The 43,473-nt window shown below is 48.7% G+C and carries 53 protein-coding genes and 2 tRNA genes (1 of these 55 cut by a window edge); 38 read left to right on the top strand and 17 right to left on the bottom strand.

The features are described from left to right. From DW033_RS03370 to DW033_RS03360, 3 genes are all read left to right on the top strand, one after another. Positions 1 to 219 (top strand): RteC domain-containing protein (locus tag DW033_RS03370; protein ID WP_199712363.1); only part of this gene is annotated, 219 nt, incomplete at its 5' end. Positions 220 to 520: 301 nt separating this feature from the next. Further along, a complete protein-coding gene (locus DW033_RS03365) occupies positions 521 to 1,651 on the top strand; it encodes an ATP-binding protein (RefSeq protein ID WP_004291480.1) in 1,131 nt (376 codons plus the stop codon). Between the two features lie 16 nt (positions 1,652 to 1,667). After that, positions 1,668 to 4,922, top strand: a complete 3,255-nt coding sequence (locus tag DW033_RS03360; RefSeq protein WP_004291481.1) for a P-loop NTPase fold protein — start codon at positions 1,668 to 1,670, stop codon at positions 4,920 to 4,922. Positions 4,923 to 5,053: 131 nt separating this feature from the next. Here the strand turns inward: DW033_RS03360 and mobC are convergent, their stop codons facing one another. The 4 genes from mobC to DW033_RS24830 all read right to left on the bottom strand — a co-directional run bounded on the left by mobC (position 5,054) and on the right by DW033_RS24830 (position 9,303). After that, on the bottom strand, positions 5,054 to 7,072 hold the full coding sequence (gene mobC / locus DW033_RS03355; RefSeq protein WP_004291482.1) for a conjugal transfer protein MobC: 2,019 nt from the start codon (positions 7,070 to 7,072) through the stop codon (positions 5,054 to 5,056). A 30-nt stretch (positions 7,073 to 7,102) separates the two neighbouring features. After that, complete coding sequence (gene mobB, locus DW033_RS03350) at positions 7,103 to 8,350, bottom strand: conjugal transfer protein MobB (RefSeq protein WP_004291483.1); 1,248 nt, start codon at positions 8,348 to 8,350, stop codon at positions 7,103 to 7,105. Further along, positions 8,329 to 8,757 (bottom strand): conjugal transfer protein MobA, encoded by a 429-nt coding sequence (mobA, locus tag DW033_RS03345; protein WP_004291488.1) that lies wholly within the window; start codon positions 8,755 to 8,757, stop codon positions 8,329 to 8,331. Before mobA ends, mobB begins: the two co-directional genes overlap by 22 nt. Positions 8,758 to 9,138: 381 nt before the next feature. Continuing rightward, positions 9,139 to 9,303, bottom strand: a complete 165-nt coding sequence (locus DW033_RS24830) for a hypothetical protein (protein ID WP_196029218.1) — start codon at positions 9,301 to 9,303, stop codon at positions 9,139 to 9,141. On the opposite strand from DW033_RS24830, the gene DW033_RS03330 reads away from it, so the two are divergent. The 19 genes from DW033_RS03330 to DW033_RS25285 all read left to right on the top strand — a co-directional run bounded on the left by DW033_RS03330 (position 9,302) and on the right by DW033_RS25285 (position 23,507). Next, positions 9,302 to 10,228, top strand: a complete 927-nt coding sequence (locus DW033_RS03330; protein WP_005783105.1) for a ParA family protein — start codon at positions 9,302 to 9,304, stop codon at positions 10,226 to 10,228. The two genes, DW033_RS24830 and DW033_RS03330, sit on opposite strands and share 2 nt — an antisense overlap. 2 nt (positions 10,229 to 10,230) lie before the next feature. Next, the gene (locus DW033_RS03325) at positions 10,231 to 10,671 is read left to right on the top strand and encodes a DUF3408 domain-containing protein (RefSeq protein ID WP_004291503.1); all 441 of its coding nucleotides are present in this window, start codon (positions 10,231 to 10,233) and stop codon (positions 10,669 to 10,671) included. A gap of 2 nt (positions 10,672 to 10,673) precedes the next feature. Then, positions 10,674 to 11,027, top strand: coding sequence for a DUF3408 domain-containing protein (locus tag DW033_RS03320; RefSeq protein ID WP_004291505.1), 354 nt, complete (start codon positions 10,674 to 10,676; stop codon positions 11,025 to 11,027). 16 nt (positions 11,028 to 11,043) lie between these two features. Continuing rightward, positions 11,044 to 11,772 (top strand): hypothetical protein, encoded by a 729-nt coding sequence (locus DW033_RS03315; RefSeq protein WP_004304280.1) that lies wholly within the window; start codon positions 11,044 to 11,046, stop codon positions 11,770 to 11,772. 201 nt (positions 11,773 to 11,973) lie between these two features. Next, positions 11,974 to 12,291 (top strand): DUF4134 domain-containing protein, encoded by a 318-nt coding sequence (locus tag DW033_RS03310; protein ID WP_002560983.1) that lies wholly within the window; start codon positions 11,974 to 11,976, stop codon positions 12,289 to 12,291. A gap of 10 nt (positions 12,292 to 12,301) precedes the next feature. Then, positions 12,302 to 12,634 carry a DUF4133 domain-containing protein gene (locus DW033_RS03305; protein ID WP_004291514.1) on the top strand — a complete coding sequence of 111 codons (333 nt, stop codon included), beginning with the start codon at positions 12,302 to 12,304 and terminating at the stop codon, positions 12,632 to 12,634. Next, positions 12,631 to 15,135, top strand: a complete 2,505-nt coding sequence (locus DW033_RS03300; protein WP_004291515.1) for a TraG family conjugative transposon ATPase — start codon at positions 12,631 to 12,633, stop codon at positions 15,133 to 15,135. Before DW033_RS03305 ends, DW033_RS03300 begins: the two co-directional genes overlap by 4 nt. A 40-nt stretch (positions 15,136 to 15,175) precedes the next feature. Beyond that, entirely contained in the window at positions 15,176 to 15,556 is a 381-nt protein-coding gene (locus tag DW033_RS03295; RefSeq protein WP_004291516.1) for a DUF3876 domain-containing protein, read from the top strand. Positions 15,557 to 15,579: 23 nt separating this feature from the next. Further along, positions 15,580 to 16,209 (top strand): DUF4141 domain-containing protein, encoded by a 630-nt coding sequence (locus DW033_RS03290; RefSeq protein WP_004304283.1) that lies wholly within the window; start codon positions 15,580 to 15,582, stop codon positions 16,207 to 16,209. Positions 16,210 to 16,212: 3 nt separating this feature from the next. Beyond that, a complete protein-coding gene (traJ, locus tag DW033_RS03285; protein WP_004291518.1) occupies positions 16,213 to 17,217 on the top strand; it encodes a conjugative transposon protein TraJ in 1,005 nt (334 codons plus the stop codon). 31 nt (positions 17,218 to 17,248) lie between these two features. After that, positions 17,249 to 17,872, top strand: a complete 624-nt coding sequence (gene traK / locus DW033_RS03280; RefSeq protein WP_004291519.1) for a conjugative transposon protein TraK — start codon at positions 17,249 to 17,251, stop codon at positions 17,870 to 17,872. Positions 17,873 to 17,878: 6 nt separating this feature from the next. Continuing rightward, positions 17,879 to 18,187, top strand: coding sequence for a TraL conjugative transposon family protein (locus tag DW033_RS24605; RefSeq protein ID WP_004291520.1), 309 nt, complete (start codon positions 17,879 to 17,881; stop codon positions 18,185 to 18,187). Further along, the gene (traM, locus tag DW033_RS03275; protein ID WP_004291521.1) at positions 18,168 to 19,520 is read left to right on the top strand and encodes a conjugative transposon protein TraM; all 1,353 of its coding nucleotides are present in this window, start codon (positions 18,168 to 18,170) and stop codon (positions 19,518 to 19,520) included. Before DW033_RS24605 ends, traM begins: the two co-directional genes overlap by 20 nt. 34 nt (positions 19,521 to 19,554) lie before the next feature. Beyond that, a complete protein-coding gene (traN, locus tag DW033_RS03270; RefSeq protein ID WP_004291522.1) occupies positions 19,555 to 20,541 on the top strand; it encodes a conjugative transposon protein TraN in 987 nt (328 codons plus the stop codon). A gap of 2 nt (positions 20,542 to 20,543) precedes the next feature. Next, the gene (locus tag DW033_RS03265; RefSeq protein WP_004291523.1) at positions 20,544 to 21,119 is read left to right on the top strand and encodes a conjugal transfer protein TraO; all 576 of its coding nucleotides are present in this window, start codon (positions 20,544 to 20,546) and stop codon (positions 21,117 to 21,119) included. A gap of 7 nt (positions 21,120 to 21,126) precedes the next feature. Beyond that, a complete protein-coding gene (locus DW033_RS03260; protein WP_004291524.1) occupies positions 21,127 to 22,029 on the top strand; it encodes a toprim domain-containing protein in 903 nt (300 codons plus the stop codon). Further along, positions 22,026 to 22,529: a DUF3872 domain-containing protein gene (locus tag DW033_RS03255; protein WP_004291525.1), complete on the top strand. Its 504-nt coding sequence runs from the start codon at positions 22,026 to 22,028 to the stop codon at positions 22,527 to 22,529. Before DW033_RS03260 ends, DW033_RS03255 begins: the two co-directional genes overlap by 4 nt. Next, positions 22,526 to 23,053: a hypothetical protein gene (locus DW033_RS03250; RefSeq protein ID WP_004291526.1), complete on the top strand. Its 528-nt coding sequence runs from the start codon at positions 22,526 to 22,528 to the stop codon at positions 23,051 to 23,053. The genes DW033_RS03255 and DW033_RS03250 overlap by 4 nt, the downstream gene beginning before the upstream one ends. A gap of 64 nt (positions 23,054 to 23,117) precedes the next feature. Next, positions 23,118 to 23,507 (top strand): hypothetical protein, encoded by a 390-nt coding sequence (locus DW033_RS25285; RefSeq protein ID WP_004291527.1) that lies wholly within the window; start codon positions 23,118 to 23,120, stop codon positions 23,505 to 23,507. A gap of 33 nt (positions 23,508 to 23,540) precedes the next feature. Here the strand turns inward: DW033_RS25285 and DW033_RS03240 are convergent, their stop codons facing one another. From DW033_RS03240 to DW033_RS03195, 9 genes are all read right to left on the bottom strand, one after another. Then, the gene (locus tag DW033_RS03240) at positions 23,541 to 23,849 is read right to left on the bottom strand and encodes a hypothetical protein (RefSeq protein WP_004304290.1); all 309 of its coding nucleotides are present in this window, start codon (positions 23,847 to 23,849) and stop codon (positions 23,541 to 23,543) included. A 53-nt stretch (positions 23,850 to 23,902) separates the two neighbouring features. Next, positions 23,903 to 24,205: a hypothetical protein gene (locus tag DW033_RS03235; RefSeq protein ID WP_005783104.1), complete on the bottom strand. Its 303-nt coding sequence runs from the start codon at positions 24,203 to 24,205 to the stop codon at positions 23,903 to 23,905. Next, positions 24,145 to 24,378, bottom strand: coding sequence for a DUF3873 domain-containing protein (locus DW033_RS03230; RefSeq protein WP_004304291.1), 234 nt, complete (start codon positions 24,376 to 24,378; stop codon positions 24,145 to 24,147). The genes DW033_RS03235 and DW033_RS03230 overlap by 61 nt, the downstream gene beginning before the upstream one ends. 19 nt (positions 24,379 to 24,397) lie before the next feature. Next, positions 24,398 to 24,655 (bottom strand): hypothetical protein, encoded by a 258-nt coding sequence (locus DW033_RS03225; protein WP_004291531.1) that lies wholly within the window; start codon positions 24,653 to 24,655, stop codon positions 24,398 to 24,400. A 24-nt stretch (positions 24,656 to 24,679) separates the two neighbouring features. Beyond that, positions 24,680 to 26,011, bottom strand: a complete 1,332-nt coding sequence (locus DW033_RS03220) for a PcfJ domain-containing protein (protein WP_004291532.1) — start codon at positions 26,009 to 26,011, stop codon at positions 24,680 to 24,682. Further along, the gene (locus tag DW033_RS03215) at positions 26,008 to 26,424 is read right to left on the bottom strand and encodes a PcfK-like family protein (protein WP_004291533.1); all 417 of its coding nucleotides are present in this window, start codon (positions 26,422 to 26,424) and stop codon (positions 26,008 to 26,010) included. Before DW033_RS03215 ends, DW033_RS03220 begins: the two co-directional genes overlap by 4 nt. A gap of 13 nt (positions 26,425 to 26,437) precedes the next feature. Further along, positions 26,438 to 26,659 carry a hypothetical protein gene (locus DW033_RS03210; RefSeq protein WP_004291534.1) on the bottom strand — a complete coding sequence of 74 codons (222 nt, stop codon included), beginning with the start codon at positions 26,657 to 26,659 and terminating at the stop codon, positions 26,438 to 26,440. Between the two features lie 11 nt (positions 26,660 to 26,670). After that, positions 26,671 to 26,886: a hypothetical protein gene (locus DW033_RS03205; RefSeq protein ID WP_004291535.1), complete on the bottom strand. Its 216-nt coding sequence runs from the start codon at positions 26,884 to 26,886 to the stop codon at positions 26,671 to 26,673. 161 nt (positions 26,887 to 27,047) lie between these two features. Next, positions 27,048 to 27,458 carry a hypothetical protein gene (locus DW033_RS03195; RefSeq protein ID WP_004291538.1) on the bottom strand — a complete coding sequence of 137 codons (411 nt, stop codon included), beginning with the start codon at positions 27,456 to 27,458 and terminating at the stop codon, positions 27,048 to 27,050. 106 nt (positions 27,459 to 27,564) lie between these two features. Here DW033_RS03195 and DW033_RS25280 point away from each other — a divergent pair, with 106 nt between their 5' ends. The 3 genes from DW033_RS25280 (at position 27,565) to DW033_RS03180 (ending at position 29,732) form a co-directional block, all read left to right on the top strand. Next, positions 27,565 to 27,777, top strand: coding sequence for a hypothetical protein (locus tag DW033_RS25280; RefSeq protein WP_007567577.1), 213 nt, complete (start codon positions 27,565 to 27,567; stop codon positions 27,775 to 27,777). Positions 27,778 to 28,019: 242 nt separating this feature from the next. Continuing rightward, complete coding sequence (locus tag DW033_RS03185; RefSeq protein ID WP_122382440.1) at positions 28,020 to 28,850, top strand: DUF5032 domain-containing protein; 831 nt, start codon at positions 28,020 to 28,022, stop codon at positions 28,848 to 28,850. A 126-nt stretch (positions 28,851 to 28,976) separates the two neighbouring features. Next, positions 28,977 to 29,732, top strand: a complete 756-nt coding sequence (locus DW033_RS03180; RefSeq protein ID WP_005856726.1) for a NigD-like protein — start codon at positions 28,977 to 28,979, stop codon at positions 29,730 to 29,732. A gap of 143 nt (positions 29,733 to 29,875) precedes the next feature. Here the strand turns inward: DW033_RS03180 and DW033_RS03175 are convergent. The 3 genes from DW033_RS03175 to DW033_RS03165 form a co-directional block, all read right to left on the bottom strand. Beyond that, a tRNA-Tyr gene (locus tag DW033_RS03175) sits at positions 29,876 to 29,958 on the bottom strand. Between the two features lie 19 nt (positions 29,959 to 29,977). Further along, a tRNA-Thr gene (locus DW033_RS03170) sits at positions 29,978 to 30,051 on the bottom strand. 148 nt (positions 30,052 to 30,199) lie between these two features. Further along, positions 30,200 to 30,847 carry a superoxide dismutase gene (locus tag DW033_RS03165; RefSeq protein WP_005862137.1) on the bottom strand — a complete coding sequence of 216 codons (648 nt, stop codon included), beginning with the start codon at positions 30,845 to 30,847 and terminating at the stop codon, positions 30,200 to 30,202. Between the two features lie 196 nt (positions 30,848 to 31,043). Here DW033_RS03165 and DW033_RS03160 point away from each other — a divergent pair, with 196 nt between their 5' ends. The 6 genes from DW033_RS03160 (at position 31,044) to DW033_RS03135 (ending at position 36,634) form a co-directional block, all read left to right on the top strand. Continuing rightward, positions 31,044 to 31,583, top strand: a complete 540-nt coding sequence (locus DW033_RS03160; protein WP_005856730.1) for a pyruvoyl-dependent arginine decarboxylase — start codon at positions 31,044 to 31,046, stop codon at positions 31,581 to 31,583. 107 nt (positions 31,584 to 31,690) lie between these two features. Then, positions 31,691 to 32,167: a PaaI family thioesterase gene (locus tag DW033_RS03155; protein WP_005856732.1), complete on the top strand. Its 477-nt coding sequence runs from the start codon at positions 31,691 to 31,693 to the stop codon at positions 32,165 to 32,167. Between the two features lie 28 nt (positions 32,168 to 32,195). Then, positions 32,196 to 33,041: a deoxyribonuclease IV gene (nfo, locus tag DW033_RS03150; protein WP_022192129.1), complete on the top strand. Its 846-nt coding sequence runs from the start codon at positions 32,196 to 32,198 to the stop codon at positions 33,039 to 33,041. A gap of 4 nt (positions 33,042 to 33,045) precedes the next feature. Beyond that, on the top strand, positions 33,046 to 34,455 hold the full coding sequence (gene nhaD / locus DW033_RS03145; RefSeq protein WP_005856736.1) for a sodium:proton antiporter NhaD: 1,410 nt from the start codon (positions 33,046 to 33,048) through the stop codon (positions 34,453 to 34,455). 12 nt (positions 34,456 to 34,467) lie between these two features. Further along, positions 34,468 to 36,108, top strand: coding sequence for a dipeptidase (locus tag DW033_RS03140; protein ID WP_122382439.1), 1,641 nt, complete (start codon positions 34,468 to 34,470; stop codon positions 36,106 to 36,108). A 43-nt stretch (positions 36,109 to 36,151) separates the two neighbouring features. Beyond that, positions 36,152 to 36,634 (top strand): porin family protein, encoded by a 483-nt coding sequence (locus tag DW033_RS03135; RefSeq protein ID WP_008772096.1) that lies wholly within the window; start codon positions 36,152 to 36,154, stop codon positions 36,632 to 36,634. A 264-nt stretch (positions 36,635 to 36,898) separates the two neighbouring features. Here DW033_RS03135 and DW033_RS03130 read toward each other — a convergent pair whose 3' ends face one another. Further along, on the bottom strand, positions 36,899 to 37,537 hold the full coding sequence (locus DW033_RS03130) for an HAD family phosphatase (protein WP_005856741.1): 639 nt from the start codon (positions 37,535 to 37,537) through the stop codon (positions 36,899 to 36,901). A 112-nt stretch (positions 37,538 to 37,649) separates the two neighbouring features. Between DW033_RS03130 and DW033_RS03125 the strand changes: the two genes are divergently transcribed. The 7 genes from DW033_RS03125 to DW033_RS03095 all read left to right on the top strand — a co-directional run. Beyond that, entirely contained in the window at positions 37,650 to 38,459 is an 810-nt protein-coding gene (locus tag DW033_RS03125) for a DUF1080 domain-containing protein (RefSeq protein WP_005856744.1), read from the top strand. 106 nt (positions 38,460 to 38,565) lie between these two features. Beyond that, the gene (locus DW033_RS03120) at positions 38,566 to 39,867 is read left to right on the top strand and encodes a phenylacetate--CoA ligase family protein (RefSeq protein ID WP_057326293.1); all 1,302 of its coding nucleotides are present in this window, start codon (positions 38,566 to 38,568) and stop codon (positions 39,865 to 39,867) included. A 20-nt stretch (positions 39,868 to 39,887) separates the two neighbouring features. Continuing rightward, positions 39,888 to 40,313 carry a hypothetical protein gene (locus DW033_RS03115; protein ID WP_005856748.1) on the top strand — a complete coding sequence of 142 codons (426 nt, stop codon included), beginning with the start codon at positions 39,888 to 39,890 and terminating at the stop codon, positions 40,311 to 40,313. 66 nt (positions 40,314 to 40,379) lie between these two features. After that, positions 40,380 to 41,189, top strand: coding sequence for an outer membrane protein assembly factor BamD (locus DW033_RS03110; protein WP_005856750.1), 810 nt, complete (start codon positions 40,380 to 40,382; stop codon positions 41,187 to 41,189). 24 nt (positions 41,190 to 41,213) lie between these two features. Continuing rightward, positions 41,214 to 41,546: a DNA-directed RNA polymerase subunit omega gene (locus DW033_RS03105; protein WP_005856752.1), complete on the top strand. Its 333-nt coding sequence runs from the start codon at positions 41,214 to 41,216 to the stop codon at positions 41,544 to 41,546. A gap of 76 nt (positions 41,547 to 41,622) precedes the next feature. Further along, positions 41,623 to 42,084 carry a DUF4293 domain-containing protein gene (locus DW033_RS03100; RefSeq protein WP_005862150.1) on the top strand — a complete coding sequence of 154 codons (462 nt, stop codon included), beginning with the start codon at positions 41,623 to 41,625 and terminating at the stop codon, positions 42,082 to 42,084. A 181-nt stretch (positions 42,085 to 42,265) separates the two neighbouring features. Beyond that, positions 42,266 to 43,473, top strand: the 5' portion of a protein-coding gene (locus tag DW033_RS03095) for a sulfatase (RefSeq protein WP_122382438.1). 325 nt of this gene lie beyond the right edge of the window; 1,208 of the gene's 1,533 nt are visible here — the first part of the coding sequence; its start codon is at positions 42,266 to 42,268; its stop codon lies off the right edge, out of view.

The following is a 43,473-nucleotide window of genomic DNA, read 5'->3' as shown; positions in this document are numbered from 1 at the left end:
GACGTGATGGGCTGCATCAACAACGGCAATATGCCGCTCAAACAGCTCGCCCCACTTCTCTATAAGATATTCGGGGTTGATTCTAAAGACTGCTACCGCTTCTACACTGATATCAAACGCCGGAAGAACGAAAGCCGCACCTATTTCATTGACAGGATGCAGGAAAAACTGAACGAGAGAATGTTGCGTGATGAGGAGTTGGAGCGGATGAGAAAATAAAAAAATATCCATTACATATGAGAAGACAGGAATACTCGTATCCTGTCTTTTTATTTTCATTTAATTATATATTAATTAGCACAATATATGTGAGTTTTTCATTCCTATAAGGACAAATTTCAGAAACGTATGTCTGGTAAATTATTGAGTCATCATAGTATGAACATATATCATTACTAAAAACAATGAAACAACTTCCATAAGATTGTGGTTGTAAAAATCGCCATTTAATAGCCCGTTTTTTTTGTAAAATTCGCCAATTAAAAAAATATGATTATCTTTGCATTATATTTTATAAGGTATGGAAACAGTAAATAGAATACTTCAAGAGAAGATTACAGCACGAATCGCGCCCAATAAAGCAGTACTGATTTTTGGTGCTCGCCGTGTTGGTAAAACGGTAATGATGCGTAAAATTGTGGACAACTATTCAGGTAGGACGATGATGCTCAACGGCGAAGACTACGACACATTAGCACTATTGGAGAATCGCTCAATAGCCAATTATCGGCATTTATTGGATGGTATTGATTTGCTGGCTATTGATGAGGCACAGAACATACCACAAATCGGTAGTATTCTGAAGTTGATAGTTGATGAAATACCGGGAATAAGTGTCTTGGCAAGTGGTTCTTCGTCATTCGATTTGCTGAATAAGACTGGTGAACCGTTGGTCGGCCGCAGTACGCAATTTCTCCTTACACCATTCTCGCAACGGGAAATCGCACAGACGGAAACGGCACTTGAAACCCGCCAGAACCTCGAAGCGCGCTTGATTTACGGTTCCTATCCCGAAGTAGTAATGATGGAGAACTATGAACGTAAAACAGACTACCTACGTGATATTGTCGGTGCATACCTGCTTAAAGATATCTTAGCAATTGACGGCTTAAAAAATTCGAGCAAGATGCGCGATCTACTGCGATTGATAGCTTTTCAGTTGGGCAGCGAAGTTTCTTACGAAGAGTTAGGTAAACAACTCGGCATGAGCAAGACGACCGTTGAAAAATACCTCGACCTATTGGAAAAGGTCTTCGTTATCTATCGTCTGGGGGCTTATTCGCGTAACCTACGCAAGGAGGTTACAAAAGCTGGCAAGTGGTACTTCTACGACAACGGCATTCGCAATGCCATTATCGGGGCTTTCTCACCGCTGGCCATTCGGCAGGATGTCGGTGCGCTGTGGGAGAACTACATCATCGGAGAGCGGCGCAAAGCGAACTTCAATGAGGGACTGCACAGGGAGTTCTATTTCTGGCGCACCTACGACAAACAGGAAATCGACCTGATTGAGGAGAGTGCCGACAGTCTTACCGCCTTGGAGTTCAAGTGGGGAAATAAAATGCCGGCCGCACCGAAAGCCTTCCAAGAAGCCTATCCCTATGCCGAGTTTCATGTGGTAAATCGGGAGAATTATTTGGAGTTCGTATAATCAATAAATTACGTATATGGAAACAAAACTACAATCCAAACAGCAATATCCGCGGTTTATCCAAAATAAACCGTGTGGTATTGACAAATTCGATGGAGGTTCGCAAGAAAGGTTGGCAAAAACTATTGCTCGCCATTTTTGTCAGAATGATTCATTGGATGAGGAATGTACTTTACCTCGAATTATCGGCATCGAAGGTATTTGGGGATCTGGAAAATCCAACGTGGTTAAAATGTTGGAACGTGAATTATCAGACGACTATTACTTTTTTGAGTATGACGCATGGGGACATCAAGAGGACTTGCAACGCCGCTCTATATTGGAATTGCTTACAAGCAAACTTATTGATGATGGTATCCTATCTGGAAATGCAACAATAAAAGTCAAAGGTGGAGGTACGAAAACCGTATCATGGTCTGAAAAGCTGAAATATTTATTAGCCCGTAAAACGGAGACCGTAACCGAAAAATATCCCCTTATCAGTAATGGTATGGTTGCGGCATTTTTGGTTGCAGTTTTAACTCCGATATTTACATTTATTGCGTATGCAGTAAAACCTACACCCACAACATGGTGGTTTTCTTTATTGTCTATTATCATAGCTGCACTGCCAGTTCTTATTGCATTGTGCGTTTGGAAATGGGCATATAGCAAAGATCATAAATATGGATGGAGTTATATGTTAGCTATTTATCAAGATAAAGTCGAAAAGGACGTTTGCTATGAGACTTTGAGCGAAGACGAACCAACGGTTTACGAGTTCAAAACATGGATGCAAGACATTTCTGATTTTATCAAGGAAAAAGGACAACGTAAATTAGTCCTTGTTTTTGACAACATGGATCGTCTCCCCGCTGAAAAAGTAAAAGAATTATGGTCTTCTATCCATACGTTCTTCGCCGATAGCGGTTTTGAAAATGTTTGGGCTGTTATTCCTTTCGATGAAACACATTTAGCTTGTGCATTCGGAGATGAGACCGACGAACAAACGAAACAACTGACCAAGTATTTTATCAATAAAACTTTCCCTATTGTTTATCGTGTTGCTCCTCCTGTTATTACCGACTATCGAAGTATATTCAACAAACTGTTTGTTGAAGCATTTGGAGAAACAGAAAATGAAGCGAAAGAAACTATAAATCGGATATTCAGATTGGTAAATCCTAATGCCAATGTTAGGGAAATTATATCATATATCAATGAGATGGTCGCTCTTAAACAAGAGTGGTGTAACGAAATTTTGATGATAAACATAGCATTGTTCTGTTTGAAGAAGACGGATATTCTGGCAAATCCAGTAGAACAAATATTGTCCGGCGACTATCTGAATGGCATTCAAACAATAATTAACAATGATCTGCAAACACAACGCGAAATTGCAGCTTTGGTATATGGTGTCGATGTTGAAGATGCTCGACAAATTCCATTGAAAAAATATATTGAAGGCTGCATCAACGGAGAAGAAGACCACGACATAAATCAATATGCAGAGACTAATAAACAATTTGACACTGTATTAGAAGAAGTTATACAATGTATGGACAATGCGCTTATCGATAAGATTATACATTGTTTGCATAAATTAACTCGAAAGAGCGATGTTATTCTGCGTGTATGGCAAAGAATAGCACAATTGAAATTAAAAGAATCCATAGAGAAGCAGGTGTTCCCTGTCGAATACCAAGAACTGCTGTTGCATTTAGACACGGAAAGCCAAAACCATGTGATTGCTCAATTATATAAGAAGATAGTTCGGTTCAATGACTTCAATGGCGGCGACTATTTCAAAACGTTAGATGCAATAGACAGGTTTATTGCGCAAAATAAGTTGGCGTGCGATTTTACGTCATTGATTGAAGCAAAAACAGTCAAGCCAAATACATTTATCGATTATATTCAAGCTGCAAATGCAACAGATGCTGCCTATCGGGATAACGCGACAACTAAAGCATATAAATATTATCAAGTAGCAACAAATTCGGAGGCGCTCGATAATTATTTGGCAAACTTACTACCCGATAATTTCGACCATGCAGATATTGTAAAAACGTTAAAAGATAATTCTACCTATACGTTTCCAACGCTTTTGCAAGCGATCACGAATTGCATTGATGAACAGAATGTAAATAAAGATAATATAGGGGCTATATTTACAACCTATCGTTTATTGGCATCTGACGAAGAAAGACCTTTACCTGTAACGTTAGATTCAACCTACATAAATCAGTTGCATTCTGAATTAGAAACTGATGGCCGAAACATTAAAGAGTCTGGATATTACGATTTAGTCGCCATGCAATTGGCACATGGTCATTCCGTTTCCTTAATAGAGGGTGGAGATATAAAATATGTTGCAGAACTCATGGACTATTATGTGGATCATGGAGACTTATTAGTAAATAGTGTGGGATGGAATATACCGCTATTAAATGAAACACTACAATACATGGTAAATCATAAACTTGGCTATAAATTATTGCTCTCAGACATATTGCCCCAATTTGAAGATATTAAGAACAGAATAGGTGTAACGGATGAGGTATTTATCGAGCATTTAGCAGAGTGGAATACCGATTTGGATAAGTATATCACTAAGAACAATATTAAAGATGTAATTCCTGACGCATCTTTTTACGATTTGACCACTAAAATAAGCAATGTCCTGACCGATCATATCAATAAAATAGCGTTCGAAGCGTTGTCTGAAATAAGTGTTGATACATTATACGCCCAAAGAACAGCACATACATCATATTATTGGTTTGTCGCAATAAAACATTTACTGGCTAAAATCAAATCCTTGCCAGATAACTTGACTGAATTTGGCAAAAAGATTCTGATGGATATTGCTTCTGGAACTCAAAGTTTGAATCCTTTCCCTAATTGTTTCAAGAATATAGTTGAAAGATTGGATAAACGAAAAATTAAATCGACAGTTACCGATATAAGAAATGATTTCTGCATCGGTAAAAAGACTATCAATGCAATAAAGTTTCAATTTTTCGAAACATGGCTTAGATCGCATGGTAATTTGAAAAGTCAAGCTGGAGACGTTATTGATAAAATAGTGAAACCTGTAATTTCCGATGGGGCATGCCGTTCATTGATTCTGCAAAACAAAGATTTTTATATGGATTTAATAAATACAGCAGGGGATGATGCTTATGAATTGAAAAAGAGTCTCCGAAACCTCATACAAAAAGATTCAGATCCGCAATTGGTTAAATTTGTCAATTCGATAGATTCAGTACCTGAGGTTGAAACCGCGTAAGTATTTGTCTAACAAGTCCGAATTTTACGATTTTACCCGTCAGAACTGAAGTGCCCCCCAAAAAAATTGTATCCAACTTTTGGGGGTCACTTCAAACTTCGATAGGGATAATTTTCAATTTTGGGGACTTGTTAGACAGTCTCATTATCTGGTAGCAGTTTACACAGCACCGGATCGTTTTTGATACGCTCCAGTTCCTCCTGCACAATCTGCTTCACCTCTTCCTTGATGCGCCGGTAGTTCGCCTGCACCGTTTCCTTCATGCGGTCGTTGCCGTCCTCGTCCGTGAAGTTTGTAATGACGGGAATTTTCTTGTAGGCACTTTCTTCCCGTTTCACCTTTTCGGCATCCACCACAATCTCGCAATGAAAAATCTTCTGCTCGATACGCTCGTTGAAGTTGTCGGATACAGAACCGACAAACATTCCCTGCGTAAGCCCGGAAATCTTACTCGGTGGAATGAGCGCGTCCATCTGCGTGTTGATGGAGGTGGAAACATCCTGCCGGTTGATGGAGATGGACTGCCGTTTCTGCAACACCTTACCGAACCGCTCGGAGAGCGTCTTGGCTGTTTCCCCCACCACCTGACCGGAGAAAATATTGCCGACAGTGTTCATCACCACTTTCGCCTCTTTGTCCCCGTAGTCACGCACTAACTGGCTGAAATCCTGAAAGCCCAGACACACGGCAACCTTGTTGCTTCGGGCGGTAGCTATAAGATTGTCCAACCCTTTGAAGTATATTGTGGGCAACTCGTCGATGATGACCGATGACTTCAGCATCCCCTTCTTGTTGATGAGCTTCACGATACGGGAATTATACAGACCGAGTGCCGCACCGTAGATATTCTGACGGTCGGGATTGTTACCCACGCAGAGGATTTTCGGCTCTTCGGGATTGTTGATGTCCAGCGTAAACTCGCTGTCTGACATCACCCAGTAGAGCTGCGGTGAAATCATCCTCGAAAGCGGGATTTTTGCCGACGCTATCTGACCCATGAGCTGCTCCGCAGCCCCTCCAAGCCACGCATCCATGAACGGCGAAAGGTAGTTCTCCAGCTCCGGATAAGAGGTCAGTATCGGAAATATATCCTCGTAACGGCGGTTCAGAAACTCGATAGCATGGGGAAACGTGCAAAACTTCCCGTTCTGATAGATTTTGAGATACCAGATAATACTGGCAAACAGAATGATAGGTGACTCCACGAAGAAGTCGCCCTGCTTTTGCACCCACGTTTTATTGAGGTTGAGCATTATTGTGTAGGCACTCTCATAGGCATCCGTAATATCTTCCATAAAATCCGGGTGAATGGGATTGCACCGATGAGAGCGTCGCGGGTCGTCGAAGTTGATCACATAGAACTTCGGCTTTACCTTGTAGCCGTCCGGGTGGTTCAGCAAATGGTTGTAGGCAATAGTAGATAGGTCGGGATACTTGAAATCGTAGATGTATTGACTAAAGCCCTTTTCAATCTGTTGCTTGATAAAATTGTTTACCACGGCATAGGACTTGCCGCTGCCCGGCGTACCCAACACGATGGACGCACGGAAGGGATTAACTACATTGATCCAACCGTTGTTCCAGCGTTTCCTGTAATAGAAACGTGTCGGCAGATTGACCGAATACTCGCTTTCGATAAGCCTCGTTTCCTGCATGAAACTCTCGTTCTCGTTGTTGAAAACATCCTCCATCAAATTGTGTTTCAACAGGCGGCTCATCCACAGACCACCCATCAACAGGCAGACATAGCCCGTTCCAATGGTAAGGACATACAGTCCCGTCACCGCTTCAAGCGGCAGCGGCAGGGGCAGCAACCACCAGTTCAGGAAAAACAGCACGAACCCGACGGCAAATGCTGTCCAGATTCTCCCCCAAGTGATTTTCTCACCCTTGACACCCTTCGTACCCAGACAGGACAAGGCAAGCAAAAGGACGGAAAACAGCTTCGTGTAGAGAATGGAATGGAACAGCCCCGCCGTGCGGTCGAAGTTCAGAAGGATTTTGTCCACCACGCCGATGTTCACGCCCCACAGCCGGATGGCTTCGTAGCAGAACCAGTACACGTTCATGACCACTAAAATGATACTCACGGCACGCAGAAAATCCATGATTTTCGCCAATGCCCTCAAATCGTCTTCTTGTTGTGACATACATTGATTTTTTAATTGTTGATACTCTGATTACATACCCAAGCCCTTGCGTTTTTTCTTCTTTTTGCGCTTCATCGCCCGGATGAAAGCCTCTTCCTCGGCATCTACCGCCGGACCTTCGGGAGTGAGCAAGCCCATACCGCCCGATATATCTTCACTGTCGTAGGCGGTCTGCCCGTGTGCCTTGTCCGCAGCATCCACAGGGATGGATAGCGGTATCGGCGGTTGTCCGGCGTATGGCAGGGTGAAGTGTTCCTGCAAGGCATTCGCCGAAAGCTCCTTACCCATGCGCGAACCGTTCAGCACGCATCCCGTGCGGTGGTCGATGAAGGTAGCCCCATAGATGCGCCCTTCCTCTGTGTAGCGCAGTACGGTGTCGATGCCCTTCTCTTTGAGTTGGGATACAAATTTGTCCTTGTCATAAGTGCCTTGCAGCACGGAAAGGACGGTGCGTTTCGTCATGTCTGCCAGTTTCCTATCCTTGATTTCCGATTTGGAACGGACAAACTTCTTCTGTACGGCTTCATAGCCTGCGGACTTCCCGAAAAGCGAGGATTTGAACGGGTTGCCCACCTTGTTACCCTTGTCGTCCGTGACGGAATAGACCAGCCCGTGATACTCCCGTCCGCGCACGTTGCCCCTCGCTTCCTCCACCGTCATATTATATAAGGAAAGGAGCGCACGGTATTCGCCCATCGTCTGGAAACGGTACTGCCCATTCAGAGCCTTCACGGTGTTGCCTACCTGCTTCTTCACATCACCTGCCGATGCGGCCACCTTGCGCAACGGATTATCCAATCTCTGATTTTTACGTTCTGCCGGATGCAATCCGTACTTCTGTTCCAGTTCCCTGCGGATACGGTCGCTGCGGCGGTAGAGAAAATCCCGGTTGAGCCTTTTCCCGTTCTCGTCCACGTTGACCGTCACGATGTGCAGGTGGTGGCGGTCGATGTCCTCGTGCTTGAATACAAGATAAGGCTGGTTTCCGAAACCGAGTTTTTCCAGATACTCGCGGGCGATATTCTGCAACTCAATATCGGTCAGCACATCCTCCGGGTGCGGGTTGAGAGAGATATGCACCACCGGCTTCTCGATCTTCATCTGCGGTGGCAGGAAGGTGAGAAAACCCTCCATCGCCTTGCCTATGTCCACCGTTCCCGAACCGTCATTGTAGATGCGGTTGGTGGTGAGAAGCCGCCCCTGCGCCTCGTTAATCTTCTCCCCGTTGTAGGCAATCGCGCCGTACAACGAACTTCCTACACTGATTTTTGCGACCATTTTGCCTCCATTTCCCTTGAAAGTTCCACAATCCGGCGGCTCAGTTTCACGAGTTCGACGGTGTGTTGCTCTAATTTGTAGAGCAACGCCATCGCCTTTTTCTCTGAAAAATGCAGCCTCAGTTCCTTCACGACTTGGTTGTAATTCGTACCCACGGCACGGAATTGTGCATGAAAATCCGACAGTTTGGTGTAATAGTCCACCAACGTCTTGTCCACCTTCAGCACCTTGAACGGTTGCCCGAAGAAGTGCGCTTTGAGGAAAACAGACCGTGCATAGACACCCGATTTTCCGAACATGGCGAGGAAACGGTTGTGTTCCTCCTCGTTGAAACGGACGGTGTACCGGTACACCGCCGGATCAAGTTTGGGATTTCTCCCTGATTTGCTTTTCCTTTTCTCTTTCATATTACTTTGGATTTAGCGGATTGACGGCATAAGCCGCCGCTTCGGATTACAGCACCGCAGTTCTGAAAGGCTTCCCGACTTCGGAGGGAAAGCCCGCCCCCTGCAAGGGCAAGTGCTTTTCGTGGCTGCTCAAAATATTTTGAGCGGCTGAAAAGACATCTTGCTATGTTCAGGTGAACATAAAAATCCGTCAGGGGACGGATTGGGAAAATACCTTTCAGGACTCCGGGCCGCGCGTCATCGGCGAACCCTGCTGTCCGGGTGCAAAGTTACGCCCTTAAAGCGGTATCGGACAGATGCTTGACCCGGTCAATGACTGCCAACCGGCGCAACGTGCCGCCACTTGCCGGAGAAGTGATACAGGTTCCAAAATATACTTGTTTATTTGCAGCATGATTCAAGAAACGAACGATTTGAAGATATGATAAACGGAACATTCAAATACCCGGAAATCCGCTTCTTCGGATACTTGCCGAAACGGATACCCGAACCGTCGGAAACCCGGTTCTCCGACAATTCGGTGACGTATGGATTCAATGACTTCATGACGCAATGTCGTCAATCACCATTTGTCCGACGCACCGCTTCACCACAGAACCGGATACGCGACGACCCGCCTGCGTGTGTAGTCACGGAAGCGGATGGTGCGACAGCCAAATCCGTATGGAAACAGAAAAACAAATCATCAACAATTAAAATAAATGGAACTATGAGTAAGGAAATCTTCGTTGCATTCGCAACACAGAAAGGTGGCATCGGCAAATCCACTGTCACGGCACTTGCCGCCAGCTACCTGCACAACGTGAAAGGCTACAATGTCGCCGTCGTGGACTGCGACGACCCGCAGCACAGCATCCACGGGCTGCGCGAACACGAAATGGGGCTTATCGACAGCAGCACCTACTTCAAGGCTCTCGCTTGCGACCATTTCCGCCGGATCAAAAAGAACGCCTACACCATCGTCAAAAGCAATGCGGTGAACGCCCTCGACGATGCCGAGAGGATGATTGCCACTGAGGACGTGAAACCCGACGTGGTGTTCTTCGACATGCCCGGCACACTCCGAAGCAACGGCGTGATAAAGACGCTCTCGCAGATGGACTACATTTTCACTCCGCTGAGTGCCGACCGCTTTGTCGTGGAGAGTACCCTGAAATTCGTCACGATGTTCCGCGACAGGCTGATGACTACCGGACAGGCGAAAACAAAGGGGCTGCATCTGTTCTGGACGATGGTGGACGGCAGGGAGAGGAACGACTTGTACGGCATCTACGAGGAAGTGATAGCCGAAATGGGCTTTCCGGTACTTTCCACCCGCTTGCCCGACAGCAAGAAGTTCCGCCGTGACCTTTCGGAAGAGCGCAAGAGCGTTTTCCGCTCCACCATCTTCCCGATGGACACGGCACTGCTGAAAGGGAGTGGCATCCGGGAGTTTTCCGAAGAGATAAGCGACATCATCAGACCGCAGTGAGCATGGGCAGCAGGAAAGTGAACACGGAAGGCATCGACGAGGAACTGCTGTTAGCCTCCATCGGGCGGCGCACACAGGACGGGACACTGCGCCCCGCACAGGAAGTACCCGCAGCTGCACCGACCGAAGAGGACACCGCCGCACCGGAACCATCTCCTGTGCAACCCGTAACACGGGAAAAAGCGCAGAGGGAAAGTGGACGCCGGAAAAGGCAGGACGAGGACTACAACGAGCTATTCCTGCGCCGCAACGAGATAAAGACCCGCCAATGTGTCTATATCAGCCGTGACGTCCACGGCAAGATCCTCAGAATCGTGAACGACATCGCCGGAGGGGAAATCTCAGTAGGCGGATATGTGGATACCGTGCTGCGCCAGCATCTGGAACAGCACAAGGAGAGAATCAACGAACTGTACAAGAAACAACGTGAAGATCTGATTTGAAAATGGAAAAAGAAATGACACCGAATGAAAAAAGACCACAGCAAGACTGCGGAGGTATGTTTACCCAAGTGCAGGCGAGTGTGGAAATACTGTCGCCTGTCCCGGTAAGCGGCAAATGCAGTGAGAAGGACTATGAACGCCTGTTCATCCGCGACCCGGAAGTAAAGGCACGTGAGGGGAAGATGGCGTATGTGCGCCCGGAGTACCACGAGCGTATCATGCGTATCACCCGTGTAATCGGGCATGACCGGCTTACGCTGTCCGCTTACATCGACCATGTGCTGACGCACCACTTCAACCAGTGCGAAGATGCGATAAAGAGCCTTTATGCCCGAAATTACAATTCAGTATTCTAACCAAAAACGGAAGGATATGAATTACACAATCAGCATGACAGACATTCTGCTGGCGGTATCGGTCGGCTGCAACCTCTGGTTCCTGTTCCTGCTCCTTTACGAGCGCATCATGGACACGCGGATTGTCCGCTTCTTCAAGGGCATTGTCGGATTATGGCGGTCACTGGACGGGAATGAGGCTAAACGCATAGCGGCACACGAGGAAGTCCCTGCGGAAAAGGCGGACATCATCGGCAAGAGCCGTTTCAGGATGGCATCCACCCGGACAACCGCTGCCATACCGACGCAAGAAGCCGCCACTATTGAAAAAGGCATTGAGCTGTCGGAGGAAGAGGCTACTTTTGACGACGGAAAAACGGGAAACGCATCCCGCCCGGCACAAGTCCCGGAGGAAAAACTCGATGAGACCTTCACGAGCATACCGCCGGAGGAACTGGGATACGGGGACGACGAACCGGAAGAGGACGCCTCGGACACGCCACGGGCTTCGGGCAGCAGCTTTGACGAGATTGACGACGCCTGCAAGACCGCCAAAAACCCGGACGCGACACAGGCGGAACGTGAAAAGGCGGCTAAGGTGTTCACCGACATGGAGGGCACGGAGTTGTACGAGAAAATGATGGAAGGCTCTTCGGAGATAGGCATCCGCATCAAGGGGCTTATCGAGATTCGGCTGAAGAAATCTGAAAAGGAGTTCGTCGTGCCGGACAACATCGAGGAGTTCGACATTCGCAACTATGTATGACAACAATAAAAGAAATGAACATGAAAGAATGACATCAACCCACGCGGCGAGGAAACGCAAGGCGCATCCCCATCCGCAACGGACACGCCCACGTCCGTGGAAACAAACGGGCATCCACTAAAACCAAAGTAAAGAAACAAAGTATCAACCGCCCGACAAAGGACCATCCACCCTTTTGACGGCAAAAAACAAGAACAGTTTATGAACAAGAACATCTTGAAAAACAGAAAAGCAATCCTCTCCGCGGCACTTGTCATCGCCGCAACCGCCTCCGCTTTCGCGCAGGGAAACGGCATCGCGGGCATCAACGAAGCCACCTCTATGGTGAGTTCTTATTTCGACCCCGGAACTAAACTGATATACGCCATCGGTGCAGTCGTCGGGCTTATCGGGGGCGTAAAAGTGTACGGCAAGTTTTCATCGGGCGACCCCGACACCAGCAAGACAGCCGCCTCGTGGTTCGGCGCGTGCATCTTCCTGATTGTTGCCGCCACCATCCTGCGCTCATTCTTCCTTTAATAAATAATGTATGGCTGAATACCCAATCAACAAGGGTATCGGCCGTCCGGTAGAGTTCAAGGGCTTGAAGGCACAGTACCTCTTCATCTTCTGCGGAGGTCTGCTGGCTCTCTTCGTCCTGTTCGTCATCCTCTACATGGTCGGTATCGACCAGTGGATATGTATCGGCTTCGGCGCGGCATCGTCCTCCCTCCTTGTATGGCAGACCTTCGCGCTGAACGCCCGGTACGGTGAACACGGGCTGATGAAATTAGGAGCGGCACGGAGCCATCCCCGATACCTTATCAACCGGCGGCGGATAACCCGTCTGTTCAAACGACAACGAAAGGAAGAAAGACAATGAGGAATACATCGAAAATGACAACACTGGAAAACAGGTTCCCACTTTTAGCGGTGGAGCATGGCTGCATCATCTCAAAGGACGCCGACATCACGGTGGCTTTCGAGGTGGAACTACCGGAACTTTACACCGTGACGGGTGCGGAGTACGAGGCGATACACAGTTGCTGGTGCAAGGCTATCAAGGTGCTGCCGGACTACTCCGTCGTCCACAAACAGGACTGGTTCATCAAGGAACGCTACAAACCGGAGCTTCAGAAGGACGACATGAGCTTTTTAAGCCGCTCTTTCGAGCGTCACTTCAACGAGCGTCCGTACCTGAAACACACCTGCTACCTCTACCTGACCAAGACAACAAAGGAGCGTAACCGGATGCAGAGCAATTTCAGCACGCTGTGCCGGGGACATATCATCCCGAAGGAGCTGGACAGGGAAACCACGACCAAGTTCTTGGAAGCCTGCGAACAGTTCGAGCGCATCATGAACGACAGCGGGCTTGTCAGGCTGCGCCGCCTCTCCACCGATGAGATTGTGGGTACTGAGGGAAAGACGGGACTTATTGAACGCTACTTCTCGCTCATGCCGGAAGGTGACACCACCTTGCAGGACATCGAGCTTTCGGCAAGGGAGATGCGCATCGGCGACAACCGCCTGTGTCTGCACACCCTCTCCGACGCGGAAGACCTGCCGGGCAAGGTGGCTACCGACACCCGTTACGAGAAGCTCTCCACCGACCGGAGTGACTGCCGACTGTCATTCGCCTCCCCGGTGGGGCTTCTGCTCTCCTGCAACCATATCTACAACCAGTATGTGCTGATAGACAACAGTGAGGAAACCTTGCAGAAGTTCGAGAAGTCCGCCCGTAACATGCAGTCGCTATCTCGCTATTCAAGGAGCAACAGCATCAACCGCGAGTGGATAGACCAATACCTGAACGAAGCCCATTCCTACGGACTGACCTCGGTACGGGCACACTTCAACGTCATGGCGTGGAGCGACGATGCGGAGGAACTGAAGCATATCAAGAACGACGTGGGCAGCCAGTTGGCAAGCATGGAATGCGTGCCGCGCCACAACACCATCGACTGCCCGACACTCTACTGGGCGGCGATACCCGGCAATGCGGCGGACTTCCCGGCGGAAGAGAGTTTCCACACCTTCATCGAACAGGCGGTGTGCCTGTTCACAGAGGAAACCAACTACCGCAGCTCGCTCTCGCCCTTCGGCATCAAGATGGTGGACAGGCTCACGGGAAAACCGCTGCACCTTGACATCTCCGACCTGCCCATGAAGCGAGGTATCACGACCAACCGCAACAAGTTCGTGCTGGGTCCTTCGGGCAGCGGCAAGTCTTTCTTCATGAACCACCTCGTGCGCCAATATTATGAGCAAGGCGCACATGTGGTATTGGTGGACACGGGAAACTCCTATCAGGGCTTGTGCGGCATGATCCGACGCAAGACAGGCGGAGCGGACGGTGTGTATTTCACCTACACGGAAGATAAGCCCATCAGCTTCAACCCGTTCTACACCGACGATTACATCTTCGACGTGGAGAAGAAGGACAGCATCAAGACCCTGTTGCTGACGCTCTGGAAGTCGGAGGACGACAAGGTGACAAAGACGGAGAGCGGCGAGCTGGGCAGTGCCGTGAGTGCCTATATTGAGCGCATCCAATCCGACCGTAGCATCGTGCCGTCGTTCAACACCTTCTACGAGTATATGCGTGACGACTACCGCAAGGAACTGGCACAGCGTGACATCAAGGTGGAGAAGTCCGACTTCAACATCGACAACATGCTCACCACCATGCGGCAGTATTACCGGGGCGGGCGTTACGATTTCCTGCTCAACTCCACGGAGAACATCGACCTGCTCGGCAAGCGGTTCATCGTCTTCGAGATAGATTCGATTAAAGAAAACCGCGAACTGTTCCCCGTCGTGACCATCATCATCATGGAAGCCTTCATCAACAAGATGCGGCGGCTGAAAGGCGTGCGGAAACAGCTTATCGTGGAAGAGGCTTGGAAGGCCCTCTCATCGGCGAACATGGCTGAATATCTGCGCTATATGTATAAGACGGTCAGAAAATATTACGGCGAGGCAATCGTGGTGACGCAGGAGGTGGACGACATTATCAGTTCTCCGGTGGTCAAAGAGAGCATTATCAACAACTCGGATTGTAAAATCCTGCTTGACCAAAGGAAATATATGAACAAGTTCGACCAGATACAGGCGTTGCTCGGACTGACGGAAAAGGAGAAGTCGCAGATACTCTCCATCAACATGGCGAACAACCCTTCACGGCTCTACAAGGAGGTGTGGATAGGCTTGGGCGGCACGCAGTCGGCGGTCTATGCCACGGAGGTCAGCGCGGAAGAGTATCTGGCGTACACCACCGAGGAAACGGAAAAAGTGGAGGTTTACCGTCTGGCGGAGAAGCTGGGCGACGACATCGAAGCCGCCATCCGGCAGCTTGCCGAAAGGCGGAGAAACAAGGAATAACTAAAAAACAGAATGTATCAACCAAAAAAGAAAAACGCGTATGAATTTACCAAAAGTGAAAATGCTGCAAGTCAGCAAGTGCCTTATCGGATTGGCGGTCATGATGCTGCAATCCTGCGACGTGGCCGACAACCGCCGCGACATGCTGTGCGGGAACTGGGAGAGCGTGGAGGGAAAACCTGACGTGCTTATCTACAAGGAGGGCGAAGCCTACAAAGTGACGGTGTTCCGTCGTAGCGGTCTGCGCCGCAAGCTCAAGCCGGAAACCTATCTCTTGCAGGAGGAGAACGGCAACCTGTTCATGAACACCGGCTTCCGCATCGACGTGTCCTACAACGAGGCCACGGATGTGCTGACTTTCTCGCCAAACGGGGACTATGTGCGGGTGAAGCCGCAGCCGGGACATCCGACCGAAGAATAACAACCACTAAAATCCAAAGTAACATGAGAACAAGAATAACAATGATTATCTGCCTGTGCCTGCTTTTCGCGGGCAGGGCAAGCGCACAGTGGGTCGTAAGCGATCCGGGCAATCTAGCGCAGGGCATCATCAATGCCTCCAAAAACATCATCCATACCTCCAAGACCGCCACGAACATGGTGAGCAACTTTCAGGAGACGGTGAAAATCTATCAGCAGGGCAAGAAGTATTACGATGCCCTCAAATCGGTGAACAATCTGGTCAAGGACGCCCGCAAGGTGCAGCAGACCATCCTGATGGTGGGCGACATCACAGACATCTATGTGAACAGTTTCCAACGGATGCTCCGTGACGGGAATTTCAGACCCGAAGAGCTTTCCGCAATCGCTTTCGGCTACACGAAACTGCTGGAGGAAAGCAACGAAGTGTTGACGGAACTCAGGAACGTGGTGAACATCACCACGCTCTCCATGACCGACAAGGAGCGCATGGACGTGGTGGAACGCTGCCACTCGAAGATGAAGCGTTACCGCAACCTCGTGAGCTACTACACGAACAAGAACATCTCCGTGAGTTACCTGCGTGCGAAAAAGAAGAACGACCTCGACCGCATCATGGGGCTGTACGGGAACATGAACGAAAGATACTGGTAGCCTATGAAGTTCGACAACCTTCATCAGATTTTACGTTCACTTTATGAGCAGATGATGCCGCTGTGTGGGGACATGGCTGGTGTGGCGAAAGGCATCGCCGGGCTGGGTGCGCTGTTCTACGTCGCCTACCGGGTATGGCAGTCGCTGGCGAGAGCTGAACCGATAGACGTATTCCCGATGCTCCGTCCTTTTGCCATCGGTCTGTGCATCATGTTCTTCCCGACTGTGGTGCTGGGCACGATAAACAGCATCCTCTCACCCGTCGTACAGGGCACGGCAAAGATGCTGGAGGCGGAAACGCTGGACATGAACCGATACCGGGAGCAGAAGGACAAACTGGAATACGAGGCGATGGTACGCAACCCCGAAACCGCCTACCTCGTGTCCAACGAGGAATTTGACAAGCAACTGGAGGAACTCGGCTGGTCGCCCTCCGACATGGTGACGATGGCGGGAATGTATATCGACCGGGGAATGTACAACATGAAGAAGAGCATCCGCGACTTCTTCCGCGAGATACTCGAACTGCTGTTCCAAGCCGCCGCCCTCGTGATAGACACCGTCCGCACCTTCTTTCTCGTGGTGCTGGCGATTCTCGGTCCGATAGCCTTCGCCCTGTCGGTATGGGACGGTTTCCAAAACACGCTCACGCAGTGGATATGCCGCTATATACAGGTCTATCTGTGGCTACCGGTATCGGACATGTTCAGCACCATACTGGCGAAGATACAGGTTCTGATGCTGCAAAACGACATCGAGCGGATGCAGGCAGACCCGAACTTCTCGCTGGATTCGAGCGACGGGGTGTATATCGTATTCCTCTGCATCGGCATCATCGGCTACTTTACCATTCCCACCGTTGCGGGCTGGATTATCCAAGCCGGAGGCATGGGCGGTTACGGTCGCAACGTGAACCAGATGGCGGGACGAGCCGGAAGCATGGCGGGCAGCGTGGCGGGTGCAGCCGCAGGAAACGCAGTCGGACGTGTCGGCAAATTGCTGAAATAATCAATGTGCAATCATAAATTGGAAAATATAAATGGAATTCAAATCACTTAGAAACATCGAATCGTCGTTCAGGCAGATACGCCTGTTCGGTATCGTCTTCCTCTCGCTGTGCGCCGTGGTGACGGTGTGGAGCGTGTGGAACTCCTACCGTTTCGCAGAGAAGCAACGGGAGAAAATCTATGTGCTGGACAACGGCAAGAGCCTGATGCTCGCCTTGTCTCAGGATTTGTCGCAGAACCGCCCGGCGGAGGCACGGGAACATGTGCGCCGTTTCCACGAGATGTTCTTCACGCTATCACCTGAAAAAAGCGCGATTGAACACAACGTGAAACGTGCCTTGCTGCTGGCGGACAAGAGCGTGTACCACTATTATTCGGACTTCGCGGAGAAGGGGTACTACAACCGCATCATCGCCGGGAACATCAACCAAGTGCTGAAGGTGGACAGCGTGGTGTGCGACTTCAACGCCTATCCCTACCGTGCCGTGACCTACGCCACACAGAAAATCATCCGGCAGAGCAACGTCACCGAGCGCAGCCTCGTGACCACCTGCCGCCTGCTGAACGCATCGCGGTCGGATGACAACCCGAACGGTTTTACCATCGAGGGTTTCACCATCATTGAGAACAAGGATTTACAGACTATCAAACGGTAACAGGACATGAAAAGTATCAGAAAATCAATGTGGGGCATGTATTGGAAACTCCACGACAAACGGAAACGCTTGGCGGCAAGTCTCAAAGGGTATCTGGACGGCTTGCCGCCGGAAACACGCCGCCGCATCGTGCTGGGGATGTTCGCCGCCTTCGCGGTGCTTGCCCTTTACACCTTCGGCAGAGCCGTCTATGACATCGGCAGGAACGACGGCTCACATATGGAAACGGGACACGCCGGACGGGTGGAACTGCCGACCCCGGCGGAAACAGGCAATCACTTAACACCTTATTTATATGGAACAGACAAAGAATGAACCGACGAAAGAGAACAAAGCTGCTCCCGAAACGGGGAAACCGAAAAAGGAGCGCGAACCGCTGACAGAGGCGCAACGGCTGAAACGGCAGAAGATGATCGTGCTGCCCGCTATGGTGTTGGTGTTCATCGGGGCGATGTGGCTGATATTCGCCCCGTCCTCCGGCAAGGAGCAACCGCCGGGAACGGACGGATACAACACCGAGATGCCCGACGCTGACAAGGCGAACCGGCAGATTATCGGCGACAAGCTGAAAGCCTACGAGCATGGGGAGATGGAAGAGCGTCAGGAGAGCCGCAACCGTGCCATCGGGCAGCTGGGCGACATGTTCGACCGCGAGATAGCGGGAACGGAGAACGGAGTGGACTTCGACCTCGCCAATCCGGGCGGCAAGGAAGAAAGGGCAAAGCCAGCCACGCCGCAGACCATCCAGTCCTCCGCAGCCGCCTACCGTGACCTGAACGCCACGCTCGGAAACTTCTACGACCAGCCGAAAAACGACAATGCGGAGATGGACGAATTGTTGGAGCGCATCGCATCGCTGGAGTCGGAACTGGAAAGCGAGAGGGGCAAGGCTTCCTCTATGGACGAGCAGGTGGCTCTTATGGAGAAGTCCTACGAGCTGGCGGCAAAGTACATGGGCGGTCAGAACGGAGGACAGCCATCGGCGGAACAGAGGGCAGAGCCAACTACCGTGCAGAAAGGGAAGAAGAACAAGGCAATGCCTATCAGACAGGTGGAGCATCAAGTAGTTTCTTCACTCTCACAGCCTATGAGTAACGCGGAGTTTGTCGCCGCCTTATCGCAGGAACGCAACCGGGGTTTCAACACGGCTGTCGGCACGGCGGAGGTATTGGACAGGAACACCATACCGGCGTGCGTGCATGGGGCGCAGAGCGTGACGGACGGGCAGACGGTAAGGCTGCGCCTGCTGGAGCCTATGGCGGTGGCAGGCAGGACAATACCCCGGGGTGCGGTGGTGGTCGGCACGGGCAAGATACAGGGTGAGCGGCTCGACATCGAGATTACCTCGCTGGAATACGACGGCACGATTATCCCCGTGGAGCTTGCGGTCTATGACACGGACGGACAGCCCGGCATCTTCATCCCGAACTCGATGGAGATGAACGCCGTCCGGGAGGTCGCCGCCAACATGGGCGGCTCGCTGGGAAGCAGCATCAACATCTCCACCAATGCCGGGGCGCAGCTCGCCTCCGACTTGGGCAAGGGGCTGATACAAGGCACGAGCCAGTACATCGCCAAAAAGATGCGAACCGTCAAGGTGCATCTGAAAGCCGGGTACAGGGTCATGCTTTACCAAGAAAAATATTGAAAACAATAAAAATTACCACTAAAATCCAAAAGTAATGAGAAAAGTAATCATCATGTTTGCCCTCGCTATGGGCATCATAACTGCCAACGCGCAGGAGAATGTAACCGTTGAAACGACCAACGGAAGTGAACAACCGACCTTGACGAAGGAGGTCTATCCGCAGAAGGAGGCGGACGGCGACCTATATCACGGGCTGTCACGCAAGCTGACCTTCGACCGCATGATACCGCCGCACGGTCTGGAAGTGACCTACGACAAGACCGTCCACGTCATTTTTCCGGCGGAGGTGCGCTATGTCGATTTAGGCTCGCCCGACCTGATTGCCGGGAAAGCCGACGGAGCGGAGAACATCATCCGTGTGAAGGCTACCGTAAGGAATTTTCCCAACGAAACGAATATGTCCGTCATCACGGAGGACGGCAGTTTCTACACCTTCAACGTGAAGTACGCCGCCGAACCGCTGTTGCTCAACGTGGAGATGTGCGACTTCATCCATGACGGCAGCACGGTGAACCGCCCGAACAACGCGCAGGAAATCTATCTGAAAGAGCTGGGCAGCGAAAGCCCGATGCTGGTGCGCCTTATCATGAAGTCCATCCACAAACAGAACAAGCGCGAGGTGAAGCATATCGGCTGCAAGCGTTTCGGCATCCAATACCTGTTGAAAGGCATCTACACGCACAACGGCTTGCTTTATTTCCACACGGAGATAAAGAACCAGAGCAACGTGCCTTTCGATGTGGACTACATCACTTGGAAAATCGTGGACAAGAAGGTTGCGAAGCGTACTGCCGTGCAGGAGCAGATTATTCTGCCGCTCCGCGCGCAGAACTACGCCACCCTCGTGCCGGGCAAAAAGAGCGAGCGCACGGTCTTCACGATGGCGAAGTTCACCATCCCCGATGACAAGTGCCTCGTGGTGGAATTGAACGAGAAGAACGGCGGCCGTCACCAGTCCTTCGTGATTGAGAACGAGGATTTGGTACGCGCGGGTACCATCAACGAACTTCAAGTACGCTGACCATGAGAAAGTACATCGCAATAATCATCGCGTCGCTTGCCCTTTTTACAGGGCAGGCGCACGCCCAGCGGTGTCTGCCGAAGATGCAGGGCATCGAGGTGAGGGCGGACATGGCGGACGGCTTCAATCTCGGCGGCAAGGACGGCGGGTACAGCTTCGGGGCGGCTCTCTCCACCTACACGAAGAAGGGGAACAAGTGGGTGTTCGGTGGCGAATACCTGTTGAAGAACAATCCCTACAAGGACACCAAGATACCCGTGGCGCAGTTCACGGCGGAGGGCGGCTATTACTTCAAGATACTGTCGGACGCCCGAAAGATTGTTTTCGTCTATGCCGGGGCTTCGGCTCTCGCCGGATATGAGGCGGTAAATTGGGGGAAGAAGGTGCTGCATGACGGCTCCACGCTGCACGACCGGGACGCCTTCATCTACGGCGGTGCGCTGACGCTCGATGTGGAGTGTTACGTGGCAGACCGTATCGCCCTGCTTGCCAACCTGCGGGAGCGTTGCCTTTGGGGTGGCGACACACGGAAGTTCCACACGCAGTTCGGGGTCGGTATCAAGTTCATCATCAACTGACACGGGCATGGAAAGGACGGAAATAGATGCTGTCAGAAGGATGCCGCTTGCGGATTTTCTCGCACGGCTGGGGCATGAGCCTGTCAGAAGGAGCGGTAACGAGCTGTGGTATCTTGCCCCGTACAGGGGCGAGCGCACATCCTCTTTCCGTGTGAACGTGGCGAAACAGCTCTGGTACGACTTCGGTTTGGGCAAGGGCGGCGACATCTTCACGCTTGCCGGGGAGTTTCTGCAAAGCGATGACTTCATGAAGCAAGCGAAGTTCATAGCGGAAGCCGCCAATATGACGGTTGCCGGATGGGAAAAGCCCGTCTATCTCTCGAAGCCGACCGAATCCGTTTTTGAGGATGTGGAGGTCGCTCCGCTGCTCCGCTCACTGCTGACGGAGTATTTAGAGGAACGGGGCATCCCTTACGCCATCGCATCCCGTCACTGCTGCCGCTTGAACTACGGTGTGCGTGGGAAACGGTATTTTGCCGTTGGCTTTCCGAACATGGCAGGTGGCTATGAAGTCAGAAGCCGATATTTCAAGGGTTGCATACCTCCGAAGTCTGTATCACTGGTAAAGGCGAATGACATCCCGGCTGACGAGTGCCTCGTGTTCGAGGGCTTCATGGACTTTCTCTCTGCCGTGACGCTTGGTGTAACCGGTAACGCTGACTGTCTTGTGCTGAACTCAGTCGCCAACGTGGAGAAGGCGGCGGGATTGCTGGACGGATACGGGCGCATCGGCTGCTTCCTCGACCGTGACGAAGCCGGACGGCGGACGCTTGCCGCACTTACCATGCGATACGGGGAACGTGTCACCGACCGTTCCTCCCTCTATGACGGTTGCAAGGACTTGAACGAGTACCTGCAACTGACAACGAAAAAACAGAAAAACAACCATCTAAAAATCGAAGAACAATGAACATACTGAACAACAGAAACAAGAGAACATCAATATTCAAGGCAGTGGCGTTATGCCTGATAGCCGCCATGTCATTCACCCTCGTGTCATGTGACGATGACATGGACATCCAGCAGTCCTATCCCTTCACGGTGGAGGTCATGCCCGTGCCGAACAAGGTAGTAAAGGGGCAGACAGTGGAAATCCGCTGTGAACTGAAAAAGGAGGGCGACTTTTCGGGTACGCTCTATACCATCCGCTATTTCCAGTTCGAGGGGGAAGGCTCGCTCAAAATGGATAACGGCATCACCTTCCTGCCTAACGACCGCTACCTGCTGGAGAACGAAAAATTCCGCCTGTACTACACGGCGGCGGGTGATGAGGCGCATAATTTCATCGTGGTGGTGGAGGATAACTTTAGCAACTCCTACGAACTGGAATTTGACTTCAACAACAGGAATGTAAAGGACGACGATCTTACCATCGTTCCCATCGGCAACTTCAGCCCCTTGTTGAAATGATGCGTGTATTCATGACAATGCTCTGTTCACTTCTGACGGTCTGTTCTGTGTCCGCGCAGATCAGCCGCCAAGAGGGAACGGACGGGCAGGCGGCAATCTACCGACTGCCGCTTATGGAACGTGCTTTTTTATGCTGCCGCTACTTTGAAGGCTGGCACTCAGAAAAACACTACCCATACGTCGGTTGGGGTCACAAACTTTTGCCAAACGAGAAGTATTCGGCACGAACCATGACAAAACGGGATGCGGATGAACTTTTGCGGAAAGACCTGCGCAAATTTGTCGCCATGTTCCGTAAATTCGGGGTTGATTCGATTTTGCTTGGCACGTTAGCTTACAATGTGGGACCGGCGAAGCTGTTAGGCAGCAAAACAATCCCCAAAAGCACCTTAATCAAGAAGCTGGAAGCTGGTGACAGGAACATCTACCGTGAGTATATAGCCTTCTGCAACTACAAAGGAAAACGCCACGCCATGCTGCTCAAACGGAGAAAGGCGGAGTTTGCGCTGTTGTATATCCCATAAAAGGACTGACAAAACTGGCAAAAGACGTGCCATATTTAACTTGGCACGTCTTTTGCTCTATCACTTGATAGATTATCGTAGGATTTTCTCGTTAATTGACATCGTTGAGCCATTTTTGCCTATCGGTTTCCAAATAACACTTCAAGTTGTAAGTGTTGTGAGAGCAATACAAAACATAGTTATTAACCATAAAAAGTATAGCGAAATTATGAAGAAAGTATTTAGGAAAATTCAGAAAGGAACAACAAAAATGATTGAACGTATCAAATCGTTGGGGGAAATGGAGACGAAGCAGAAATGTGTAGTTCAACGGTTCGAGATTATCATTCCCCTCCACCAAAAAATAACGACCCAATATATAGCCTCCGCAAGTTTTACTTGCGGATTTTTTAGTTATCGCAGATTGGACAAAGGTTTCTTTGCTACTTTCTTTGTCCGCCATCATGCTCACTGAAAGAAAGTAGGGCGGCTCTCGCCGCCCCGCCACTCAAAAGCGTGTGTAAAGTCCCGTCACCATCGTGAACATTTCCTCCAGCATATCAAAATAGATACCCTCGTGTACGGCAATGTCCTTTGTCTTGCACTCAAAGGTCTTTTTGCTGAACGTCCTGCGGTAGAAGCGCATATTGTAGAGGTCTGCCCCTTCGTCATAGATGATGTCAAGGCGGTTGGCACTTGTTTTGTTCCTTGCAAGGCTCATCCGTAAGCCGTTGCCCATATCTATGAAATCACGGCTACCTGTCATGGCGGTGAAGCGTTTTCCGCCTATCTGCTGTAATATCGTCTTGGCTATCATATCTTTTGTTTTTAGGGTTTTAAGTATTGGCGGTGCGGACACCGCCATCCCGTTCAAAATTCTCGCATTTCGGAAATGGGGGTCTGCCGTTGTAGCCACTCTTTCACACATTCCATATTGTACTCGCTCGTGATGACTGCCGTATGGCTGTCGGTGGCGGTGAAACGTGTGCTTTCGTAATCATCTATCCACCCCTTGAGGGTGTCCGTTCCCCACGCTCCGGTATCGTCAAAGATACCGTCCAATGCCGTGATAGGTTCGCTGAACTTGACTATCAGCGTTTGATAGGTCGTGTTCATAGTCTGTCCTCCTTTCCCTTCTTTGCGTTCAGCCACTTGTCCCGTGCGGCTCGGCACTCGTCCAACGTGGGTTTGACACAAGAGAACAATTCTCTGTCTATGGGGTGGCGGTAGTCGTACTGCACAAGTGTCCGCCTGCGTCTTCCGATACCCGATTGGAAACGCTCGTATTTCTCCGTACCTGCTTCCGCGCAGGTGCTTACTCCGTTGATGGTCATTCGTGTTGTCATAATGTTGCTTTTTAGATGGTTAAAAATGTACTGACAGAACTCTGTTCTTCATCACCATTTCGGGGTTGCTTGTGTAGCGTTGGTGCAGGTAGAAATGGTGTGAGCCGAAGCCGTAAAGGAAAAACTTGTCAAGTTCGTGCTTCTCGGCAAACTCCTTTACGCTCTTTCTCAATTCCCCCTCACTCGTTGTGAGAGTGAGGAGGTTCACAAATTCAAGGAACATCGTGGGGATTGCATCATCCCACACACAAATCATACTTTCAATTCTTACTTCCATATCAATGTTGTTTTAGGGGTTATGCTATGCCGCTTTCATCCGCTCACGGATAAGGTTGGCGTTCTTGTTCACAAGGTCTATGATGCGCTCGTGATATTCGGTGTCCTGGTTGTGCTTGCCGTGGCACTGCACCACTTCGAGGGTTCGCAAGTCCACCTCTACGGTTTCAATAATCTCATCGCCAATCCTTGCCGATAGTATGAGGGTGTCGGCTTTCTTGTAGTATCCACTGCCAAACACGCAGATGCCCTGCGTCTTGCCCTCGTTGTAATACTCGTCTATGCTTTCAAGCACCTTGACGATTATTTCCTCGTCCGTGATTACCAAGCCGAAGAATTTGGATTTGTTGGCGATGAAATCCTCCGCATCTTTCTTTCGTTGGAGTTGTCGCTGTTGCTCACGCTCACGCCTTTCAATCTCCCAACGGCGTTGCTCTGCGGCTCTTTCCTTCTCGTGTATGGCTTCAATTTTTCGGGTTGCGTTGTCGTGTGCCGCCATGAAATCTTCGGGACAGATGTTCTTCGGGTTACGGAGGTCTTGACCGAGTTTTTTGAGCATACGCAGATAGTCGCACCACATTGAGAGGTTGTCTATCTGATACTTGTGACGCTTGGCAATCAGATATGATGCCCAACATTCATCGGCAGTACGGGTATTGAAAAGAAAGTGTTTCATGACCTCAATCTCACCGCCTTTCATAAGGGTTTCAATTCTTGGGTCTGAAAGCAAGGCTTTGAAAAGACGCACGGGGGAGATGCCGTGGAAATCGCCCTTGAAGCCGTTACGTCTGAGTTGGGGCAATATCCTCATCTTTGGATATGCACAGCTTCTTGCCACCACATCATCGTATAGGCTGTTGTGCGGTCTTACCTCCATATCGCTGCCTAATGCCCACACATCGCAATAGCAGAAAAGGAAGCCACGGAGCAACGCCATGTCCGTAACCTTGCCGTCGGGTGAAATCCAACGCTGCACGACCTCGTGGCAGTAGAAACGCATCGGTTCGCCTTTCCTGCTCTCGCATCTGACCTGCGCCACGCGGATTACCTGATACCCTTTGCAGGTGGTTATCACGCTGAAATTCTGCGTTTCCTTGTAGATGCGTCTGCGTGTGTCCTGCACTTTGAGTTCGGCATGGCATTTGGGGCAGGTGCAGCCTTCAAGGGTGTCGCATAGTCCGCTGTCGCTGTGCCACTCGTGACCGCAGTCGGAACAGGTGATGTTCCCTTTCTTGGTGCGGTAGCCGATATGCTCAACGCAGTGGCGGTATGCCCAATCTATTTGTGTCGCTGATATGGGGCGAAGGTTGGCGGAAAGTCTTGCCACCTCTTTCTGTATCTTGGTCTTCGGTTTCATAAGCCTAAATCAAATAATGAGGGTTGGGGTTGGTTTTCTTTTCTCGCTGACGGTCTGTGGCGGTTCTGCAACTTGCGGAGTTCCTCCTCTTGGTATTTGCGGACAGCGTTCTGACGTGCCTCCGCCTTTTCCTCTGCCGTGAGTTTCACAACGTGGTTCACAACCACTTGGCAGTCCATCGGTTTGCCCACCTCTATCTCGTTTTCCTCATAGTAGTGGATGGCTTGCCCGAATATCTCTCCGTCCGTGAAACCGTTGCAACCGCTTTTCTGCACATAGTTCAGAATGTGGGTCACGCACTCGTCCATGTTCTTGGCAGGGTTGCGGTACTTCTTTGCAAATAGCGCATCTTCCTCCGCACGCTGTTCCAAGTACATATATATCGTTCTCTTGAAATGGTCTGTTCCTTTCATATCGCTGTCATTTTTAGATTATCTGTTTCAGTATCTCTCTCCAATAGGTCGGCTCTACCTCGCTGAGAAGGAAGTCCATGAAATCCCTCCGTGCGTCCTTGTTCAGTTCGTGGTACAATCTTCGGAAAGTTTCAAAATTGCCGTTGATGTACGTTTCCACCATATACACGAAGATGTTGTCCACCTCGTAATATCTGCACTGCTGCGCTGCCGTCTTGCTGTTTCTTTTTGCCATGTCGGTAAGGGTTAAAGGGTGAATAACCAAAGGATGAAGCCAAAGAAGGCAATGGTGGAAAGGATAGCCACGATTACACCTATCGCCACTCGGAACACTCCGTTTACAATCTCTCTGATGATGCCCCAAAGGATGCCGAACACCCCGAAGGCGGTGCGCATCATCAAGCCGCATATCGCCAACCCGATGTGTTGCGCCATTTGTCTGAAATTTGCCGTTGCCGTCATATCTTCGCTGTTTTTGATTTTTTTGTTTTTAATGCGGATTCAAGAGCTGAGGGAGTTGAGTTTCAAACTATCTTATCTGCCTCTCGTTTATCCGACATTTTTTTTATGCGTCTTTCTGTCGCATCGGTCGTTTTCGTTTCGGGTGCTTGAAAAGGTAGGGATTAGGGAATGCAAGGTTTTTCGGTCAAAATACTACCCGCAGGGCTGGAGATTTTTACCGAAAACAGGAGGCTTGACCTTGCTTTCCCGTCCAATCCCGGAATTACCTTTGCGCCCAGAACGAAAATGACTGACTGATGCGGCTTACTGAAAGGCGCAAAATGGAGGTAAACGAAAACAGAGGCAGATTGTGTAGAAAAAAACTTCAGGGGAAAATCCGTAAAAAAAAGAATCACCAAAAGGAAAAAGACATCACCGGAAGCGTGAAAAGGGCAAACCACAACAAAGGAAGTATGATTGTTTCCGATCCGACGGAACTTGTTCAGCCGGGTGGCAACAATCATTCTTCCCGGTTTGTCCGGCTGTGTGTGGGCGCCTGTTTCATTCATGGGGCAGGCTGACACACTCTGCATTCACTTTCCGCTTCCGGCAAAAGAGACAGCGAAAAAAGAAAAATCATTTGAAAACCCGTAAAAGCACCTCTTGGCATAGGCGCAAAAGAAAGGGGCATTGCTTCATCTGTCTAAACATCGTTTAGGCGTGAGGCAATGCCCTTTTCTCCAGCTATGCGGTAGTCGGCACACGTTTGTTCCAAACTCGTTTTGGGCAATGGTGTGCCGACGGACAATACCGCTTTTACGGAAAATTCTTATGAATGAGGGGATAAAAAACGGGAGTTTATATCAAAATCTCGAATTAAATAGCTACTTTTGCATACGAAGAGTTCTTTGAAGGTTACGCAACGCGCAGAAGGATAATGCAGTAGATAACTAACTAAATCGTAACCTATTACTATCAAGAGCAATTAACCTACGCTCATTTCCAATAAATTACACTCTTTTCGTAACTTCATGGAGCAAAACTACGATTTTAGAAGCATTTTTTCAAACAGGAACACTTAAAATAGGTTACTTTAGTGGTTATTCATTTAAAAGCCCTATTTTTGCCGTAACAGATTAAAACACGAAAGAATGATGAAGAAGTATCTATTTTTGTTACTAATAGGGGCCGCTAGCCTGACGGCCTGCGGAGACGATGACGGTCCCGTTGTTCCGGAATTGAATAAGCTAACGAAAGTTTCTTGTTATAAAGACGGAGCTTCAAGCCCGCTTTTTACCGCTGATATCAATTATATGAATGACGGGAAAATATCGAGTATATCTTTCCATGGAGATAAAGAGTTTCGTCTTTTCTCTTCTGACAACAAATATTTGATGATAGATATCTCTACCGGGGACGAACTAGGAGAATATATATTAAGTGGAAATGTGATCACGGCAAAGAACGTCTTGAGGAAAAATTCGTATGCGAGTAATGAGGTCTATGTGAGTGATGAATATAAGTATGGTTATTCCGGATCTAATCTGGTGTTGACCTCATGGGTAGCTCGTTGGCCGAAAGAAGACGGTCAAGGGTATGAGAGTGAGGGTTACAGGGAATATGATAAGTTTTATTGGGAAAACGGGAATGTGGTAACTTTTTCTCGGAATCAGGATCGGATGGAGTATGAGTATAGTACGGTGGAGAGGCCTGAAAATTATCCTCTACGTGTGATCGGCTCTTTTGCTCCGGTTGATTTTGAAGCTGTGACTCCCTTGAACCTATTATATGGTGTTCAGAACCGGAATCTTCCGATCCGTGCCTACACCTATACGATCCCTAACCAGAGCGAGGTGAAAGCTGAGTACAAATACACCTATACCACCGTGGGAGATTATATAACGTGTATGACTATCGATGAGAATGACGGAGGAACCGCAAGCTCTTATAAGTATACTTTCGAGTATAATTTCGCCGTGAAGTAAGGAGACATGCCTTGTTTGGTTTAATTAACATACACATATGCAGCATTTCCGCCCTAAAACGCATTTCTAATTTTATAGAATTAAAAGGTTGATTAGTTTAATTGATAAACTTAGAAAGGAAGTATTATGAACGGATTCTTTAATTTTAGGAAATTAGTTGTAGGTGTAATGGCGGCTACTTGTTTTATGGGGTTTCAATCTTGCTTGGACGATGATGATGATTATCCTTACAGTAAAGTGTTGCCGAATGCGTTGGTGACGGTTAAGCCGGTCGATGATGGTTCATATTTTCTTCAATTGGATGATAGCACGACCTTGTTGCCTGTCAATATGACCTCTTCTCCCTTCGGGCAGAAGGAGGTGAGAGCGTTGGTGAATTTTGACGAGACGAACGAGTCTAGCGGAATTTACAGCAAGGCCGTAAATATTAATTGGATCGACAGTATCCTTACAAAACCAATCGCTCCGGATTTGGGGGTGACTAGCAACGATTCGATCTATGGCTCCGACCCTGTGGAGATCGTGAACGATTGGGTTACCATCGCCGAGGACGGATATCTGACACTCCGTTTCAGGACGATCTGGGGAGACCGCAATAAGGCTCATTTTGTAAACCTACTGACAGGCAAGGACCCGGAGAATCCTTATGAGGTAGAGTTCCGCCATAACGCTTATGGCGATGTATATGGCGCATATGCGGATGGACTGGTCGCTTTTAAATTGGATAGCCTCCCGGATACGAATGGTAAGACGGTTAAGTTGAAATTAAAATGGAAGTCATTCGATGGCGATAAGTCTGTGGAATTCAATTATTGTTCCCGCAAGTCTACTCCGGCAAAAGCATCTATAGCTGCCGAGAGAAGCGCCTTAAATTTGAAATAGGTCGGTTTGATCGTTTAAATAGATGGGGATTTGGCAGGGAGTGAATCTCCCTTGCTTTTTGAAAGTTCTTTCCTAGTGATAGGGAAGGACTTTTTTTATGGATAGAAACAAAAAAGGACTCTAAGAAGAGTCCTTTTTATTCGTGGGCAGTGATGGATTCGAACCACCGAAGGCGAAAGCCAGCTGAGTTACAGTCAGCCCCATTTGGCCACTCTGGTAACTGCCCATTCCAATATGTTTTCTTGAGCCTCTTGTCGGATTCGAACCAACGACCCCGAGATTACAAATCACGTGCTCTGGCCAACTGAGCTAAAGAGGCATCTGTTATTCGTTTGCGGGTGCAAAGGTAGTAATAATATCTTACGATGCAATAGCTGGAGGTATTTTTTTTCAAAAGGGAACGAAAAAAGCCGTCCGGGAAAACTCCCGGGCGGCTCTTCTCTACACGTAACTTACATCAAATTAAATCAATATCTCTTACCAACGGTTTCCCAGTCGATAATCCCCCACAATGCGTTCAAATGATCCGCACGGCGGTTCTGGTAATCCAGATAGTAAGAATGCTCCCATACATCGAATCCCATGATCGGAGTCAATCCCTTAACGACCGGGTTACTACCGTTGGGTTCTTTGGTAATTGAAAGTTTGCCGTCTTTATCTTTAGCCAACCATACCCATCCTGAGCCGAACAAGCCTGTACCGGCAGCCACGAACTCTTTCTGGAAGTTCTCGAACGATCCCCACGTAGACTTGATAGCCTCGGCTAGCTTACCCGTAGGCTCGCCACCTCCGTTCGGGGAGAATTGGGTAAAATATAGATTGTGATTCAATACTTGGCCGGCATTGTTGAAAATGGCTCCGTCAGACTCACGAACGATCTGCTCCAGCGGAGCGTTCTCGAATTTCGTGCCCTCAATCAGCTTATTAAGGGTATTTACATAGTTCAATAAATGTTTTCCGTAATGGAAATCAATTGTTTGTTTGCTGATAACTGGTTCTAAACCGTCGTTTGCGTACGGTAACTGGATTAACTCGAATTTCATAACTTCTTCTTTTTTATCTGTTATTTGACTATTTGTGATCATTAATAATAAACTTAAACATAATGTAAGCATTGTCTTCTAGTTTTTTATGTTGATTTACTATATAAACAGAGCCGAGGGGATGAAAGTTCTAGGTTCGGTGATGATTTTTTGGGAAAAATATGTTTGCGGCTAAAGTTTTATAGGGAAAACTATGCGTTATATATCGCGAAAGTTTCTATTTTTGTGCGCTCTTAAGCTTTTATTAATTAGTAAAACATATTTGTAGATGGTAAAGAAAGTTGGGAATTTAATTCCAAACACCTTTTTTATTACAAAAGGAAGTGGCGAATCAGACTTGGAGAAACACGCTGGTTCTTACCACATGGCTCTTTATGACGCCGGTATCTCTGATTTTAATATCATGACGTATTCGTCAGTGATACCCGCTACGGCACATCTGGCAACCATGGATGAACTAGACCTTCCTCCATTTGGTTCGGAAATGAAAACGATCATGGCTGTATCCCATGGATATCAGGATGAGTTCGTGTCTGCTGGTGTGGTTTACGCATGGATGTATAAGGATGAGAACTTCGACGAGAAGGTTGGTGGCCTTGTGTGTGAGGTCAGCGGACGTTACCGCATCGAGGAGCTTGAGTCTCGTCTGATCCGTGTTATTAACGATCTTCATCAGAAGACGTATGGGAAGTATTATCTTGGAGAGCTTAACTTTATCACCGAGGGAATTACGATCGAGAAACGCTATGGAACGGCGTTGGCCGCCCTTTGCTTCGTGGATTTCCTTCAACCGGAGATCGAGGAATAAGTCGTGTTGAGTATTTTTTGTGATATTTATAGAGCCGGTTCCTTTCAAGAGCCGGCTTTTTTGTTAACTTTGAGCAACAAAAAACATATAAATATTGTTTTCGTGATATGAAAAAGATAATTAATCCGTGGGAAGGGCTGGACGGTTATATGTGTTTCGGTTGCGCTCCGAACAATCCGCTGGGGCTGCATATGGAGTTTTTTGAGGATGGTGACGATATCGTGGCGTTCTGGAAGCCTCAAGGTACTTACCAAGGATGGCTGCGTACGTTGCACGGAGGTATACAGACTACGCTGATGGATGAGTTGGCCGGCTGGGTGGTCTTGAGGAAGTTGCAGACCTCCGGGGTGACTTCACGCCTCGACGCCAAGTTTATGAAGAGTATCTCTACGGACGAGCCCCAACTGACGATACGGGGACGGATGACAGACCGGAAACGGAACGCCATCTTCATAGAGACCGAGATCTATAACTCGGCGAATGAGTTGTGTACCCGTGCCGAGATGGTTTATTTCATCACCCCGCAAGAACGTGCGATGGAGGAGTTTGGTTTTTGCGGGTGTAAGACTGAGGATGAACATTAGTATAAATAAAAAGAAAAGTTAGGTTATTATGAAGTATGTTGGGGCTCACGTGAGTGCGGTCGGTGGGGTTGAGAATGCCCCCGTTAATGCCCATGAGATCGGTGCGAAGGCTTTTGCCCTTTTCACCCGGAATCAGAGGCAATGGAAGTCGCAGCCGTTGAAGGCGGACAGTATCCATTTATTTAAGGAGCGGTGTGAAGCGTACGGTTACGATCCGGGATGTATCTTGCCGCACGATAGCTATTTGATCAATCTGGGGAACCCGGACGCCGAGGGATTGCAGAAATCCCGTGACGCTTTTCTGGACGAGATGACACGCTGCGAGCAACTGGGACTGAAAATGTTGAATTTCCATCCCGGAAGCCATTTGGGGAAGATGGAGGTGGATACCTGCCTGTCTCGCATCGCCGAGTCGATCAATATCACGTTGGCTCAGACGAGTGGCGTATGTGCCGTGATAGAGAATACGGCGGGGCAAGGCTCGAACTTGGGATATACCTTCGAGCAGATCGCCTATATTATAAACGAGGTAGAGGATAAGAGTCGGGTGGGAGTATGCCTCGATACGGCGCACACGCTTGCCGCCGGTTACGATATAAAGACACCGGAGGGATTTGCCGAGACATTCCGTCATTTCGACGAGGTGGTCGGTTTTTCTTATTTAAGGGGTATGCACTTGAACGATTCTAAAAAGGAGCTGGGATCACGTGTGGACCGGCACGAGAGTATCGGTAAAGGCTTGATGGGCCTTGATACCTTCCGCATGATCATGGCGGACCCCCGTTTCGACAATATGCCCTTAATCCTAGAGACCCCGGACGAGGCGCTTTGGCCGGAGGAGATACAGCTTCTATATAAACAATTAAAATCTTGATTATATGTTCATTTTAATGCCTGTCATTTTTGTCTTAGGAATCCTCGCTATTGCCTTGGAGGATAAGATCAAAATAAATAAAGCGGCCATAGCGTTGTTCATGGCTATCTCTATGTGGATGATATTGATGTTCGATGCCTACAATATTTTCGTCGAACGCTCTAGTACGATCTTTCAAGAGTTCTTGACCCAGAACCCGGAGATGGCCAGCTTGCCCCCGCATGAGCAATTTATTAATTTTATATCGAACCGTGCGATTGTTTATCATTTAGGAAACGTCTCCGAGACGCTTTTCTTCGTGATGTGTTCCATGTTGATCGTGGATATCGTGGATAAGCATGGTGGTTTTAGGGCCGTGACCGGGTATATCCGTACGCCGAATAAACGTAAGCTGTTGTGGTATATAAGTTTCGCTACTTTTTTCTTCTCCGCCTTGTTGGATAACTTGGCAGCCGCTATCGTGATCATGGCGGTGTTGCGTAAGCTGGTACCGGATCGTACGGATCGTTTGAAATATGCCTGTATGGTGATTATAGCGGCGAACGCCGGTGGCTCATGGTCGCCGATTGGTGATGTGACGACCATCTTGCTTTGGGTCGGAAAGAATATCTCGGCGATGCACCAGATCTCTCACGTATTTATCCCCGCTTTGGTTAATATGTTGGTGCCGTTGACGATCGCCCATTTCTGGTTGTTCAAGAAAGGATCTACCTTGCGTGTGTTGAGCGAGGAGGAGCAAGGCGACGAGTACATACCAGAGATACCGAACCGCTCACGTCGGATGATCTTTGTGATCGGCGTGCTTTCCTTGGCGTTGGTGCCTGTCTTCCAGATGGTGACGAACTTGCCGCCGTTCTTGGGCGTCTTGCTTGGATTGGTGATCCTTTGGTTCTATACGGATTTGATGTATAGCAAGCTGCACATGCATGAGTCCCAGAAACTCCGTATTTCCCAATTGTTGCCGAATATCGATTTGGCTACGATCTTCTTTTTCTTGGGGATCTTGATGGCCGTGGGAGCGCTGGAGACCTCCGGGCAGTTGGGTATCATGTCCGCTTTCTTGGATAAGCATGTGCATGAACCGTATCTGATCAGCTTCGTGATCGGTGCCTTGTCCTCCTGCGTGGATAACGTAGCCTTGGTAGCTGCTACGATGGGTATGTACCCGATCGTGGAGCAGGTGGCCGACTTATCGCCTTACGCCCAGTTCTTCGTATCGGACGGTGGTTTCTGGACCTTCTTGGCTTATTGCGCCGTGACGGGTGGTAGCATCTTGATCATCGGATCGGCTACGGGCGTTACGGTAATGGGATTGGAGAAGATCGATTTCATGTATTATACGAAACGGTTCTCTATCTTGGCGTTGATCGGCTATTGTTGTGGCGCCGGTGTATATATGCTTTTATTTGCTTAAAACTTTATTTATATGAAGAAGAGTTGGATTTTATTAACCGCTTGCGCCGCCCTGTTATCCGGGGTGGAGGCTATCGCCTGTACCGGTTTGCTGGTGGGCAAGAAGGCTTCGACAGACGGTTCGGTAATGATTAGTTATGCGGCGGACTCGCATTCCCTGTATGGGGAGATGTATCGTTGGCCCGCCGCTACATGGCCGAAGGGCGCCATGTTGGAAGTGAAGGAATGGGATACGGGGAAACCGCTGGGCAAGATCGCCCAAGTGGAGAAGACCTATTCCGTAGTGGGTAACATGAACGAGCATCAGGTGGCTATCACGGAGAGTACGTTCGGCGGACGCCATGAATTGGTGGATACGACGGGTATCATGGATTACGGTAGCTTGATCTACATCGCTTTGCAACGTTCCAAGTCGGCCCGTGAGGCGATCAAGGTCATGACGGACTTAGTAAAGGAATATGGCTATTACAGCAGTGGCGAGACGTTCTCTATCGCCGATAAGAACGAGGCTTGGGTGATGGAGATGATCGGTAAGGGACCGGGTAACAAAGGTGCCGTTTGGGTAGCGATCCGCATCCCGGACGATTGTATCTCGGCGCATGCCAACCAGTCCCGTATCCAGCAGATACCGTTTGACGATAAGGAGAATTGCATATACTCGCCGGATGTGGTTTCTTTCGCCCGTGAGAAAGGATATTTCAAGGGAAAGGACGCTGATTTCAGTTTCGCCAAGGCTTATTGCCCGTATGATTTCAGTGCCTTGCGTGGATGCGAGGCTCGTGTATGGTCTTTCTTCCGTAAATATGATACCACGATGGATCAGTATACGGATTTTATCAAGGGTGATCCTTCCAAGGAGCCGATGCCTCTGTATGTGAAGCCGAATCGTAAGCTTTCCGTTCAAGACGTACAGAATGGCATGCGCGACCATTACGAGGGAACGGATCTGGATATGACGAAAGATGCCGGTGCCGGCTCGTATAAGGTTCCTTACCGCTGGCGGCCGATGACGTTCGAGGTAGACGGACAGGAATATACGAATGAACGTGCCATAGCGACGCAACAAACGGGCTTCGTGATTGTTCCACAAATGCGTAACTGGTTGCCGGACGCTATCGGTGGTATCTTGTGGTTTGCCGTGGACGACGCTGATATGGCAGTCTTCACTCCTGTATATGGGTCGGTAACGGATGTTCCGGAGTGCTATCGGGTGGGAAACGGCGATTTGCTGAACTTCTCTTGGACTTCCGCTTTCTGGATTCATAACTGGGTGGCTAATATGGCTTACCACAAATATAGCTTCATGATTCAGGATATCCGTAAGGTACAGCAGGAGTTGGAGAATGGTTATCAAGAGACCGTACCGGCTATCGATAAGGCGGCTCAGGAGTTGTATGCCAAGGACCCGGCGGAGGCTGTCAAGTTCTTAACGTGGTATAGCACGACTAATTCAGACTCCGCTACCGCCCGCTGGAAGCAATTGGGTGAGTATTTGCTGGTAAAATACATCGATGGAAACGTGAAGAAAGAGGTGAACGGACAGTTCAAGCGTAATCCGTACGGCCAGCCCGCGTCTCCCGATTTTCCCGGATATGACGAGGACTATTACCGTAGCATCGTGAAGAGTGCCGGCGATCGACTGAAAGTAAAATAAATACCAATAATAATCTAATGTTGAACTAAACGAAAGAAAGCGTATGAAAAAGTTTGTAATGATGCTGATGTTAGCAGTCTTTAGTCTGGGAGCTTATGCGCAGACGCAGCAAGGACAATCTGCCGTGGGATTTAACATCGGTTATGGATTCGATTCGAAGAATGCCACGTTAGGAGTTGATTACCGCTATTGTATCACGGATGCGGTACGTTTGAGCCCCTCTCTTACTTATTTCGTAAAGAATGACAATCACAGCACTTGGGCGATCGACTTGAATGCTCATTATGTAGTGAAGTTAAGTGAGATGTTCGGTTTTTATCCATTAGCGGGGCTTAGTCTGTCCTTTTGGAATTGGGATGCGGGCCATGGCCTTTCTCATAACGAGACTCGTCTGGGAGCCAATATCGGTTTAGGCGGTGAGGTTTATGCTACCGACAATCTTTCGATAGGATTGGAGGTGAAGTATAATATCATCAAGGATTTCGATCAGGCCATGCTGGGTGTTCGCGTAGGATATAGTTTCTGATCCCAATATAGTCACAGCCCCACGGCAGTACTGCCGTGGGGTTACACCAGTACTGCTTCCGGCTCTCGCCGATACTGGTGTAGCCCATTGCCGGTACAGGCGTTTCCTTTATTCCTTCATTCCTTCACCGGCTCCTACACACACACACACACACGCACGTATACGCATACGCGTATTATTAATGTACGCATACATGTGTGTGGGTGTGTGTAAAGGGGTAGGTGAAGGAATGAAGGAAATAATCATTTCCTTTTTCTCGATTGCTTACCATCTCAAATAATCCTCGAACGTGACTTTCTCGAAATTGGGGATTACCTCATATACTTTATCTCTTAAAGATTCCGCCGGATTCGTCGTACTTAACCCGATGACACGCATCCCTGCGTCCTTCCCGGACTGTATGCCGTTGAAAGAATCCTCGAATACGATACAATCCTCGGGAGATACGTTCAAGTCTTTCGCCGCCAATAGATAACACATCGGATCGGGCTTACCTTGCGTGATGCGGTCGGCGGTCACTAGGGTATCGAATAGATTGTCCAGATGTAGAAGCCCGAAAGCCCGTTTCACCTTCGCGTTATCCGAGCTGGTAACCAAGCCTATCTGTACGCCGTGCTCCTTCAGCATACGGATGAACTCGATGGAGCCGGGCATGGGAGGCAAGGGCATCGTCTTCTCATACTCTGTAGATTCTTTGGTCACCATTTGGCGGAACTCCTCCGTATATCCGGAAAAATACTTCTCCAGAATATACGGTAGGGTCGTACCCTTTATAATATCAGCGAAATTATCGATACCTAAGCCATAACGTTTAGCGGCATCGTTCCAGAATAAATCGTAAATAGGTTCCGTATCTACTACTACGCCGTCAAAATCGAACAAGGCGGTCTTTAGTTGTTTCATATAAATAATCATTTAATATTTATATCGCGAAGATACGTCTATTTTTTATGAAATCGATTATCTTTGTGGACGCACACATTGCTTGATTATATACATTAAAAATAAATAAGACATGAAGACACTAGTAATTTGTACCGCCATGAGCGCTATGATCCTTTGCGCCTGCGGTGGAAAAAACACGCAAAGTACGGAAGAGACAGCTAAGGTAGTACCGATGGCCGTAATTACACCGGCGATCAATCAATTGACCGACCAAGAGAAAGCCGAGGGTTGGGCGCTCCTTTTTGATGGTAAGACAACGAAAGGCTGGCGTGGAGCGCACAAAGACGCTTTCCCGGATCACGGATGGATGGTGAAAGATGGCGAATTGATCGTGCAGAAATCCGACGGTAGCGAGTCTACGAACGGAGGCGATATCGTTACGGAGGGTGAATATTCCGCCTTTGAGTTCAGCGTGGATTTTAAGATCACCGAAGGGGCCAACAGCGGTATTAAATATTTCGTGACCGAGCAAGAGAAGCAAAAAGGCTCCGCTTACGGCTTGGAGTTCCAGCTATTGGATGACGCTAAGCACCCGGATGCCAAGCTTTACACGACTTTCCCCGGTAGTCGTACCCTTGGAAGCTTGTATGATCTGAAGAAAAGCGAGAACATCCATTTCAACGGCGTAGGAGAGTGGAATACGGCCGTGGTGAAGGTATTCCCGAACAACCACGTAGAGCACTGGCTGAATGGTGTGAAGGTATTGGAGTACGAGCGTGGCAGCAAGGAGTTCCGTGATTTGGTGAAGGGCAGTAAATACGCTGATCCATCTTATAATGCGGGTGGTGCTTTCGGCGAGGCCCCGAAAGGACACATCCTTTTGCAGGATCATGGGGATGAGGTAGCGTTCCGCAATATCAAGGTGAAGGAGTTGAAATGATCGCCTCGTGACTAATTTTTCGTAACAAAAGAGTACCGATTTAAAAAAAGTTGTTACTTTGCGGCGAATTTAGACTACTAACTTTAAAAGATAACAGACAAATACCATGATTTGGAACGAAACTATTGAATGTATGGACCGTGAGGAAATGCGGAAACTACAGAGCCTACGGTTGAAAAGAGTTGTTGAACACGCTTACCATAACTCCCCGTTTTATCGTAAGAAAATGCAGGAGATGGGCATTACTCCCGACGATGTACAGACAATAGATGATATAACGAAATTACCGTTCACGGTAAAACAAGACTTGCGTGATAATTATCCTTTCGGCTTGATGGCCGTGCCGATGTCCGAGATTGTCCGTCTACATGCCTCTTCCGGTACGACAGGTAAGCCTATCGTCGTGGGATATACCCGTAAGGATTTGGGTATCTGGGCCGAGGTCGTGGCTCGCTGCCTGACCGCCTACGGTTTGACAAAGAACGACTCCGTGCAAGTATCCTACGGCTACGGAATGTTCACCGGAGGTCTGGGCGCCCATTGCGGCGTGGAGAATATCGGTGGTACGGTGATCCCGATGAGTAGCGGTAACACCCAGAAACAAATCCAGTTGATGCACGACTTCGGGGCGAAGGGTTTGGCTTGTACGCCTTCTTACGCCTTGTATCTGGCGGAGACCATCCACCAGTCCGGTATTCCCTTGGAGGAATTCCAGCTACGTGTCGGAGCGTTCGGTGCCGAGCCTTGGACGGAGAATATGCGTAAGGAATTAGAGACGAAACTAAATATCAAGGCTTACGATATTTATGGCTTGACGGAAATCTGCGGTCCGGGCGTTGGAGGCGAGTGTGAGTGCCAGAACGGTACCCACTTGTGGGAAGACCATTTCTTCCCGGAGATCGTGGACCCGAATACCTTACAACCGGTGGAACCGGGACAAGTAGGAGAGTTGGTCTTCACCACGCTTACGAAGGAGGGTATGCCGATGCTTCGTTACCGTACACGTGATTTGACCTCGCTGACTTACGAGAAGTGCGCCTGTGGACGTACGGCGGTTCGTATGGGACGTATTTTAGGTAGAAGTGACGATATGTTGATTATTCGTGGCGTAAATGTTTTCCCGTCTCAGGTAGAATCCGTAATTTTGGAGCTGCCGGAGTTCGAGGCGCATTACCTGATCGTGGTGGATCGTATGAACAATACCGATACTTTCCAGATACAGGTGGAGGTTCGCCAAGAATACTACTCGGACGAGATGAACAAGATGATCGCCTTGAAAAAGAAGATCGCTGCCCGCATGCAGAGCGTGATCGGTTTGCAACCGGACATCAAGATCGTGGAGCCGCGTAGTATCGAACGTAGTATGGGTAAGGCAAAACACGTGATCGATAAACGTAAGTTAGTATAACCTCTAAAAGATTAAGTACTATGTTAATAAAACAATTATCAATCTTTCTGGAAAACAAGAAAGGCCGTTTTACGGAAGTCGCCAAGATATTAGGGGAGGCAGGGGTCAATATGTCCGCTTTCACGGTAGCCGAGAATTCCGATTTCGGTATCCTTCGCCTAATCGTATCCGATACGGAGAAAGCGATATCCGTGCTTCGTGAAAAGTTATACGCTGTAAGCGTGGCCGACGTGGTATGCTTGCATTGTCCCAACCAGCCGGGAGCCTTGGCAAAGGCGATGGATATCATTACCTCGGCCGGGATCTTCATTGAATATATGTACGCTTTTTCTCAAGGCGACGCTGCTAACGTGATCATCCGTCCGGACGATGTCAATAAGTGCGCGGAGGTTTTGAAAGCGAATAAATTGGAATTGATCGCTGCTAGCGATTTATATAAGTTGTAAATATTAACGTTTTGGGTTTCATTTATTCGCCTAAAAGCACTAATTTTGCACGCTAAAAGTATGTGAATGAAAAAGGTTGTATTTTTACTGATGATGATGACAGTACTATTATCCTCTTGTGGAGAGTATAATAAGATACTGAAGAGCACGGATTACGAATTGAAATATTCGTACGCGAAGAAATACTTCAACGCGAAGCAATACTCGAAATCCGCTACTCTGCTGGATGAACTGGTTACAATCTTTAAAGGAACAGCTTATGCCGAGGAGTCCTTGTACTTGTTGGCGCAAAGCTATTACGGTCAGAAAGATTATCAGACGGCTTCGCAATACTTCGAGACCTATTATACGACCTATCCGAAAGGGGAGTTTACGGAATTATCCCGTTTCTATTCCGGTTATGGTTTGTATCTGGACTCTCCGGATCCCCGGTTAGACCAGTCGCAGACGTATAAGGCGATCGAGCAGTTGCAACTTTATTTGGAGTATTATCCGCAAAGTGAACGGGCCGAGGAAGCGCAGAACATCATGTTCGAGCTTCAGGAGAAGTTGGCTTACAAGGAATTGATGGCCACCCGCTTGTATTTCAATCTAGGTACCTATATGGGGAATAACTTCCAGTCTTGCGTGATCACGGCGCAGAACGCCTTGAAGAATTACCCGTATTCCAAGTATCGTGAGGAATTCATGTTCCTTATCATCCGTGCGAAGTACGAGTTGGCGCTAGTATCCGTAGAGGAGAAGTTGCAGGGCCGTTACCGGGATGTGGTTGACGAATATTACAACTACATGAACGAGTATCCGGAAGGTAACTACGTAAAGCAGGTAACGAAGTTCTACGACTATGCCAGCAAGCGAATTACAGATGCATATTAAGCGAATTTAATCAATAAAACGAAAATGGATTACAGAAAATCAAACGCTCCTACCAATACGGTAACCCGTGACATGATGAAGTTAAGTGAAGAAACGGGTAACGTATATGAGACAGTCGCTATCATTTCAAAACGGGCGAATCAGATTAGTGTTGAGATGAAACAAGATCTGGAAAAGAAACTTCAAGAGTTCGCTTCTTACAATGACAACTTGGAGGAAGTCTTTGAAAACCGTGAGCAGATCGAGATTTCACGCTACTATGAGAAACTTCCGAAATCAACGTTGATCGCCGCTCAAGAGTACGAGGATGGCAAGGTTTATTACAAGAATCCTGCTAAAGAGAAGAATAACTTCTAAGAAGAAATATTTTTGAACATCGGAAAGGCTGACCCTCAAATGAGTCGGCCTTTCCATTTAAAACGAACTAATTACCATGTTACAAAGAATACAAACTGTTTACCTGCTAATTATCGTGGCGCTTACGGTCGCTACCTTATTCTTGCCGTTGGCCGTGTTGCAACAAGGAGACGCCCTCTTCTCGTTCGATGCTAGCGGGTTGAGCACGATGATCGGTGAGCCGGAATTACTATACCCGGCGTGGGGCTTATTTGCCTTGACTGCTATCATCGCTATCATTGCCTTGGTGACGATCTTCTTATATAAGAAAAGAATCCTGCAAATCCGTCTTTGCGTGTTCAACGCATTGCTGATATTGGGCTTTTATGGTTTCTTCGCCTTCTTGATCTATTCCTTGAAGGGGGATATGGAAGGTGCCAGCGTAAGTGTTAAGATCGCTCTTTCCTTCCCGTTGGTCAATCTGATCTTGGATTATCTGGCGATCCGTAATATCGGGGCCGATGAGGCGCTGGTACGTTCTTTGGATCGTTTGCGTTAAGGCTTTCCAGATAAATCATTGGGTATAAGATATTAGGTAAGGGACTCTTTTTGTCAAGGGCCCCTTATTTTATGTCCGGAAAAGTATAATACATAAGACAATATTATTTTGTATATGAAACAATATTGTTTTTCGGTGAAATATATCTACTTTCGTAGAATACAAATATCCGTTGCCAATCATGAAGAAGACTCAGCTTATCCCCATCGCTTTATTGTCGGTATCGGCGGTAGCGAACGCCCAGAATACCAGTTGTCCCCCGAATATTATCCTGTTCTTGGTGGATGATATGGGATGGGAGGATACGTCCTTGCCTTTCTGGACTCAAAAGACGCATTATAATGAGGTATATGAGACCCCGAACATGGAACGATTGGCGAAAGAGGGTATGATGTTTACCCAAGCCTACGCTAGCAGTATTAGCTCGCCTACCCGTTGCAGCTTGATCACGGGGACGAACGCCGCCCGTCACCGGGTTACGAACTGGACACTTTTTAAGGATAAGACGACCGACCGGGAGAGTGATGTGCTTACCCTGCCGGATTGGAATTATAACGGCGTGGCCCAAGTGGGCGGGACGAATAATACGTTTGTGGGTACTTCATTCGTGCAGATATTGAAGAATAACGGATATCACACGATCCATTGCGGCAAGGCGCATTTCGGGGCGATCGATACCCCGGGGGAGGACCCGCATCATTGGGGATTCGAGGTCAATATAGCCGGGCATGCCGCCGGAGGTCTCGCCAGTTACCTCGGCGAGAATAATTACGGGCATACCAAGGATGGTAAACCTTACGCTCCGAACGCTATCCCCGGATTGGAAAAGTATTGGGGAAGCGACACCTTCGCTACGGAGGCCCTAACGCAGGAGGCGATCAAGGCGTTGGACAAGGCTAAGAAATATAACCAGCCGTTTTACCTATATATGTCACATTATGCGATCCATATCCCGATTGATAAGGACAAGCGTTTCTACCAGAAATATATTGATAGGGGGTTAACGGCTAAAGAGGCGGCTTACGCTGCCTTGATAGAGGGTATGGATAAGAGTCTGGGCGATTTGATGGACTGGTTGGAGAAGAATGGCGAGGCGGATAACACGATCGTGATCTTCATGAGTGATAACGGTGGTCTTTCCAGCGAGCCCGGATGGCGTGACGGCGAGATCCATACGCAAAACTATCCCTTGAACAGTGGTAAAGGCTCCGCCTATGAGGGAGGAGTCCGTGAGCCTATGATCGTGCGTTGGCCGGGGGTGGTGAAACCGGGAAGCAAATGTGATAAATACTTGATTATCGAGGATTTCTATCCAACTATCTTGGAGATGGCAGGCATAAGGGGGTATAAGACCGTACAGCCGATAGATGGCGTCAGTTTCATGCCTTT

Origin of the sequence: Parabacteroides sp. AF39-10AC (genome assembly GCF_003635405.1) — a bacterium.
Taxonomy (GTDB): Bacteria; Bacteroidota; Bacteroidia; order Bacteroidales; family Tannerellaceae; genus Parabacteroides; species Parabacteroides distasonis.
This window is presented reverse-complemented; position numbering and strand designations above follow the sequence as displayed.

Coding starts and splice junctions, on each gene's coding strand:
- DW033_RS03325 (WP_004291503.1), top strand. CDS start 10,231: ATGGGCAGCAGGAAAGTGAACACGGAAGGCATCGACGAGGAACTGCTG.
- DW033_RS03120 (WP_057326293.1), top strand. CDS start 38,566: ATGATTTGGAACGAAACTATTGAATGTATGGACCGTGAGGAAATGCGG.
- DW033_RS03115 (WP_005856748.1), top strand. CDS start 39,888: ATGTTAATAAAACAATTATCAATCTTTCTGGAAAACAAGAAAGGCCGT.
- DW033_RS03105 (WP_005856752.1), top strand. CDS start 41,214: ATGGATTACAGAAAATCAAACGCTCCTACCAATACGGTAACCCGTGAC.
- DW033_RS03250 (WP_004291526.1), top strand. CDS start 22,526: ATGATGCGTGTATTCATGACAATGCTCTGTTCACTTCTGACGGTCTGT.
- DW033_RS03225 (WP_004291531.1), bottom strand. CDS start 24,655: ATGGAAGTAAGAATTGAAAGTATGATTTGTGTGTGGGATGATGCAATC.
- DW033_RS03230 (WP_004304291.1), bottom strand. CDS start 24,378: ATGACAACACGAATGACCATCAACGGAGTAAGCACCTGCGCGGAAGCA.
- DW033_RS03320 (WP_004291505.1), top strand. CDS start 10,674: ATGGAAAAAGAAATGACACCGAATGAAAAAAGACCACAGCAAGACTGC.
- DW033_RS03210 (WP_004291534.1), bottom strand. CDS start 26,659: ATGGCAAAAAGAAACAGCAAGACGGCAGCGCAGCAGTGCAGATATTAC.
- DW033_RS03240 (WP_004304290.1), bottom strand. CDS start 23,849: ATGATAGCCAAGACGATATTACAGCAGATAGGCGGAAAACGCTTCACC.
- traN (WP_004291522.1), top strand. CDS start 19,555: ATGAGAAAAGTAATCATCATGTTTGCCCTCGCTATGGGCATCATAACT.
- DW033_RS03265 (WP_004291523.1), top strand. CDS start 20,544: ATGAGAAAGTACATCGCAATAATCATCGCGTCGCTTGCCCTTTTTACA.
- DW033_RS03180 (WP_005856726.1), top strand. CDS start 28,977: ATGAACGGATTCTTTAATTTTAGGAAATTAGTTGTAGGTGTAATGGCG.
- DW033_RS03305 (WP_004291514.1), top strand. CDS start 12,302: ATGGCTGAATACCCAATCAACAAGGGTATCGGCCGTCCGGTAGAGTTC.
- DW033_RS03260 (WP_004291524.1), top strand. CDS start 21,127: ATGGAAAGGACGGAAATAGATGCTGTCAGAAGGATGCCGCTTGCGGAT.
- DW033_RS24605 (WP_004291520.1), top strand. CDS start 17,879: ATGAAAAGTATCAGAAAATCAATGTGGGGCATGTATTGGAAACTCCAC.
- DW033_RS03135 (WP_008772096.1), top strand. CDS start 36,152: ATGAAAAAGTTTGTAATGATGCTGATGTTAGCAGTCTTTAGTCTGGGA.
- DW033_RS03100 (WP_005862150.1), top strand. CDS start 41,623: ATGTTACAAAGAATACAAACTGTTTACCTGCTAATTATCGTGGCGCTT.
- DW033_RS03165 (WP_005862137.1), bottom strand. CDS start 30,847: ATGCTTACATTATGTTTAAGTTTATTATTAATGATCACAAATAGTCAA.
- DW033_RS24830 (WP_196029218.1), bottom strand. CDS start 9,303: ATGAAGTCATTGAATCCATACGTCACCGAATTGTCGGAGAACCGGGTT.
- DW033_RS03215 (WP_004291533.1), bottom strand. CDS start 26,424: ATGAAAGGAACAGACCATTTCAAGAGAACGATATATATGTACTTGGAA.
- DW033_RS03110 (WP_005856750.1), top strand. CDS start 40,380: ATGAAAAAGGTTGTATTTTTACTGATGATGATGACAGTACTATTATCC.
- DW033_RS03160 (WP_005856730.1), top strand. CDS start 31,044: ATGGTAAAGAAAGTTGGGAATTTAATTCCAAACACCTTTTTTATTACA.
- DW033_RS03185 (WP_122382440.1), top strand. CDS start 28,020: ATGAAGAAGTATCTATTTTTGTTACTAATAGGGGCCGCTAGCCTGACG.
- DW033_RS03130 (WP_005856741.1), bottom strand. CDS start 37,537: ATGAAACAACTAAAGACCGCCTTGTTCGATTTTGACGGCGTAGTAGTA.
- DW033_RS03255 (WP_004291525.1), top strand. CDS start 22,026: ATGAACATACTGAACAACAGAAACAAGAGAACATCAATATTCAAGGCA.
- DW033_RS03125 (WP_005856744.1), top strand. CDS start 37,650: ATGAAGACACTAGTAATTTGTACCGCCATGAGCGCTATGATCCTTTGC.
- DW033_RS03205 (WP_004291535.1), bottom strand. CDS start 26,886: ATGACGGCAACGGCAAATTTCAGACAAATGGCGCAACACATCGGGTTG.
- mobB (WP_004291483.1), bottom strand. CDS start 8,350: ATGGTCGCAAAAATCAGTGTAGGAAGTTCGTTGTACGGCGCGATTGCC.
- DW033_RS03360 (WP_004291481.1), top strand. CDS start 1,668: ATGGAAACAAAACTACAATCCAAACAGCAATATCCGCGGTTTATCCAA.
- traJ (WP_004291518.1), top strand. CDS start 16,213: ATGAAGTTCGACAACCTTCATCAGATTTTACGTTCACTTTATGAGCAG.
- DW033_RS03295 (WP_004291516.1), top strand. CDS start 15,176: ATGAATTTACCAAAAGTGAAAATGCTGCAAGTCAGCAAGTGCCTTATC.
- nhaD (WP_005856736.1), top strand. CDS start 33,046: ATGTTCATTTTAATGCCTGTCATTTTTGTCTTAGGAATCCTCGCTATT.
- DW033_RS03220 (WP_004291532.1), bottom strand. CDS start 26,011: ATGAAACCGAAGACCAAGATACAGAAAGAGGTGGCAAGACTTTCCGCC.
- DW033_RS03140 (WP_122382439.1), top strand. CDS start 34,468: ATGAAGAAGAGTTGGATTTTATTAACCGCTTGCGCCGCCCTGTTATCC.
- traK (WP_004291519.1), top strand. CDS start 17,249: ATGGAATTCAAATCACTTAGAAACATCGAATCGTCGTTCAGGCAGATA.
- DW033_RS03310 (WP_002560983.1), top strand. CDS start 11,974: ATGAACAAGAACATCTTGAAAAACAGAAAAGCAATCCTCTCCGCGGCA.
- DW033_RS03365 (WP_004291480.1), top strand. CDS start 521: ATGGAAACAGTAAATAGAATACTTCAAGAGAAGATTACAGCACGAATC.
- DW033_RS03315 (WP_004304280.1), top strand. CDS start 11,044: ATGAATTACACAATCAGCATGACAGACATTCTGCTGGCGGTATCGGTC.
- traM (WP_004291521.1), top strand. CDS start 18,168: ATGGAACAGACAAAGAATGAACCGACGAAAGAGAACAAAGCTGCTCCC.
- DW033_RS03155 (WP_005856732.1), top strand. CDS start 31,691: ATGAAAAAGATAATTAATCCGTGGGAAGGGCTGGACGGTTATATGTGT.
- mobA (WP_004291488.1), bottom strand. CDS start 8,757: ATGAAAGAGAAAAGGAAAAGCAAATCAGGGAGAAATCCCAAACTTGAT.
- DW033_RS03300 (WP_004291515.1), top strand. CDS start 12,631: ATGAGGAATACATCGAAAATGACAACACTGGAAAACAGGTTCCCACTT.
- mobC (WP_004291482.1), bottom strand. CDS start 7,072: ATGTCACAACAAGAAGACGATTTGAGGGCATTGGCGAAAATCATGGAT.
- DW033_RS03195 (WP_004291538.1), bottom strand. CDS start 27,458: ATGCAGAGTGTGTCAGCCTGCCCCATGAATGAAACAGGCGCCCACACA.
- nfo (WP_022192129.1), top strand. CDS start 32,196: ATGAAGTATGTTGGGGCTCACGTGAGTGCGGTCGGTGGGGTTGAGAAT.
- DW033_RS03290 (WP_004304283.1), top strand. CDS start 15,580: ATGAGAACAAGAATAACAATGATTATCTGCCTGTGCCTGCTTTTCGCG.
- DW033_RS03330 (WP_005783105.1), top strand. CDS start 9,302: ATGACGCAATGTCGTCAATCACCATTTGTCCGACGCACCGCTTCACCA.